The organism is Phenylobacterium sp., assembly GCF_041913825.1.
Lineage (GTDB): Bacteria > Pseudomonadota > Alphaproteobacteria > Caulobacterales > Caulobacteraceae > Phenylobacterium.
Genome location: NZ_JAYSEO010000033.1, coordinates 1 through 49,846 on the forward strand (window position 1 = coordinate 1; position 49,846 = coordinate 49,846).

Annotated in this window: 39 protein-coding genes; 18 read left to right on the top strand and 21 right to left on the bottom strand. The window is 69.4% G+C overall.

All coding sequences use genetic code 11. The features are described 5' to 3' along the window. Positions 1–79: 79 nt before the first annotated feature. From ACE3Q8_RS20800 to ACE3Q8_RS20820, 5 genes are all read right to left on the bottom strand, one after another. On the bottom strand, positions 80–805 hold the full coding sequence (locus ACE3Q8_RS20800; protein WP_374472504.1) for a class I SAM-dependent methyltransferase: 726 nt from the start codon (positions 803–805) through the stop codon (positions 80–82). A 17-nt stretch (positions 806–822) separates the two neighbouring features. Further along, entirely contained in the window at positions 823–1,698 is an 876-nt protein-coding gene (locus ACE3Q8_RS20805) for a hypothetical protein (protein WP_374472505.1), read from the bottom strand. After that, complete coding sequence (locus ACE3Q8_RS20810) at positions 1,698–2,474, bottom strand: class I SAM-dependent methyltransferase (RefSeq protein WP_374472507.1); 777 nt, start codon at positions 2,472–2,474, stop codon at positions 1,698–1,700. The genes ACE3Q8_RS20805 and ACE3Q8_RS20810 overlap by 1 nt, the downstream gene beginning before the upstream one ends. Positions 2,475–2,514: 40 nt before the next feature. Continuing rightward, positions 2,515–4,590, bottom strand: a complete 2,076-nt coding sequence (locus ACE3Q8_RS20815; RefSeq protein WP_374472509.1) for an N-acetylglucosamine transferase — start codon at positions 4,588–4,590, stop codon at positions 2,515–2,517. 191 nt (positions 4,591–4,781) lie between these two features. Further along, entirely contained in the window at positions 4,782–13,736 is an 8,955-nt protein-coding gene (locus ACE3Q8_RS20820; protein ID WP_374472511.1) for a beta strand repeat-containing protein, read from the bottom strand. 544 nt (positions 13,737–14,280) lie between these two features. Between ACE3Q8_RS20820 and ACE3Q8_RS20825 the strand changes: the two genes are divergently transcribed. From ACE3Q8_RS20825 to ACE3Q8_RS20880, 12 genes are all read left to right on the top strand, one after another. After that, a complete protein-coding gene (locus ACE3Q8_RS20825; RefSeq protein ID WP_374472513.1) occupies positions 14,281–14,703 on the top strand; it encodes a TadE/TadG family type IV pilus assembly protein in 423 nt (140 codons plus the stop codon). Next, a complete protein-coding gene (locus tag ACE3Q8_RS20830) occupies positions 14,700–15,110 on the top strand; it encodes a TadE/TadG family type IV pilus assembly protein (protein WP_374472515.1) in 411 nt (136 codons plus the stop codon). The genes ACE3Q8_RS20825 and ACE3Q8_RS20830 overlap by 4 nt, the downstream gene beginning before the upstream one ends. Further along, positions 15,107–16,423, top strand: coding sequence for a pilus assembly protein TadG-related protein (locus ACE3Q8_RS20835; protein ID WP_374472517.1), 1,317 nt, complete (start codon positions 15,107–15,109; stop codon positions 16,421–16,423). Before ACE3Q8_RS20830 ends, ACE3Q8_RS20835 begins: the two co-directional genes overlap by 4 nt. A 265-nt stretch (positions 16,424–16,688) precedes the next feature. After that, on the top strand, positions 16,689–16,880 hold the full coding sequence (locus ACE3Q8_RS20840) for a Flp family type IVb pilin (protein WP_374472519.1): 192 nt from the start codon (positions 16,689–16,691) through the stop codon (positions 16,878–16,880). A gap of 34 nt (positions 16,881–16,914) precedes the next feature. Beyond that, positions 16,915–17,406, top strand: a complete 492-nt coding sequence (locus ACE3Q8_RS20845; protein WP_374472521.1) for a prepilin peptidase — start codon at positions 16,915–16,917, stop codon at positions 17,404–17,406. A gap of 6 nt (positions 17,407–17,412) precedes the next feature. Next, the gene (cpaB, locus tag ACE3Q8_RS20850) at positions 17,413–18,291 is read left to right on the top strand and encodes a Flp pilus assembly protein CpaB (RefSeq protein WP_374472523.1); all 879 of its coding nucleotides are present in this window, start codon (positions 17,413–17,415) and stop codon (positions 18,289–18,291) included. Continuing rightward, entirely contained in the window at positions 18,288–19,628 is a 1,341-nt protein-coding gene (locus ACE3Q8_RS20855; RefSeq protein WP_374472525.1) for a type II and III secretion system protein family protein, read from the top strand. Before cpaB ends, ACE3Q8_RS20855 begins: the two co-directional genes overlap by 4 nt. A 1-nt stretch (position 19,629) precedes the next feature. After that, entirely contained in the window at positions 19,630–19,983 is a 354-nt protein-coding gene (locus tag ACE3Q8_RS20860; RefSeq protein ID WP_374472527.1) for a CpaD family pilus assembly lipoprotein, read from the top strand. Positions 19,984–19,989: 6 nt separating this feature from the next. Next, positions 19,990–21,210 carry a CpaE family protein gene (locus tag ACE3Q8_RS20865; RefSeq protein WP_374472529.1) on the top strand — a complete coding sequence of 407 codons (1,221 nt, stop codon included), beginning with the start codon at positions 19,990–19,992 and terminating at the stop codon, positions 21,208–21,210. 1 nt (position 21,211) lies between these two features. Then, complete coding sequence (locus tag ACE3Q8_RS20870; RefSeq protein ID WP_374472531.1) at positions 21,212–22,654, top strand: CpaF family protein; 1,443 nt, start codon at positions 21,212–21,214, stop codon at positions 22,652–22,654. Then, positions 22,651–23,607 (top strand): type II secretion system F family protein, encoded by a 957-nt coding sequence (locus tag ACE3Q8_RS20875; protein WP_374472533.1) that lies wholly within the window; start codon positions 22,651–22,653, stop codon positions 23,605–23,607. The genes ACE3Q8_RS20870 and ACE3Q8_RS20875 overlap by 4 nt, the downstream gene beginning before the upstream one ends. Next, entirely contained in the window at positions 23,604–24,569 is a 966-nt protein-coding gene (locus tag ACE3Q8_RS20880; protein ID WP_374472535.1) for a type II secretion system F family protein, read from the top strand. The genes ACE3Q8_RS20875 and ACE3Q8_RS20880 overlap by 4 nt, the downstream gene beginning before the upstream one ends. A gap of 77 nt (positions 24,570–24,646) precedes the next feature. Here ACE3Q8_RS20880 and ACE3Q8_RS20885 read toward each other — a convergent pair whose 3' ends face one another. From ACE3Q8_RS20885 to ACE3Q8_RS20895, 3 genes are all read right to left on the bottom strand, one after another. Next, the gene (locus ACE3Q8_RS20885; RefSeq protein WP_374472537.1) at positions 24,647–24,907 is read right to left on the bottom strand and encodes an SWIB/MDM2 domain-containing protein; all 261 of its coding nucleotides are present in this window, start codon (positions 24,905–24,907) and stop codon (positions 24,647–24,649) included. A 132-nt stretch (positions 24,908–25,039) separates the two neighbouring features. Next, positions 25,040–25,510 carry a hypothetical protein gene (locus tag ACE3Q8_RS20890; protein WP_374472539.1) on the bottom strand — a complete coding sequence of 157 codons (471 nt, stop codon included), beginning with the start codon at positions 25,508–25,510 and terminating at the stop codon, positions 25,040–25,042. A gap of 97 nt (positions 25,511–25,607) precedes the next feature. Further along, entirely contained in the window at positions 25,608–25,853 is a 246-nt protein-coding gene (locus ACE3Q8_RS20895) for a DUF6356 family protein (protein WP_374472540.1), read from the bottom strand. Between the two features lie 125 nt (positions 25,854–25,978). Between ACE3Q8_RS20895 and ACE3Q8_RS20900 the strand changes: the two genes are divergently transcribed. Next, positions 25,979–27,613, top strand: coding sequence for an AMP-binding protein (locus tag ACE3Q8_RS20900; RefSeq protein ID WP_374472542.1), 1,635 nt, complete (start codon positions 25,979–25,981; stop codon positions 27,611–27,613). On the opposite strand, the gene ACE3Q8_RS20905 is transcribed toward ACE3Q8_RS20900, so the two are convergent. The 5 genes from ACE3Q8_RS20905 to galE all read right to left on the bottom strand — a co-directional run bounded on the left by ACE3Q8_RS20905 (position 27,610) and on the right by galE (position 33,307). Then, a complete protein-coding gene (locus ACE3Q8_RS20905; RefSeq protein ID WP_374472543.1) occupies positions 27,610–28,929 on the bottom strand; it encodes a M20/M25/M40 family metallo-hydrolase in 1,320 nt (439 codons plus the stop codon). The genes ACE3Q8_RS20900 and ACE3Q8_RS20905 overlap by 4 nt on opposite strands. Positions 28,930–28,949: 20 nt before the next feature. Further along, complete coding sequence (locus tag ACE3Q8_RS20910; RefSeq protein WP_374472544.1) at positions 28,950–29,339, bottom strand: helix-turn-helix domain-containing protein; 390 nt, start codon at positions 29,337–29,339, stop codon at positions 28,950–28,952. Between the two features lie 23 nt (positions 29,340–29,362). Further along, positions 29,363–29,551: a hypothetical protein gene (locus ACE3Q8_RS20915; RefSeq protein WP_374472546.1), complete on the bottom strand. Its 189-nt coding sequence runs from the start codon at positions 29,549–29,551 to the stop codon at positions 29,363–29,365. A gap of 113 nt (positions 29,552–29,664) precedes the next feature. Then, positions 29,665–31,959, bottom strand: coding sequence for a UDP-galactopyranose mutase (gene glf / locus ACE3Q8_RS20920; RefSeq protein ID WP_374472548.1), 2,295 nt, complete (start codon positions 31,957–31,959; stop codon positions 29,665–29,667). A gap of 286 nt (positions 31,960–32,245) precedes the next feature. Further along, positions 32,246–33,307, bottom strand: coding sequence for a UDP-glucose 4-epimerase GalE (galE, locus tag ACE3Q8_RS20925; protein WP_374472550.1), 1,062 nt, complete (start codon positions 33,305–33,307; stop codon positions 32,246–32,248). A gap of 106 nt (positions 33,308–33,413) precedes the next feature. Between galE and ACE3Q8_RS20930 the strand changes: the two genes are divergently transcribed. Next, on the top strand, positions 33,414–35,678 hold the full coding sequence (locus ACE3Q8_RS20930) for a family 1 glycosylhydrolase (protein WP_374472551.1): 2,265 nt from the start codon (positions 33,414–33,416) through the stop codon (positions 35,676–35,678). Positions 35,679–35,718: 40 nt separating this feature from the next. Here ACE3Q8_RS20930 and ACE3Q8_RS20935 read toward each other — a convergent pair whose 3' ends face one another. From ACE3Q8_RS20935 to ACE3Q8_RS20960, 6 genes are read right to left on the bottom strand one after another with little or no spacing between them, the layout of a single operon-like run. After that, positions 35,719–35,937: a hypothetical protein gene (locus ACE3Q8_RS20935; protein ID WP_374472553.1), complete on the bottom strand. Its 219-nt coding sequence runs from the start codon at positions 35,935–35,937 to the stop codon at positions 35,719–35,721. 47 nt (positions 35,938–35,984) lie between these two features. Further along, entirely contained in the window at positions 35,985–36,608 is a 624-nt protein-coding gene (locus tag ACE3Q8_RS20940; protein WP_374472554.1) for a 2-dehydro-3-deoxy-6-phosphogalactonate aldolase, read from the bottom strand. Further along, the gene (locus ACE3Q8_RS20945; RefSeq protein WP_374472556.1) at positions 36,605–37,522 is read right to left on the bottom strand and encodes a 2-dehydro-3-deoxygalactonokinase; all 918 of its coding nucleotides are present in this window, start codon (positions 37,520–37,522) and stop codon (positions 36,605–36,607) included. The genes ACE3Q8_RS20940 and ACE3Q8_RS20945 overlap by 4 nt, the downstream gene beginning before the upstream one ends. Then, entirely contained in the window at positions 37,522–38,274 is a 753-nt protein-coding gene (locus ACE3Q8_RS20950) for an SDR family NAD(P)-dependent oxidoreductase (protein WP_374472558.1), read from the bottom strand. The genes ACE3Q8_RS20945 and ACE3Q8_RS20950 overlap by 1 nt, the downstream gene beginning before the upstream one ends. Further along, positions 38,274–39,998 (bottom strand): IlvD/Edd family dehydratase, encoded by a 1,725-nt coding sequence (locus ACE3Q8_RS20955; protein WP_374472559.1) that lies wholly within the window; start codon positions 39,996–39,998, stop codon positions 38,274–38,276. Before ACE3Q8_RS20955 ends, ACE3Q8_RS20950 begins: the two co-directional genes overlap by 1 nt. Positions 39,999–40,058: 60 nt before the next feature. Next, positions 40,059–40,907: an SMP-30/gluconolactonase/LRE family protein gene (locus ACE3Q8_RS20960; protein ID WP_374472573.1), complete on the bottom strand. Its 849-nt coding sequence runs from the start codon at positions 40,905–40,907 to the stop codon at positions 40,059–40,061. Positions 40,908–41,068: 161 nt separating this feature from the next. Here ACE3Q8_RS20960 and ACE3Q8_RS20965 point away from each other — a divergent pair, with 161 nt between their 5' ends. The 4 genes from ACE3Q8_RS20965 (at position 41,069) to ACE3Q8_RS20980 (ending at position 44,119) form a co-directional block, all read left to right on the top strand. Beyond that, positions 41,069–41,308 carry a hypothetical protein gene (locus ACE3Q8_RS20965; RefSeq protein ID WP_374472561.1) on the top strand — a complete coding sequence of 80 codons (240 nt, stop codon included), beginning with the start codon at positions 41,069–41,071 and terminating at the stop codon, positions 41,306–41,308. Between the two features lie 129 nt (positions 41,309–41,437). Next, entirely contained in the window at positions 41,438–42,730 is a 1,293-nt protein-coding gene (locus tag ACE3Q8_RS20970) for a family 1 glycosylhydrolase (protein ID WP_374472563.1), read from the top strand. Between the two features lie 3 nt (positions 42,731–42,733). Further along, entirely contained in the window at positions 42,734–43,810 is a 1,077-nt protein-coding gene (locus ACE3Q8_RS20975) for an aldose 1-epimerase (RefSeq protein WP_374472565.1), read from the top strand. 39 nt (positions 43,811–43,849) lie between these two features. After that, the gene (locus tag ACE3Q8_RS20980) at positions 43,850–44,119 is read left to right on the top strand and encodes a hypothetical protein (RefSeq protein ID WP_374472567.1); all 270 of its coding nucleotides are present in this window, start codon (positions 43,850–43,852) and stop codon (positions 44,117–44,119) included. Between the two features lie 2 nt (positions 44,120–44,121). On the opposite strand, the gene ACE3Q8_RS20985 is transcribed toward ACE3Q8_RS20980, so the two are convergent. Together ACE3Q8_RS20985 and ACE3Q8_RS20990 are read right to left on the bottom strand one after the other, a co-directional pair. After that, positions 44,122–46,194 carry a response regulator gene (locus tag ACE3Q8_RS20985; protein ID WP_374472569.1) on the bottom strand — a complete coding sequence of 691 codons (2,073 nt, stop codon included), beginning with the start codon at positions 46,192–46,194 and terminating at the stop codon, positions 44,122–44,124. Position 46,195: 1 nt separating this feature from the next. Then, a partial coding sequence (locus ACE3Q8_RS20990; protein ID WP_374472571.1) for a response regulator occupies positions 46,196–49,846 on the bottom strand: 3,651 nt, incomplete at its 5' end.

Sequence of the window (49,846 nt, forward strand, 5' to 3'; positions counted from 1 at the left end):
ACAGGTGCGAGCCGATGAAGCCGGCGCCGCCGGTGACCAGGATACGCTTCATGGCCTCGATGTTCCCCAGGGCCGGCCCTTAGGCCCGGCCCGTCGCCCCGTTCTTCCGCAGCACGGCGATATAGTAGCCGTTGTGCCAGTCGCTCTCCCGCCCGGTCACCGACGGCGTCGTGTCGTCCTCGGTGGTGCGGACCTCGATCTGGGTGAGCACCTCGAGGCCGAGGTCACGCACCGCGTCCAGGGTGCCCGCCCGCACGGCGGGCCAGTTCCAGTCGTCGCAGATGAACACAAACTCGTCGGTGAGCGCGTCCCAGGCGTAGGTCAGGGCGTCGTACTGGTCCTGGTACTCGTGCGGCCCGTCGAACAGGTAGACGTTGAACTTGCCCAGCGTCTTGTAGTCGACCTTGCGGAAGTCCTCGAAGAGCACGCTGGTGCGAGTCTGGACCGAGCAGCAGTTGGCCAGGTGGGCGAAGAAGTGGTTCACCGGGCCGCCGAACAGCGACCAGTTGTCGATCGCCGTGGCCTTCAGCGTGTTGCCGAAGATCGCCGAACAGAAGGTCGAGCCCGCCCAGGAGCCGATCTCCAGGTAGCGGGGGTTGCTGACGTTGGCGATGACGTTGTTCAGGAAGTAGCGGAACTTTCGGCCCGACATCCCCTGGATCTCGAGGACGAAGTCCGAGAGCTTGCCCTTCTCCTGCCGCGCGTCCTCGAAGGCGGCCTTGACGGCCTCGCTCAGGGACAGCACCGGGGTGACGGAGATGGCGGGCTCGCTGAAGGCGATCACCTCGGCCGTGGCGTTCTTCATGGGGGCGTCCCTTCAGATCAGGCGGCGGCGGCCGGCGTGAACGCCTGGCCGGATTGTGCTGTGAGGCCAGCCATGTAGCGGAGCAGGTTCATGCTGCCTGCGAAGTGCAGGAAGTAGCACTTGCCCAGCTCCTTGCGCATGTGGCCGACGATGTCGGCGAGCTCCTGCGGACCGGCGGCGGTGGTGGTGTGCGGGAAGTGCAGCGTCAGGATCTCCTGGACGATCCAGTTGAACCGCGCCGAGAGGCGGTGAATCAGGCCGCGGCGCCACAGCTCGTGCGAGAGGTGCGGCTGCTCGTAGAGCCGGCTCTTGCCTTCCATGGCGTAGGTGTCGAGGAAGACCTGGTTGTGGAGCCTAGGCGTCAGCACCATGACGCCCGTGTTGAGCATCGGCACGCCCTCTCCGGTGATCCCGTCCTCGGCCAGGCGGTTGGCCTCGTGGATCTGCCAGGCGCGGCCGGCGGCCTGGGGATCGACCGCCATGCCGTAGAGCCGCTCGAAGTAGATGTGCTTGTCGGCCTCGCTCATCTGGTCGCCCGAGACGCAGACGCCCACCAGCCCAGGGTCGGGGCAGCTCAGGGTGATGTCCGGCGCGGTCGGCGAGATGACGATGTCCGCGTCCACCCAGACGATTCGGTCGTAGAGGCTCGACCAGGGCTGGTCGAGGATCAGCAGTTTCTGCCAGGCCGGCGAGCGGGCCTGCCCACGCTCGGACGTGTCCAGGGCGCCGGTGATGACCACCAGGTCGAAGCCGTGGCGGTCGCAATAGGCCTGCCAGTTCGGAAGCGACATGGTCTGCCAGATGGCCTGGTACTCGTCGCCGATGACGACGGAGACGATCGCCTTGCGGTGGCCTGGCTTGAAGGTGACGCCCGGGCCCTGCACCACGAACATCAGGCGGCGCCCCGCAGGCTCGCCAGCGCGTCGCCGAAGCTGTCCTTGACCATGGTCTGACGCACCAGGTCGCGGTAGGCGGCGAGCAGTTGGGTGTTGTCCGAGAAGCAGTCCAGATAGGCCAGCATCTCATCGGGGACCTGGTTGAACAGCACCGCCATGCCGGACGGCGTGCGCGTCAGCAGCCGGGCCTGGAGGCCCGACACGGCCTGGTTCTGCTTCAGGCCCTCGGTCATCTTCCAGTTCACCACGTCGTGGAACAGGTAGACGCAGTCGTCGCCAGCCACTTCCCGGGCGCCGAGGAAGTCGGTGACGATCGCCTCGTTGGTATGCACCGCGTCGATCAGGACGAAGTCCACCGTGCCGTCCAGGTGCTCCGCGCAGGCCGGCTTGATCGCCTGGGGCGAAAGGCCGGCGACAGCGGCGATCTTCAGCTTGTGGTCGGCGGCCAGCTTGTTGGTCAGCTCGATGCCGGGCTCGTAAGGGTCGATGGCGACGATCTTCGCCTTCGGGAAGGTGAGCGCCAGCGCCACCGTGCTCCAGCCGTGAGCGTTGCCGATCACGAGGATGTTCTTCGGCTTCAGGTAGTCGCGGAGGTGCTCGAGGAACATGATCTCGAACAGCGACAGCCCCGCGCAGCCGACGATGCCGTTCCCGTCGAAGAAGCGGGTGAACGGCGCGTCCATCCAGTCGAACATGTGCTGGGTGGAGTGGCCGGTCAGCGGCTTCAGGCCCGCCGAATTATAGATCTCGTGGAGCTTCGGCAGGATCGTCATCGGCGGGCTTTCGACGGAGGGCTGGTCGTTGGGTTGAGGTTCAGGCGACGACGCGCTTGGGCCTGGCGCGCGCCGGCGGCGCGGCCTGGCCGTCGGCGGAGGCCGCGCGGTCTTCGGTCCACAGGAGGTTGTCGGCGGGGATCGGCCGTCGAAGGTGCGCCTTCGCCAGGCGCTCCAGGTAGAAGCCGTGGTAGTCCGGCACGGCCTGCATCTCGAGCGCCTCGTGGTCGAGGCCGGAGCCGATGTCGAGATAGGGCTTCAGGCCCGACAGGTCCGGCCGCGGCAGGCGTCCGGCCAGGTAGTCGGCGCACATGCCCTCGTAGAGGTCTTCCAGGCGGCTTGTGAGCGTGTCCATGTCGAACAGGTCGCAGGTGTCGCGGTTCGCCTCCAGCCGGACGCGGAGGGCGGCGAGCTGCGCCGGGTCGTTCGCCAGCTCGATCGCCCGCTCGACGTACTCGTCATGGGTGGCGCAGATCAGCTCCGGCAAGCCGGCGGCGCGCACAAGGCTGCCGCAGACGCGGGAGGCGAAGCCCCGGCCCGGCGTCGTCAGCACCGGCACGCCCATCCACAGCGCGTCGGACGCGGTGGTGTGCGCGCCGTAGGGCGCGGTGTCGAGGAACAGGTCGGCCAGGGGGTAGCGCGCCAGGTGCTGGTGATTGTGCATCTTCGGCGCGAAGACCAGCCGCGAGGCCGCCACCCCGTTCGCCTCGGCGAAGTCGCGCAGCCGCTGCTGGGTGGCCGGGATGGACTCCAGGAGCCACAGCACGCTGTTGGGCACACGCTTCAGGATCTCCATCCAGCGCTGGACGGTGAAGCGGGTGAACTTCTGCACGCCGTTGAAACAGCAGAACACGAAGGCGTCGTCCGGCAGTCCCGCCTCGGCCCGCGTCGGGCGCCGCTCGTCCACCTTCCGCTTGCGATCGTTGGGCTGATAGCAGGGCAGCCGCAGGACCTTTTCCGAGTAGTACATCTCGGAGTCCGGGGGGACGATGAAGTCGTCGGCGATGACGTACTGGTGGTACGGCGAGCCCATCGTGCCCGGGAAGCCCAGCCAGTTGACGATGATCGGCGCCGGGCGGCGGGCGAACAGCGCGCTGCGGGCGTCCCGGGTGTGGCCGTTCACGTCCACCAGGATGTCGACGCCGTCGGCGGCGATCCGCGCGGCGGCCTGGTCGTCGGTCATCTGGCGGATGTCGACGAAGTGCTCGATGGCGCCCTTGATCCGCTCGTGCAGCGCACCGAACGGCGGAATCCCGCAGTAGTAGGCGAAGACCTCGACCTTCGAACGGTCGTGCAGCTCGAAGAGCTCGGCCATCAGGTAGCCGATGGCGTGATCGCGCAGGTCGGACGAGACATAGCCCACCCGCAGGCGTCGGTCGGAAATGTCGAGGGGAGCGTCGCGGCGGTCGTTGGGGTTCTCGTCCGGCTCCGGCACCGCCGCCTCCACGAACCGGGCGGCGTTGGCCAGGTGGAACAGGGGGTCGTCGGTGTAGCAGCTCATGGACAACGGGTTGATGTTGCCCATCAGCGTCTTGCGAGTGACGTTCTCCCACGGCTGGATCACCGGCCACTCGAGCTGCCCGAGCCGCAGGGCGAAGAACTGCTCAATGACGTCACGCTGCTCGGGATTGATCTCGAGCGCGGTGCGGAGCGCCGCCTCGGCGAGGTCCGGTCGCTGGGTGTCGGAGCTCAGCCGGCCGATCTGCTTTAGGGCGGTGATCACGAAGCCGACGTTCTTGCCGGTGATCGCGCCGGGACGCTGCACCAAGGTGCGCCAGACCTCGATCCCCTGCTCCGGCTGGCCGCCGCGCTCCAGCACGCCGCCCAGATTGATGTAGGCCGGGGCGAAGTCGGGCGCGATGGCGATCGCGGTCTGCAGCGACTGGGCCGCGCCCGCCAGGTCGCCGGCGTCGCTCTGCAGGACCGCGCAGTTAAAATGCGCCACCTGGATCTGCGGGTGCTCGGGATTGAACTTCGCCCAGACCTGGTAGAGCTGCTGGGCCTCCGCCGACTGGCCGGCCATGGACAGCCTGGACGCCGCGTCGATCACCTCGCCGATGCCCAAGGCGCCGGTGGTGATCTTCTGCATGGCGGCGAGGAACGCGTTCTCGGACATCGAGCTCTCGGCATCTGCCTGCGCGCCCGCCCCGACGGGGGCCGGTCCGCGCGACGATTCGGACTAGGAAATCATCGCACGCCGTTCGGTCCGGACAATCGGCGCGAGGCCTCTGGAGGCCGGTCGCGCCATCACGCCGCACCCCAGCCGGAGGCCCTCCCCCGCCGAAGCGGGAGAAGGCCTCCGCTGGATCACGTGACCTGCAGGTAGGCGTCCACCTGGCCTTGGTCGACGTCCGTGCCGCCGACCTTGTCGAAGCTCTGCACCTGGGCCTCCGTGAAGGCGCTGGCCTGGGTGAAGGTCAGGTTCAGGATGCTGGTCGAGCTCAGGTGGTCGATCTGCGTGACCGTCAGGGCCGCCACCTGCTGGGTGGTGAGCGCGCCGATCTGCGTCGCCGTCAGGGCTTCGATGACCGAGGTGGTCAGGGCGGCGACCTGCTGGGTGGTGAGCGCGGCGACCTGGGTGGTCGTCAGCTCTTCCCAGTCCGAGACCGCGAGGCTGCCCACCTGGGTGGTGGTCAGGCCCTTGATCTGGGTCGAAGTCAGCGCCTGCACCTGGGTGGTGTTCAGGCTGGCGAAGTTGGTCGAGCCCAGGCCGCCCAGTTGCGTGGCCGTGAGGGCCTGCAGTTGGGTCGTCGTGAGGTCGCCCACGTCCTCCGTCGTCAGGTTGGCCAGTTGGGTGCTGGTCAGCGCCTTGATCTGGGTGGTGGTGAGCGCCTGCGCCTGGGTGGTGGTCAGGGCCGACAGGTTCGTCGAGCCGAGGCCGGCCACCTGGGTCGCTGTCAGGGCCGCGACCTGGGTCGACGTGAACTCCGCCACGTCGTCGGTGCTGATCCCGGCCATCTGCGTCGCCGTCAGGCCCTTGAGCTGAGTGGCGTCGAGGGCCTGCACCTCGGTCGTCGTCAAGGACGAGAGGTTGGTCGTCGACAGCGCGCCCAGTTGGGTCGAATTCAGCCCGCTCACCTGCGTCGAGGTAAACTTGTCGAAGTCGGCCGCGTCGAGGGTGCGGAGCTGCGTGGCCGTCAGGCCGCGCATCTGGGTCGAGTTGAGCGAGCCGAGCTGGTCGGTGTCGAAGGCCGACAGCGTGGTGGTGCTCAGGGCCCCGAGCTGAGTGGAGGTCAGCCCCTGCAGTTGGGTGCTGCTGAGCTCGGCCAGGTTGGTCGAGGACACCTGCAGGATCTGCGCGGCGGAGAGCGCCCCGATCTGCGTCGAGGTGAGCTCGGCCATGTCGTCCGTGCTCAGGCCCTGGAGCTGGGTGTTGCTCAGGCCCTTCACCTGGGTGGTGGTGAGCGCGCCCATCTGGGTCGAGTTCAGCGCCGACAGGTTAGCCGCGCCGAGCGCCGCCACCTGAGCGGAGGAGAGCGAAGCGATCTGGGTCGACGTGAAGTCGGCCATGTCCTCGGTCGCCATCGCCGACAGTTGCGACGTGGTCAGGCCCTTCACCTGCGTCTCGGTCAGGGATTGCACTTGGGTCGAGGTGAGCGCGGTGAAGTTGGTCGAACCCATCCCAGCCAGTTGGGTCGCCGAGAGCGCCTGGAGCTGGGTGGTCGTCAGGTCGGCCACGTCTTCCGTGGTCATCCCCGCCAGTTGGGCGTTCGTCAGTCCCTTCATCTGGGTCGTCGTGAGCGCCTGGGCCTGGGTGGTGTTCAGGGCCGACAGGTTGGTGGCGCCCATGCCCGCCACCTGGGTGGCAGTCAGGGAGGCGATCTGGGTCGAGGTGAACTCGCCCACGTCGTCCGTGGCGATGCCCGCGAGCTGGGTGCCGGTGAGGCCCTTCAGTTGCGTGCTGGTGAGGGTCTGGGCCTCGGTCGTGGTCAGCGACGAGAGGTTCGTCGTCGACAGCGCGCCGAGCTGGGTCGAGTTCAGGCCCGTGACCTGGGTCGAGGTGAGCTTGTCGAACTCGGCCGCGTCGAGACCGCGGAGCTGGGTCGCCGTCAGGCCGGCCACCTGGGTCGTGTTCAGCGAGCCGAGCTGGTCGGTGTCGAACGCCGCGAGCGCGGTGGTCGTGAGACCGCCGATCTGGCTCGACGTCAGCCCCTGCATCTGGGTGGTGCTGAGCTCCGACAGGTTGGTGGTGGTGATCGCCAGCAGTTGGGCGGCGGTGAGGGCGCCGAGCTGCGTGGAGGTGATCTCCGCCATGTCATCGGTCGTCAGCCCCTCCAGTTGGGCGGTGGTCAGCGCCTTGAACTGGGTGGTGGTCAACGCGCCCATCTGGGTGCTGTCGAGCGCCGACAGATTGGTCGCCCCCATGCCGCCGACCTGGGTGGCGGTCAGCGCCTGCACCTGGGTGGAGGTGAAGTCCGCCATGTCGTCGGTGGCGAGGCCGGAGAGCTGGGCGGTCGAGAGGCCCTTGAGCTGCGTGTCGGTCAGGGACCGGACCTGGGTGGAGCTAAGGGCCGCGAAGTTGGTCGAGCCCATCCCCGCCAGTTGGGTCGCCGAGAGCGCCTGGAGCTGGGTGGTCGTCAGGTCGGCCACGTCTTCCGTGGTCATCCCAGCCAGCTGGGCGGTGGTCAGGCCCTTGATCTGAGTGGTCGTCAGCGCCTGGGCCTGGGTCGTGTTCAGGGCGGACAGGTTCGTCGCGCCCATCCCGGCCACCTGGGTGGCGGTCAGCGAGGCCACCTGCGTCGACGTGAACTCGGCCACGTCGTCGGTGCTGATGCCGGCCAGTTGCGAGGCCGTCAGGCCCTTGAGCTGGGTGCTGGTCAGCGTCTGCGCTTCCGTGGTGGTCAGCGACGAGAGGTTCGTCGTCGACAGCGCGCCGAGCTGGGTCGAGTTCAGCGCGGTCACCTGGGTGGAGGTGAGCTTGTCGAACTCGGCCGGGTCGAGGCCACGGAGCTGGGTCGCCGTCAGGCCGGCCACCTGGGTCGTGTTCAGCGAACCGAGCTGGTCGGTGTCGAAGGCGGCGAGCGCCGTGGTGGTCAGCGCGCCGACCTGCGTGGACGTCAGGCCCTGCAGTTGCGTCGTGCTCAGCTCGGCCAGGTTGGTGGACGAGATCTGCAGGATCTGGGCGGCGCTCAGCGCCCCGAGCTGGGTCGAGGTCAGCTCGGCCATGTCGTCAGTGCTGAGACCCTGGAGCTGGGTGTTGGTCAGCCCCTTCACCTGGTCCGTCGTCAGGCTGCCCATCTGGGTGGTGTCGAGCGCCGACAGGTTCGCCGCGCCAAGGGCCGCCACCTGCGTGGCGGACATCGCCTGGACCTGGGTCGAGGTGAAGTCGGCCATGTCCTCCGTGGCCATGCCGGAAAGCTGGGCGGTGGACAGACCCTTGATCTGGGTCGTCGTCAGGGACTGGACCTGGGTCGAGGTCAGGGCCGTGAAGTTGGTCGAGCCCATGCCCGCGAGCTGGGTCGCCGAGAGCGCCTGGAGCTGGGTGGTCGTCAGGTCGGCCACGTCTTCCGTGGTCATCCCAGCCAGCTGGGCGGTGGTCAGGCCCTTGATCTGGGTTGTCGTCAGCGCCTGGGCCTGGGTGGTGTTCAGGGCCGACAGGTTGGTGGCGCCCATACCCGCCACCTGCGTGGCGCTCAGCGAGGCCACCTGGGTGGAGGTCAGTTCGGCGATGTCGTCCGTCGTCACGCCCGCGAGCTGAGTGCCGGTGAGGCCCTTCAGTTGCGTGCTGGTCAGCGTCTGGGCCTCGGTGGTGGTCAGCGACGACAGGTTGGTCGTCGACAGCGCCCCGAGCTGGGTCGAGCTCAGGCCGGTCACCTGGGTGGAGGTGAGCTTGTCGAAGTCGGCGGCGTCGAGCGTGCGGAGCTGCGTCGCGGTCAGGCCGGCCACCTGGGTCGTGTTCAGCGAGCCGAGCTGGTCGGTGTCGAGCGCCGACAGCGTCGTCGTGGTCAGCGAGCCGACCTGCGTCGAGGTCAGCCCCTGGAGCTGGGTCGTGGTGAGCTCGGCCAGGTTGGTCGAGCTGATCTTCTGCAGTTGGGCGGGCGTCAGCGCGCCGATCTGCGTGGAGGTCAGCTCGGCCATGTCGTCGGTCGTGAGACCTTCGAGCTGCGCCGTGGTCAGGCCCTTCACCTGGGTGGTGGTGAGCGCGCCCATCTGGGTGGAGTTCAGAGCCGAGAGGTTCGTCGCCCCCATGCCGCCGATCTGGGTCGCGGTCAGCGCCTGGATCTGGGTGGAGGTGAAGTCCGCCATGTCCTCGGTGGCCATGCCGGCGAGCTCGGCGGTGGAGAGGCCCTTGATTTGGGTCGTGGTCAGCGACTGGACCTGGGTCGAGGTCAGGGCGCTGAAGTTGGTGGAGCCCATGCCCGCCAGTTGGGTGGCGGAGAGCGCCTGGAGCTGGGTGGTCGTCAGGTCGCCGACGTCTTCCGTCGTCATCCCGGCGAGCTGGGTGTTGGTCAGCGCCTTCACCTGGGTGGTGGTCAGCGCCTGGGCCTGAGTGGTGTTCAGGGCGGACAGGTTGGTCGAGCCCATGCCCGCCACCTGGGTCGCGCTCAGCGAGGCCACCTGGGTGGAGGTCAGCTCGCCCACGTCATCGGTGCTGATGCCGGCAAGCTGGGTGCCGGTCAGGCCCTTGAGCTGGGTGCTGGTCAGCGTCTGGGCCTCGGTGGTGGTCAGCGACGACAGGTTCGTCGTCGAGAGCGCCCCGAGCTGGGTCGAGTTCAGCGCCGTCACCTGGGTCGAGGTGAGCTTGTCGAAGTCCGCCGAGTCGATCGTGCGGAGCTGGGTCGCCGTGAAGCCGGCCACCTGGGTCGTGTTCAGCGAGCCGAGCTGGTCGGTGTCGAGCGCCGACAGCGTCGTCGTGGTCAGCGAGCCGACCTGCGTCGAGGTCAGCCCCTGGAGCTGGGTCGTGGTGAGCTCGGCCAGGTTGGTCGAGCTGATCTTCTGCAGTTGGGCGGGCGTCAGCGCGCCGATCTGCGTGGAGGTCAGCTCGGCCATGTCGTCGGTCGTGAGACCTTCGAGCTGGGCCGTCGTGATGCCCTTCACCTGGGTGGTGGTCAGAGCGCCCATCTGCGTCGAGTTGAGCGCGGACAGGTTGGTGGCCCCCATGCCGCCGATCTGGGTCGCCGAGAGCGCCTGGATCTGCGTCGAGGTGAAGTCCGCCATGTCCTCGGTGGCCATGCCGGCAAGCTGGGCGGTGGACAGGCCCTTGATCTGGGTCGTGGTCAGCGCCTGGACCTGGGTCGAGGTCAGGGCGCTGAAGTTGGTGGAGCCCATGCCCGCGAGCTGCGTCGCCGAGAGCGCCTGGAGCTGGGTCGTCGTCAGGTCGCCGACGTCTTCCGTCGTCATCCCGGCGAGCTGAGTGTTGGTCAGCGCCTTCACCTGCGTCGAAGTCAGCGCCTGGGCCTGGGTGGTGTTGAGCGCCGACAGGTTGGTCGCGCCCATGCCGGCCACTTGGGTGGCCGTCAGCGAGCCGATCTGGGTCGAGGTGAACTCGCCCACGTCATCGGTGCTGATCCCGGCGAGCTGGGTGCCGGTCAGGCCCTTCAGTTGGGTGGCGTCGAGCGCCTGCGCCTCGGTGGTCGTCAGGGACGACAGGTTGGTCGTGGACAGCGCGCCGAGCTGGGTCGACGTCAGCGACGTCACCTGGGTGGAGGTAAACTTGTCGAAGTCCGCCGCGTCCAGAGTCCGGAGCTGGGTCGCGGTCAGGCCGCGGAGCTGGGTGGTGTTCAGCGAGCCGAGTTGGTCGGTGTCGAGCGCCGACAGCGTCGTGGTCGTCAGCGAGCCCACCTGAGTGGACGTCAGGCCCTGGAGCTGGGTCGTCGTGAGTTCGCCGAGGTTGGTGGAGGAGACCTTCTGCAGTTGGGCCGGCGTCAGCGCGCCGATCTGCGTGGAGGTCAGCTCGGCCATGTCGTCGGTCGTGAGACCTTCGAGCTGCGCCGTGGTCAGGCCCTTCACCTGGGTGGTGGTCAGCGCGCCCATCTGGGTCGAGTTGAGCGCCGTAAGATTGGTCGCCCCCAGCCCGCCGACCTGGGTGGCGGTCAGCGCCTGGACCTGGGTCGAGGTGAAGTCCGCCATGTCCTCGGTGGCCATGCCGGAGAGCTGCGCGGTCGACAGGCCCTTGATCTGGGTCGTCGTCAGCGCCTGCACCTGGGTCGAGCTCAGGGCCGCGAAGTTCGTCGAGCCCATGCCCGCCAGTTGGGTGCCGGACAGCGCCTGGAGCTGGGTGGTGGTCAGGTCGGCGATGTCGTCGGTGCTCATCCCCGCGAGCTGCTGGGTGGTGAGCGCCTTCATCTGGGTGGTGGTCAGCGCCTGGGCCTGGGTGGTGTTCAGGGCCGACAGGTTCGTGGAGCCCATGCCGGCGACCTGGGTGGCGCTCAGCGAGGCGATCTGGGTCGAGGTGAACTCGCCCACGTCGTCGGTGCTGATGCCGGCCATCTGGGTGGCCGTCAGGCCCTTGAGCTGGGTCGCGTCGAGCGCCTGCGCCTCGGTGGTGGTCAGCGACGACAGGTTAGTCGTCGACAGGGCGCCGAGCTGGGTCGCGCTGAACGCGGTCACCTGGGTGGAGGTGAACTTGTCGAACTCCGCCGCGTCCAGGCCGCGGAGCTGGCTGGTCGTCAGGCCCTTGAGCTGGGTGGTGGTGAGCGCGCCGATCTTGTCGGTGTCGAGCGCCGAAAGCGTCGTCGTGGTCAGGGCGCCGATCTGCGTCGAGGTGAGGCCCTGAAGCTGGGTCGAGGTCAGCTCGGCGATGTTCTCCGAGGCGATCTTCTGCAGTTGGACGGTGCTGAGCGCGCCGAGCTGGGTCGAGGTCAGCTCGCTCATGTCGGCGGTGGCCAGGCCCTGGAGCTGGGTGGTGGTCAGCCCCTTGATCTGGGTGGTCGTCAGCGCGCCCATCTGGGTCGTGTCGAGGGCGGAGAGGTTGCTAGCCCCGAGGCCGGCGACCTGCGCGGCGCTCAGCGCCTGGATCTGGGTCGAGGTGAAGTCCGCCATGTCCTCGGTGGCCATGCCGGCGAGTTGGGCGGTGGACAGCCCCTTGATCTGGGTCGTCGTCAGCGCTTGGACCTGGGTCGAGGTCAGCGCCGTGAAGTTGGTGGATCCCATGCCGGCCAGTTGCGTGGCCGACAGCGCCTGAAGCTGGGTCGTGGTCAGGTCCGCCACGTCGTCCGTGCTCATCCCGGCGAGCTGCTGGGTGGTGAGCGACTTCATCTGGGTCGAGGTGATCGCCTGGGCCTGGGTGGTGTCCAGGGCGGCGAAGTTGGTCGAGCCCATGCCGGCGAGCTGGGTGCCCGTCAGCGAGGCGATCTGGGTCGAGGTGAACTCGGCGATGTCGTCGGTGGTCAGGCCGACGAGCTGGGTCCCGGTCAGCCCCTTGAGCTGGGTGGCGTCGAGCGCCTGGACCTGCGTCGTGTCCATCGACGACAGGTTCGTCGTCGACAGCGCGCCCACCTGGGTCGAGGTGAGCGTGGAGAGCTGCGTCGAGGTCAGCTTGGCGAAGTTGGCGGCATCGAGGTTGCGGATCTGCGACGCCGTCAGCCCGCGGATCTGGGTGCTGTTCAGCGAGCCGAGCTGATCGCTGTCGAGGCTGGACAGCGCCGTCGTCGTCAGGGCGCCGATCTGGGTGGTGGTCAGGCCCTGGAGCTGGGTGGTGGTGAGTTCGGCCAGGTTGGTGGTGGTCACCGCCCCGAGCTGAGCGGCCGTCAGGGCGCCGAGCTGGGTCGAAGTGAGCTCGACCACGTCGTCCGTGCTCATGCCCTGGAGCTGGGCGAGCGTCAGCCCCTTCACCTGGGTCGTGGTCAGCGCCTGCACCTGGGTGGAGTCCAGGGCGGAGAAGTTCGTCGCCCCCATGCCGGCGAGCTGGGTCGCCGTCAGCGCCGAGATCTGGGTGGAGGTGAACTCCGCCATGTCGTCGGTCGTCAGGCCCGACAGTTGGGCGGTCGTCAGACCCTTCACCTGGGTGGTGGTGAGCGACTGCACCTGCGTCGTAGTCAGGGCGCCAAGATTCGTGGCGCCGAGCGCGGCCACCTGGGTGGCGGACAGGGCCTGGAGCTGGGTCGTCGTCAGCTCGGCCACGTCATCGGTGGTCAGGCTCGAGAGCTGGCTGCTGGTCAGGCCCTTCACCTGGGTGGTGGTCAGCGCCTGCATCTGCGTCGTGTCCAGCGCCGAGAAGGCGGTGGTGGTCAGCGCGCCGAGCTGGGTGGCCGTCAGCGACGAGATCTGCGTCGACGTGAACTCCGCCACGTCAGAGTCGCTCAACGAGCGCATCTGGGTGGAGGTCAGCGCCTTCACTTGGGTGGTGTCGAGCGCCTGGATCTGGGTGGTGTCGAGCGCGCCGACGCTCGAAGTGGTCAGGGCCGCCAGTTGCGTCGAGGCGAGGCCGCGAAGCTGGGTGGTGGTGAACTCCGCCATGTCGGCGGCCGCGAGGCCCGAGAGCTGGCTGGTCGTCAGGCCCTTGAGCTGCGTCGTGGTGAGCTGCTGGAAGGTGGCCGTGTCGAGCGAGTTCAGATTGGTGGTGCTGAGCGCGCCGAGCTGGGTGGCGTTGAAGCCCGCCACCTGGGTGGAGGACAGCTCGGCGAAGTCGTCCGAGGACAGGCCCCGGATCTGCGTGGCCGTCAGGCCGCTGAGCTGGGTGGAGGTCAGCTCCTGCATCTGCGCCGTGTCGAGCGCCGACAGGTTGGTCGCGGTGACCGAGGCGAGCTGGGTCGAGGTGAGGCCGCCGAGCTGGGTGGTGGTCAGCGACGAGAACTGGGTCGAGTCGAAGGTGCGGATCTGCGAGGTGGTCAGGGAGCCGAGCTGGGTCGAGGTGAACTCGCCCATGTCGGCCGCGGTCAGGCCGCGGATCTGGGTGTTGGTGAGCGCCTTGACCTGCGTGGAGGTCAGCCCCTGGATCTGGGTGGAATCCAGCGCCGCCAGGCTGGTGGAGGAGAGCGCCGCGAGCTGCGTCGACTTCAGCGCCGTCAGCCGGGTGGTGTCGAAGTTGGTGACCTGGGTGGTGGTCAGCGCCCCCATCTGGATCGAGTTGAACATCCCGAGCTGAGTGGTGTCGAACACCACCGCGTTCTGGAAGTACGGGATCTGGTTGGCCGTGAGCCCCTTCACCGAGTTCGCGGTGATCGCATTGACCTGGGTGCTGCTCAGCGCCGAGATCCCGGTGGTGCTCAGCGCCCCGACCTGAGCCGACGAGAGCTGGCTCATGTCGGTGGTCGACAGGTTCTGGATTGTCGTGACCGACAGCGCCGCGATCTGCTGCGTCGAGAGGCTGGAGATACCCATTAGTCCACCTTGTCGAGTGTAGGCGCCGGGATTGGTCGGTCAGCTAAGAAAAAAGAAGAACACAAACTCGCACTGGTGCTTTTCGCACCCGCTACGCAGATCAGGAGTCCCTTACCATCTCGTTACACTGAGTCGTTCCGCCTGCGCCGTTGCACGCCAGGCTGAGGCCGAAGGACGCAGCACCGCCTCATTTTTCCTGCGAGGACTTGCGCAGACTGTGGCAGGTTGCCGCACCGTCTAGATTTCGCCTCAATTGAGCTCCGACGGCCGCCGCCTTGCGGCGAGACGCCAAGGCCAAGCTCAAAGCCGAGCGGTTGCAATGTATTGGGCCGATACGGCGCAGCTTCTGGTCCGTGGTCGGAGGAAGCTTCGCCTATCTGCGGGGATTCCCGTTCTGCGGGATGGATTTACTGCTGCGACATCTTGCAGGGGCGAGCGCGCAGGCCACGCCCGGTAGTTGTCCAATGCACGCCACGCGCGTGTCGGACCTGCCGGAAGCCCGGTCCGGTTGCTCACCCCACGGATCGTCTTGACCCGACTTCGGATGCCTTTCGCCCGATTCGCACAGGACCGCCGCGGCGCCGCCGCGGTGGAGATGGCCCTGCTCGCGCCGATTCTCCTGCTGATCCTGGGCGGGCTCTTCGACACCTCGCGGCTGGTCTTCCAGACCATGCAGGTGAACGCCACGGCCCAGGCGGGCGTGGACTTCGCGCTCAACCACCCGTGGGACGCGGCCGCTGTGCGGGCCGCCGCAGAGAGCGCGACCGACCTGCCGGAGACGGTGGCCCTCCCGGAGCGACGCATCCGCTGCGTGGCCGGCGGCAAGATCGTGGACTGCGCCGATCCCGCCGGCGGCGCTCCCTACGTCACCGTGACCGCCACCCTGCCCTTCGTCCCGATCACCCCTGGCGCCGGACTGGCCATGCCTGAAGCGCTGACGGCGACCGCCACGGCGAGGACGCCATGACGCTGGCCCGCAGGGTCGCGGCCTGCACCCGCGGCGGCACGGCGGTGGAGTTCGCACTCATCCTGCCGCTCCTTCTCCTCTTCCTGCTGGGCGCGATGGAGTACGCGCGCCTGGCCTGGGTGCAGTCCACTCTCACGTATGCGGTCCAGGACGCCTCGCGCTGCAGCGCCGTGCGGCCCGACGTCTGCGGCGACGCCGCCAAGATCACCGCCTACGTGCAGGCGAGGACCGGCCTGCTGCTGCCGGCCCCGGGCGAGCCGACGCTGCCGATCGCCGTCACCGTCGTCGCCGACCCGACCTGCGGCGCCCGCATCACGGCCGAGGCCTCGCCGCAGTGGATCCTCTGGCCGATCTTCGGCGCCCGGCGGACCATCACGGCCGCCGCCTGCCGGAGCCGCGTCGCATGAGCCGCACATCGCTCGGCCTAATCGCAGACGACCGCACCGGGGCGACCGCGGTGGTCACCGGCCTGCTGATGGTGGTGGGCCTGGGGTTCGTCGGCCTGGGCGTAGATGTGGGCGCAGCCTACGCCGCGCAGCGCCGGGCCCAGGCGGCCGCGGACTCCGCGGCCTACACGGCCGCCGTGGCGCTCTGGAAGGGCGCCGGCGCCGCCGCCACCGAGGACCAGGGCAAGGCCGTGGTCGCGGGCTACGGGCTCGAGGGCGGCGGGATCTCCACCACGGTGACCCTGCTTCCGCAGTACGCCGCGCCGGGCGGCCAGCCCGCGGCAGGCGCAGTGGAGGTGGTCGTCACTCGGCCGTTCCAGCGGTTCTTCTCGCAGTTGATCACCAGGGACGCCTACGTCATCGAGGCGCGCGCCGTGGCCGCCCAGGGCGCAGCGGGCGACGGCTGCGTGCTGTCGCTGAACCCCACCGCCCTGCAGGCCATCTGGCTGAACGGCGCCTTCGACCTCACCCTCGACGGCTGCTCGATGCACGGCAATTCGAACCACGCCTGGGCGCTGCTGGCCAACGGCGCGAGCACGGTGCGGGCCAAGAGCATCGAGGTGGTCGGCGGCGCCACCCTGAACGGCGGCGCAGTGCTCCAGCCGTCGGCCACCACAGGCGTCAGGGCCGTCGCGGACCCATACGCCGATCTCAAGATCCCGCCCTACAGCGGCTGCAACGAGACCACCGCCAAGGTGGTCGAGGCGCGCGCATCCACCGACCCGCCGCAGCGGCTCGGCACGGCCGGAGGAACCCACGTCTTCTGCAGGGGTCTGACGATCAACGGCCCTGCCCGCGGCAGCGGCAAGAAGACGGGCGTTGTCTTCGAACCCGGGCTCTATGTGGTGAAGGGGGGCGATCTCGTCATCAACGGTGACACCACCGTGGTGGGCGAAGGCGTAACCTTCGTGCTGACCAGCGACGGGACGGCGGCACCGGCGAAGGTGAAGATCAACGGCGGGTCGAACGTGACTCTCTCGGCGCCGGTGGACGGCGCGAAGGCGGGGCTGCCCGGCGTGCTGTTCTTCCAGGACCGCAAGACCGGGGCGTTCGACAACGAGATCAACGGTGGCGCGAACAGCAGCTTCACCGGCGCCCTCTACTTCCCCAAGCAGACTCTTAACTTCAACGGCAACGGGATGACCGCCGGCGGCGGCTGCACCCAGCTCATCGCCGACAAGCTGAAGTTCAGCGGCTCCGGCAAGCTCGCGCTCAACTGCGCCGGCAAAGGCACGCGTGGCTTTGGCGGCGCCAGCGTGAAGCTCATGGAATAGTCACGCTAGAGCCAAGCTTCACCTTAGACCATTTGGCCCGTTTTGGGCCAAAACGTGGCGGAGCGAAGTTGACTTCCATGCGGCATGTCGCTCCGGACCGCTCGTTACTAGTCCTCGCCTTCTCTATGTACCCTGGGTGGTCCGAAATGTCGCAGACCACAACCATTGCGATTGGTTAACACCATCTGTATTCCAGTTCGGGTCGGAGGGGCGGCCTCGAACACTTGCCCCACAATCCCGATGCACATCAGCAAGGGGCATTCCAATGACCAAGATCCTCAAGAAGCTCGCCAGCGACCGCAGCGGCGCCACCGCCATCGAGTACGGCCTGATCGCCGGCTTCATCGCGCTCGCGATGGTTGCGGCCCTGCCGAACATTCAAACCGGCGTGAAGGAAAAGTTCGACGGCGTCGCCAAGGGCCTCGGCCACGAAGTGGCTCAGGAGAAGGCGGACTAACGCCTCAGCCTCTCGCGCTTCAGGCGTGACGCCCGTGCAGCAGATCCTCCTGGCCGGCGGCCTCGCCGCCGCCATGGCAGGGCTGATGTGGGCCGGCGTCAGCGACTTGCGGCGCTACCGGATCCCGAACCGCGCATGCGGGCTCGTGGCGGGGAGCTACCTCCTCGCCGCGGCCGGCCTGCCCCTCGGGACCTGGCTGGCCGGCGCCGCCGCCGGCTTCGCCCTCCTCCTCGTCGGCGTGGCCCTGTTCTCGCGGGGCTGGGTCGGCGGAGGCGACGTGAAGCTGGCGGCCGCCGCCGCCCTCTGGGCCGGACCGGGGTTGCTCTCGAACTTCGCCGTCGTGACCGCCGTCAGCGGCGCAGCGCTGGCGGCGGTCCTGCTGAGCCCCGCCCGGCGCTTCTTTCCCCGGCCGCCCGAGCCGGTCGCACAGGATTTCCGCCAGCCCATGCCCTTCGGGGTCCCGCTGGCGCTCGGCGGCGCATGCGTCTGCGTCGTCCGATTAGCACCTCTCCTGCAGGGAGCCTGAGTTCAGTTGCTTACCGCCCGCCGCCTGAAGGTTCTCAGCCTCGCGCTGCTGATGTCGGGGGGCACCGTCGTCCTCACCCAGCAGTGGCTGCAGGGCGCGGTGCGCCAGGCCGCAGCCGACGCCCGCGCCGAGGCGACGCCGGCGGCGCCCGCCGCCGGAGCCCGCGTGCTCGTGGCCGCCACCGCCCTGCCGGCCGGGACCCTGCTGAAGCCGGAGCAGGTCCGCTGGCAGGACTGGCCCGCCGATGCCTCGACGGCTGGCTACCTGACCCAGGCCAACGCCACGCCCGAGCAGCTCGCGGGCGCCGTCGTCCGCACCAGCCTGGACGCCGGCGAGCCTCTGACCGCGACCCGCGTGGCCAAGCCGGGCGACCGTAGCTTCATGGCGGCGGTCCTGCGCCCCGGCTACCGCGCCGTCACCGTGAACGTGACCACCAGCGCCGCCGTCGCCGGCTTTGTCCAGCCCGGCGACCACGTGGACCTGATCCTCAGCCGCAGCCTGGGCGACGGCCAGCCTTTCGTGAGCGAGACCGTGCTCACCGACGTCCGCGTTCTGGCCACCGACCAGCGGTTGGCCAAGGGCGAGGAGGTCGTGGTTCCCCAGACCGCCACCCTCGAAGTCACGCCCAAGAACGCCGAGGTGGTGGCGGTGGTCAGCGAGCTGGGCAAGCTCAGCCTCAGCCTGCGCAGCCTGGGAGATGGCGTGGCCACGGCCGAGCCGCGGGTGGTCACCCGCACCTCCGACCGCGAGGCCACCCAGAGCGCCGCGCGTCCGGCCGCCGCCCCCGTGGCGCCGTCGCGGCCAGCGCCGGCCCCGCGGCCGCCCGCCCCCACTGTCCAGGTCTTCCGCGGCAGCCAGTCCACGACCGTCGGAGCCGGCCAATGAAATCGCGCGCGCTCGCTGCGGCGTTCGCCGCCGCCGCCCTGCTTGCTCCCGCGACGCAAGCCCGTGCGGCCGCCGAGGTCGTGGCCGGCCAGGAGACCCAGCTCGCGCTCGAGGTCGGCAAGGGTCGACTGATGCGGCTCACCCGGCCCGCGGCCACCGTCTTCATCGCCGATCCCAAGATCGCCGACGTGCAAGTGAAGTCGCCGACCCTGGTCTACGTGATCGGCAAGGCGCCCGGCGCCACCAGCTTCTTCGCCCTCGACGCCAAGGAAGAGAGCATCGCCAACCTGGCGATCTCCGTCGGCTACGACCACGCCCGGCTGCAGCAGATGCTGCGCCAGCAGGTCCCGGGCGCCGAGGTGCAAGTGGCCGCCGCCAACGGCGCCCTGATCCTGACCGGCAAGGTGGCCTCGGCCGCCGAGGGCGACGACGTGCTGCGTATCGCCAGCCTGTTCGTGCAAGCCGACGAGAAGGCGGGCGCCAGCCCGATTATCAACCGGCTGACCGTCGAGGCGCCGAACCAGATCAACCTGCGGGTCCGGGTGGCCGAGGTGTCGCGCGATGCGACCCGCCAGCTCGGCTTCAACTGGGAGACCGCCGTCCAGGTCGGCGAAGGCGGCGTGCTGGGCTTCGCCACGGGGACGGACTTCTTCCCGGAGCCGGGGGTCATCAATCGCCCGCCCAATGGCGTCGGCGCGATCGCCGGCGGCTTGTTCGATCCGGACAGTGGCCTGAACCTGAATGTCCTGATCGAAGCCCTCGAACAGAAGAACCAGCTCACGGTCCTCGCCGAGCCGAACCTAACCGCCGTGTCGGGCGAGCCGGCGAGCTTCCTGGCCGGCGGCGAATTCCCGATCCCGGTCTCCCAGGGCCCGGACCAGATCACCGTCAGCTACAAACAGTTCGGCATCAGCCTCAACTTCGTGGCGACGATCCTGGACGGCGGCCGGATCAGCCTGAATGTTCGACCCGAGGTCAGCCAGCTCTCGCAGGCCGGCGCCGTCACGGTCGAGGGGCTCACCGTCCCGGCGCTCACCACCCGACGCGCCGAGACCACAGTCGAGCTCGGCAGCGGCCAGAGCTTCGCCATCGCCGGCCTGATCCAGAACCAGATGTCGAAGGAAGTGCGCCAGTTGCCCGGCTTCGGCGACATCCCGGTCCTGGGCGAGCTGTTCAGGTCCAAGCGCTTCCAGCGCAACGAGTCCGAGCTGGTGATCATCGTCACGCCCTACCTCGTGAAACCCGTGAGCCAGCGGCTCGCCGCCCCGACCGATCCGCCGCGGCCGAAGGCCGCTGCGGCGGCGGCGGCTGAACCGCCGGCCAGGAAGGAGGGCTGAGATGCGCCTCGCGATCATCCTGCCTCTGCTCGCCCTATCGGCCTGCGCCGCCCCGAGGGCCGCGACCCCGGCCGCGGCGCTATCGCCCCCTGCGCCGGCCTGCGCGGATCCGCTCGACGTGGAGGACTACCAGGCCACGCCGGGGTTCGGCTGCGCCACCCTGGCCAACCTGCAGGCCATGATCGCAGACCCGCGCGACCTGGTGACCGGCGCCGAGCCGGGGCCGCCGCGCGGCGACGCCGCGATGGCCGCCGCTGGCCGCCATCGCGCCGGCGAAACCAAGGCTCTGCCCGCCACCCAGACCACGGGCGGTTCGGCCGGCGGCGCGGCCTCCGGCGGCGCAGCCCAGGAGTAGATCGCCATGGCCCTACCGCTCCTCGCCGGCGCGCCCGACACCGCGCCCACCTTCCTCGCCACCGTGGTTGACGACGTCACCCGTGAAGCCGTCCGCCAGGCCGCCGCCCAGTTCGGCTGGCCGGCCTCGCGTGTCCGGGAAGGCGGCGCGGCCGCCGCCCGCGAGCTGCTACGCGATGCGCCCGCCCCCGCCGTGCTGCTGGTGGACGCCAGCGATGCGGACGACGTGCTCACCGCCATGGACGCCCTCGCCGAGGTGTGCGAGCCGCACACCCGGGTGATCGCGCTCGGCCAGGCCAACGACATCGGCCTCTACCGCGCGCTCATGCGGATGGGGGTCAGCGACTATCTTGTGAAGCCTGTGGCGACCGAGACGCTCGCCGAGGCTATCGCCCGCGCCCGCCGCACGGAGGCGCCGGAGCCTGCGCCGGCGCGTCCGACCCGCGTCATGGCCCTGGTGGGCGCGCGCGGCGGCGTCGGTGCGACGAGCCTGGCAGTCTCCGCCGCCTGGGCGCTGGCCGGCGAGCACCAGCAGAAGACCGTGCTGCTCGACCTCGACCTGCAGTTCGGCGCCGCGGCCCTCAGCCTCGACCTGGAGACCGGTCGCGGGCTGCGCGAGATCCTCAGCAACCCCGACCGGATCGACAGCCTGCTGATCGGCTCGGCCATGGTGCAGCATGGCGAACGGCTGCGCGTGCTCGGCGCCGAGGAGCCGCTGGACGAGGAGGTCACGCTCGCCTCCGCCGGGCTCCAGGCGCTGCTCGGCGGTTTGGCTGACGACTGCGACGCGGTGGTGGTGGACCTGCCCCGGCGGACCGATGCTGTCTCCCGGGATCTTTTGGCGCGCGCCGAGACCGTGGGCGTGGTCACCGACCTCAGCCTGGCCGGCATGCGCGACGCCCAGCGGCTGCTCGCCCTCCTGAAGGGGCTGAGGCCGGAGGGACGCATCCTGCTCATCGCCAACCGCGTCGGCGGCACGTCCGGCGAGGTGCCGCAGGCCGAGTTCGAGCGCGGCGTCGGCGCAAAGCTCGACCTCGTCGTTCCCCATGACGGCAAGATGGCCGAGGCCGCCGCCCAGGAGGCCAAGCCCCTGCTGGCCGCGGCCCGAGGCGGCCCGGCCGAGACGGCGCTGCGCAAGCTGCCGGCCCTGCTGGCCGGCGTGGCGCCGGTGGACGCCGCACCCGAAGGAGGCGCGGCTTCGTGGATGAAGCGGCTGCTGGGGCGCTAGCATGTTCGGCAGGCGTGGACTGGGCGGCTCTGGCGACGAAGCGCGGCGGAAAGAGGCGCTGCAGCGTGGCGTGGCCGGGATAGAACTCCCTCCGGCTCAGGCATCAGCTCCGCCGGCGGCCAATGACGCCGGTCCCACGGCCGGCGCGCTGGCGCCCGCCGCCGCGCCGGCGCGGCCCGCCCGCTCGAGCAAGATCCAGGAGGCAGCCGCGCTCGCTCATGCGCGCGTCCTGGAGCGTATCGATAGCGAGGTGGCGAGCCGGCTGGACCGCGCCCAGCTCGCCGCCGAACTCACCGGCCCGGTGCAGGAGATCCTCGCGGAGCTGAAGGTCCAGTTGAACCAGCGCGAGCAGCGTGAGCTGGTGGACCTGCTGCTGGACGACATGCTGGGCCTAGGCCCGCTGGAGCCTCTGCTGGCCGACGACAGCATCACCGACATCATGGTCAATGGCCCGAAGCAGATCTTCGTCGAGCAGCGGGGCAAGCTGGTGCTCACCGAGGCCGCGTTCCGCGACGACGCCCACGTCATGTCGGTGGCCGGCCGCATCGTCAGCCAGGTCGGCCGGCGGATCGACGAATCCACCCCGCTGGTCGACGCCCGACTGACGGACGGCAGCCGGGTGAACATCATCATCCCGCCGCTAGCGCTGGACGGGGCGTCCATCTCGATCCGGAAGTTCTCCAAACGGGGCATCGACCTCGACCGCATGGCCCGGCAGGGCAACGTCTCGCCCGAAATGGCGACCGTACTGAAGATCGCCGCCCGCTCGCGCCTGAACGTGCTGATCTCGGGCGGCACCGGCTCGGGCAAGACCACCCTGCTCAACGCCATGAGCCAGATGATCGCCGCTGACGAGCGGGTGGTGACCATCGAGGACGCCGCGGAACTCCAGCTCCAGCAGCCGCATGTGGTCCGCCTCGAGACCCGGCCCGCCAACCTCGAGGGCAAGGGCGAGATCACCATGCGCGACCTGGTGAAGAACGCCCTGCGGATGCGGCCCGACCGCATCATCCTGGGCGAGATCCGCGGCGCCGAGGCCATGGACATGCTGCAGGCCATGAACACCGGCCACGACGGCTCCCTGGGGACCCTCCACGCCAACCGTCCGCGCGAGGCGCTGACACGCCTTGAGAACATGGTGGCCATGTCGGGCGTGAACCTGCCGTCCAAGGCGGTGCGCACCCAGATCGCCGCGGCGGTGCAGATGATCGTGCAGATCAGCCGCATGCGCGACGGCGTGCGCCGGATCACCTCCATCACCGAAGTGGTGGGCATGGAGGGGGACGTGATCACCACCCAGGAGCTGTTCGCCTACCGCTTCGAAGGCGAGGCGGCGGACGGGCGGCTGAAGGGCCGGTTCGAGTCCTCCGGCCTGCGCCCGGCGTTCACCACCCGCGCCGAGTACTACGGGCTCGACCGCATGCTGCTCGAGGCGGTCGGGTGAGCCTGCCGCCGCTCCTCCTCCTTCTGATGCTGGGCGCTGCGGCCGCGGTCGCCTGGGCGCTGGCGGACGTCTCGCCCGGCGCTCGTCGGCTGGTGAAGCGGGCGCGCAAGCTGCGCGGCGTCGACGGCGCCCAGGGGCAGGTCGAGCGCGCCCTGCGCGCCACCTCGAAGGGCCCGTTCGACGCCGTCCTGCAGCGGATCCTGCCGAAGCCGGCGGTGCTGCGCACCCGGCTGGAAGGCACCGGCCTTTCCCTGACCTTCACGCACTATGGCCTCGCCTGCCTGGCGGTGATGGTCGTGGCGACGACCGCCGCCCTCCTGCTGCGCGTCCCGCCGCCGCTCGCTCTGCTGGAGGGCCTGGCGAGCGGACTCTGGCTGCCGCACGTGGGCGTCGGCCTGCTCATCGGCCGCCAGCGCAACCGCTTCTACAAGCACTTCCCGGAGGCCGTGGCGCTGATCGTGCGTGGCCTGCGGGCCGGCTTGCCGGTGACCGAGACCCTGGGCGTGATCGGACGCGAGATCGCCGATCCTGTGGGCGAGGAGTTCCGCCGGATCGCCGACCAGGTTCGGTTCGGCGCGCCGCTGGACGAGGCGCTCTGGCAGACCGCCCGCCGGATCGGCCTGCCCGAGTTCAACTTCCTGGTGATCACGCTCTCGGTCCAGCGGGAGACCGGCGGCAACCTCGCCGAGACGCTGGAGAACCTCGAGCAGATCCTGCGACGGCGCCAGCAGATGCGCCTGAAGATCAAGGCCATGGCTTCGGAGGCGACCGCGAGCGCCCTGATCATCGGGGCCCTGCCGTTCGTCATGGCCGCGCTGATGTACACCGTGAACCCCGCCTACATCCGCCTGCTGGTTACCGACGAACTCGGCCGGCTCATGGCTGCGGCGGGACTGGCCAGCCTCACCGTAGGGGCGCTGGTGATGCGCAAGATGGTGCGGTTCGAGATATGAAGGCCGCCGAGCTGATGCCGTTCGACGCGCCGTCGGGCGCCGTGGTGGCGCTGATCGTCGGGCTGGCGAACTTCCTCACTATCCTGACGGTGCTCAGAGCGCTCGCCCCGCGCGACCTGATGGCCGCCCGCGCCCGCAGCCACGCCAAGCGCCGCCGCGAACTGCGCGCCGCCCGCCTCGCGCCCCGGCGCGCGCCGCGGGAACGCACCATCGTCGCGGCCCGCAACCTGATCGGGCGGCTGAAGCTCGATCGCGGCGAGGAGGCCCGCAAGGCGGGCGACCTGCTCGCCCAGGCCGGCTGGCGTTCGCCCGACGCCACGGCGATCTTCCTGACCCTGCGGCTCGCCTGTCCGCTGGTGGTTGGCCTGCTGGCCTACGCCTTCGCGCCCGCCTTCGTGCAGGAGCTGTCCGGACGGCTCCGGCTGGTCATCGGCGGCGGCGGCATGCTCGCCGGCGCCTACCTGCCGACGCTGCTGCTCCGGAACGCCATCACGCGCCGCCAGCAGAAGATCCAGAAGGCGCTGCCCGACGCCCTCGATCTTTTCGTGATCTGCGCCGAGGCGGGCCTCAGTCTCGACGCCGCCGTCACCCGGGTCGGCCGTGAGATGGGCCAGGGCGCCGACGAACTGGCCGACGAGCTCGGGCTGACCGCGATCGAGCTCGGCTTCCTGCCCAACCGGCGCGACGCCCTGCAGAACCTGACCCGGCGCGCGCCCATGCCCGCCATCCGGGCGCTGGTGAACACGCTCACGCAGACGGAGAAGTATGGCACCCCGCTGGCGCAGGCGCTGCGCACGCTGGCCGCAGAGTTCCGCGATGCGCGCCTGATGAAGGCCGAGGAGAAGGCCGCGCGCCTTCCGGCGACCCTCACGGTGCCGATGATCACCTTCATCCTTCCGCCGCTGTTCGTGGTGCTGGTCGGACCGGCCGTCGTCCAGGCGCTGCACGCGCTCGCCAAGTAGCGACCAAAGAAAAAGCCCCGCGGCGTCAGCCGCGGGGCTCTCGAGCGGTGGCGGGCTCGGCCCGCCGCCGGCGCGTCCTACTTCAGGTGCTGCGCCAGGTGCTTGTTCATCTCGAACATGGAGACCTTGTCCTTGCCGCCGAAGACCGGCTTCAGCTTGGCGTCGGCGACGATCTCGCGCTTGTTCTGCGGGTTCTGCAGGTTGTTCTTCTTGATGTAGTCCCAGATCTTGGAGACCACTTCACCCCGGGAAAGCTGCCCGGAACCGACCACGGCGGCCAGTTCGGAAGAGGGCGTAAGCGGCTTTTGCAGGGCGTTGGTTTTCTTGGTTTCGGCCATTGGGCTCCCCCAGCTAGGTATTCAGGCGCCGCCCCGACGTCTTCTCGAGGGCTGAGTCGCTTGAGCTATCCTAGGGGCGCATCGTTCGGCGCGCCACTCCTAGAGCGCGCCAGAGCGTCGCGCCCCCTCTTTCTAGCGAAGATCCGACTGAGACGCCCGGTAGGCGTCGCGTTCCATGGGCTCACGGGCTTCCGGCGAACGGGTGGTGCGGTCCTCGCCGCCCTGACGCTCGATGGTGTCGTAGAGCGCGTGGGTGGCCGCCTCGGTCACCGGGTCCAGGCGCTTGTCCCGGCTGGCGTAGCGGTAGGCGCCATAGGCCAGGGCGCCGCCCAGGATGATCAGTCCACCGATGAAGTTGATGGTCATCCAGCCGATGCCGCCCACGTCGGCCTCGCCCGCGTCGAGCCCGTCGGCCGCGGGATGCCCCAGCGAGCTCAGGATTCCGAAGGCGGTGGTCAGGGCGAAGCCCCAGAAGATCGCCGCGGCCGCCCAGGCCAGCCAGACGAAGATGGTCGCGCCGACGTCGCGGGTGCGATGCGCGCCGGCGTCGCTGCGCTCGGCGGAGTAGGTGTCGGTTCGGTCGCTGTAAGGCAGCGTAGCCATGATCGCGCCTCCAAGGTTGGCGTCGCCGCGGGTGCGGCGTCGCAGCAGCAACCCCTGCGCGCGGCCCAGGTTCCCGGAACGCAGCTCGGCGGCGGCGCTAGACGCCGAGGCCGCCCGTGACCTCGCCGTTCCACGCCCAGGGCGCCCGCCGACGGCTGAGCCGCTCGTGCAGACTGCGCACCCGCCGGCTCGCATAGTCCTCAAAGAGCCAGGGGGCGCAGGCGTGCACCAGGCACGCCAGACCGGCGGTGACCAGCTCCACGCCGAGCCCGCCGGCGGCGCGGGCATGCTCGAGGTAGGTCTCCCCCACGGCGTGGGGGTGGCGGGTGAAGTGGTCCAGCATCGGTCCTCCTCGAGGGTGGCCGGGCCATGTCTCCACGGATTCGCCCGGCGCGCCACCGCGGTTGACTTGCCGTGGCGGCACGCGCCCAACTTTCGTGCAACGACAAGCACATGGGAGGATGGCTGGTGACCGCGTGGACCTTCGCCGACGTCTGGGAAGCCATCGCCGCGGCTCAGCCGGGCCGCCCCGCCCAGATCCAGGGCGGACGCAGCCTCACCTGGGCGGAGTTCGACGCGCGCGCCGACGCGCTGGCCGCGGACCTGCTGGCGGCGGGACTCGGGCAGCAGGCCAAGGTCGCCGCCTACCTCTACAACGGGCCCGAGTACCTCGAGACCTACTTCGCCGCCTTCAAGGCGGGCCTCGCCCCGGTGAACACCAACTACCGCTACGGACCCGAGGAGCTGGTCTACCTCTTCGACAACGCCGACGCCGAGGCGGTCGTGTTCCACGCCGGTTTCGCCGAGACGGTGGCGGCGATCCGGCCGCGGCTGCCGAAGGTGAAGCGCTGGATCGCGGTTTCCGAGCCGGGCCATCCCGCGCCCGGGTGGTCGGCCGACTACGAAGCGGTGGTGGCGACGCCGACCGCCGTGCGGCCCACGAAGGCGCCCTGGGGGCGCTCGCCCGACGACCTGCTGCTGCTCTACACCGGCGGCACCACCGGCATGCCCAAGGGCGTCATGTGGCGCCAGGACGACCTGTTCAACGTCATCGGGGCCGGCGGCAACGCGGCGCTCGGCGTGCCGCCGGCCGCCTCCATCGAGGATCTCGTCGCGCGCATCGGGGAGCCGGAGCACCTGCGCCCGATCAGCCTTGTGGCCTGCCCGCTGATGCACGGCACCGGACAGTTCTCGTCCTTCATCTGCCTGAACCAGGGCGGGACGGTCGCCACCCTTCCCTCGCGCAAGTTCGACGCCGTCGAGCTCTGGAACGAGGCGGAGCGGCTGGGCGCCACCGCAATCGTCCTGGTGGGGCTCGCCTTCTCCACGCCGATGCTCGAGGCGTTGGAGGAGAACCCCGGCCGATGGGACCTGTCGTCCGTCCGCAGCATGAGCTCGTCCGGTTCGATGTGGAGCCAGGAGAACAAGCGCGGCCTGCTGCGGCACTGCGCCAATGCGGTGATCTACGACAGCCTGGGCTCCTCGGAAGCCGTGGGTCTCGGAGCCTCGGCCTCCGCGCCGGGCGCCGAGATGCAGACGGCCGCCTTCATGCTGGGCCCGAACTGCGCCGTCTTCACCGACGACGGCCGCCGTGTGGAGCCTGGCTCGGGCGAGCGCGGCATGGTGGCGGTCAGCGGCTTCCTGCCGGTCGGCTACTACAAGGACCCGGAGAAGTCGGCGAAGACCTTCCGGTTGATCGACGGCCAGCGCTGGAGCGTCCCCGGCGACTGGGCGGAGGTGAACGCCGACGGCTCGCTGAAGCTGCTGGGCCGCGGCTCGGTCTGCATCAACACCGGCGGCGAGAAGGTCTTCCCTGAGGAGGTCGAGGAGGCGCTGAAGACCCACCCCGGGGTGCGCGACGCGGTGGTCGTGGGCGTTCCCGATCCGCGGTTCGGCGAGCGGATCTGCGCGGTGGTGGAGCCCGAGGGCGCGGCAGCGCCGTCCCTCCCCGAGCTCTCGTCGCACGTCCATGGGCAGCTCGCCGGCTACAAGGCGCCGCGCGAGCTCGTGTTGGTGGAGACCATCGGCCGGGCTCCCAACGGCAAGGTGGACTACAAGGCGGTCAAGGATCGGGCGCTGAAGGCGCTGGGCCGGCCGGGCTAGCGCTTGCCGCGCGGCTCCCGGGTCAGGCGGCTCATCAACAGGGCGGCGCGCTGCGCTTGGCGGTCGAGACTGCGGAGATCGGCCGTCTCGCCCGGGGCGTGGGCGCCCTCCCCGGCCATGCCCAGGCCCACCAGCCCATCGATGAAGGACACGAAGGCGATGTCGCCGGCGCCCCGGCGGGCAGGATCGCCCTGCGACATCTCCGGCAGCCCGAGCGTGGCGTTCACCTCGTTCAGCTTGCGCAGCAGGGCCTTGTTGCCCGCGGTGGGCGCCATCGGCGGATAGCCGGTGTCGGCGAACTCGATGGTGGCCTGGGCTTGCGGCAGGGAGCGGGCGACGATCGCCTGCATCTTCGCCCGGACCCGCGCCTCCTGTTCGTTCGACAGCGTGCGGATGTCACCCAGCGCCACGGCTTCCGCCGAGATGATGTTGGTCTTGCCGACCGCCGAGACGCCAGTCTCACCGGCGTTCGCCGCGGCTTTGGCTCCGCCGGCGATCATGCCGACATTGAAGGTCAGGTTCGGCTCCGGCAGCTCGCGCCGGAAGGCCTCGATGATCCGGGCGAGCTCATAGTTGGCGCCGCAGCCCATGCCCTCGGTGCAGACGCCGGAGGAGTGGCCGGACTTCGCCTTCACCCGGATGGTCCATGAGTTCGACGAGCGTCGGGCGATGGAGCCGATGTCCCTGTCCCCCTCGACGGACAGGCCCTCGAAGTCGAGCGCCACGTCGCTGCTCCGGCCGGCCGCGATCAGGTCCCGGCGGGCGATGGCGATGGGACTGCCCGGCTTCTCCTCGTCGCCGGTGAGCACCACGGTGATGTCGGCGTCCTTCAGAGTCCCCGCCGCCTGCATGGCGCGCAGCGCCGAGACGATGATCACCAGACCGCCCTTCATGTCGCCGACGCCGGGCCCTTCGACAGTGTCGGCGCGCCGGGTCCAGCCCTGGAACGGGCTATCCGGCTCGAACACGGTGTCCAGGTGGCCGATCAGCAGCATGCGCTTGCCGCGGCCGTTCCCCTTGTGAGTGGCCACGATGTGCCCGGACCGGCCGGTTTCCGCCATCGGGATCCAGCGGACCTGGAAACCCAGCGGCTCGAGTTCGGCGCGCATCATGCCGCCCACCGCCTCGACGCCCTTGAGGTTCATCGATCCGGAGTTCACCCGCACGAGCTTTTCGAGCAGCTCGACGTTCCGCCCGTGCTCCGCCTTCACGGTGGCGATCATCCGCGCCTCGGCCGCGGTGGGCGGCGCGGCCACCGCCGGCGCAGCCGCCAGCAGCCCCGCGGCCAGGACGAGGGCGCGAAGGGTCGAACGCATGGGACGCTCCTGGAGGGGGATCAGCCCGGCTGCTTCTCGCCGAGCGTGCGGACGAAGTCCACGAGGGCCGAGCGCGGCGGCCCCTTGGGAAGGTGCGAATAGGCCTTGAGGAGTTCGAGCGCGCCGGGCTCCGCCAGCAGGGCCGCCACCTCGTCGATGGCGCCGCTCGCCGGCCCGACCTCGCCGAACATCTCCGAAACCGGCGCGCCCAGCGTCTTGGCGATCCGCGACAGCATCGAGGCGCTGACCCGATTGGCGCCGCGCTCGTACTTCTGGATCTGCTGGAAGGTCACGCCGGCGGCTTCGGCCAGGGCCTGTTGCGACAGGCCGCGGACCTTGCGCAGCAGGCGGATGCGCGCGCCGACGGCGATGTCCACAGGATCGGCGAGCGCCTCGGATTTGCGGGCCATGGTGGGGTTGTCGTCCTCTTCGTCTAGTTCGGCGGCGCGCCGTCCGAGATCAGGTAACAGGCCTCGGCGATCGCCATGCCGACGGCGCGGCGCAGCGGGCCCACACCGGGTGCATCACGCTCGAGGGCGATCAGCTCCTCCTCGTAGGACGACAGCAGATCGACGAGATTCTGCGCGATCTCACGTGCGCGTTCCTTGTCGGTCCTCACCATCCTGGACTCACGCCCCTCACCATCTATGGCGGCGCTTAACACGGAACGGCCCCCGCCGCGAAGCGAGGGCCGCCTTCCAGTTGAAAATTAACTATCGCGGGAGTGGCGCCGCGTTAGTTTGCGGCGATCGCCCGGGCCGCGCTCTGCGCGGCGATGACCGTCCGGCCTTCCCGCTCGGCGATCCGGCGGAAGGTCGCCAGGGCCTGCCCCACCACCTGGTCCATGTTGTAGTAGCGGTAGGTGGCCAGGCGGCCGACGAAGTGTACGTTGGGGGTCTCGAGCGCCAGCGCCTCGTACTTCTTGTACAGGGCCGCATTTTCGGGCCGCGGCACCGGATAGTACGGGTCGCCGTCGGCCCGCGGGTACTCGTAGGTGATCGTCGTCTGCTTCGAGGACTGCCCCGTCAGGTGCTTGTACTCGCTGATCCGGGTGTAGGGCACGCCCTCCTCCGGGTAGTTGACGGTGCCCACCGGCTGGAACCACTCCTGATCCAGGGTCTTGTGCTCGAACGCCAGGCTCCGGTACGGCAGCTTGCCGTAGCGGTGGTCGAAGTACTCGTCGACCGGACCGGTGAAGATCAGGTGGTCGAACACCGCCTCTCCGCGAACGTCCTCGTAGTCGACGCCCAGTTCGATGGTGATCCCCTTCTGGTCCAGCATGTTCTCGAACATGCGGGTGTAGCCATCGAGCGGCATGTTCTGGAACTTGTCGGTAAAGTACCGGTCGTCGGTGTTGGTCCGGGTGGGCACCCGGGCGGTCACCGACTTGTCGAGCTCCGAGGGATCCATGCCCCACTGCTTGCGGGTGTAGCCGCGGAAGAAGGTCTCGTAGAGCTCACGACCCACGGCCGAGACCACCACGTCCTCCGACGTCTTGATCTTCTCCACCGGCTCGGCGCGGCTGGCGAGGAAGGCCGCGGCGTCATCGTCGGTCTGCAGGTTCAGCCCGTAGAGGGTGTTCAGCGTGGTCCGGTTGATCGGCACCGGCACCAGCAGGCCGCCTTTCACGGAGCCCAGCACGCGGTGCTCGTACGGCCGCCACCTGGTGAACTGGGACAGGTAGTTCGCCACATCGTCCGAGTTGGTGTGGAAGATGTGCGGGCCGTACCTGTGCATCAGCACGCCCGCCGCGTCCTTCTCGTCGTAGGCGTTGCCGCCGATGTGCGGCCGGCGGTCCACCAGCAGCACGCGCTTGCCGAGCTGGGTCGACAGGCGTTCGGCGAGCACCGATCCCGCGAAGCCCGCGCCGACGATCAGATAGTCGAAAGGCTTGCTGCGCGAGGCCGGGCGCACGGCCGGCGCGGCGACGCCCGCCTGGGCCAGCGCCTCGGCGGTCGCCTGCTGGCGCAGGCCGACGGCGCGGCCGATCTCGGCGTTCATCCGGGTGAACGTCTCGTCCCACGACAGAGCCGAGAGCATGGCGTCCACGGCCTTCAGCCAGTCGCCCTTGAGGCGCGACAGGGCCAGGGCCTGGTCGCAGGCGGCGATGAACTCCTCGGGCGTGGAGGCGACCTTCACCGCCTCCAGGTCGCCGTAGTGGCGGACCACGTCCACGATCGGGGTGGAGACCACTGGCCGGCCGCCCGCCAGGTATTCCGGCGTCTTGGTCGGCGAGATGAAGCGGGTGGACTCGTTGATGGCGAAGGGCATCAGCGCCACGTCCCACGAGCCCAGGTACTTCGGCAGGTCCTCGTAGCCCTTGCCGCCCAGGTAATGCAGGTTCGGCCGTTGCGGGAGGTCCGCCGGGTCGATCTTCACCACCGGTCCGACGATGCAGAGGCTCCACTCCGGCCGCGCGTCGGCCAGGGCGGCCAGGAGCTGCAGGTCCATCCGCTCGTCGACCACGCCGTAGAAGCCCAGCCGCGGCCAGGGGATGCCGGCCATGTCCGCCGGCTCCTCGCGCAGGGTGCGGGCCTTGGCGAAGTGCGCCCGGTCGACGCTCGACGGGAAGGGATGGATATTGGGATGGCGGTCGCGCTTGGCTTCCCAAAGCGAGTAGCCGCCGGTGAACACCACGTCGGCCAGCGTCATCAGCTCGCGCTCGAGGATGGTCAGCTCGGGCGGCGCGAACTTGAAGTTCGCCAGCTCGTCCATGCAGTCGTAGACGGTGCATACCGCATCCAGATGCCGCGAGAAGCTGAGCATCATCGGGGTATAGTACCAGCGGATCAGGTCGTTCTCGTTGCCGGCCAGGAAGGTGTCGAGCAGGCCCTTCAGCAGGGCGTCACGTTCCTCGGGCGAACCGCCGTCGGCGAGGACCGGGGTGACCACCAGGACACCGCTGTCGGGACATACGCGGCTGTCGAGGCGGGGCGCCTCCTCCGCCGGACCCGGGACCGGCTCTTCCCAGAAGACCACCTTCCGCCCTTGGGCGAAGCGGGTCATCAGGTGCTGAGGACGCTGGAACACGAAATCCCATCGAAGGTGGGAAAAACAGATCAGGGTCTGACGACCTCGGGAACGCGGCCCAAAAGACGGAGTTGACAATGGCGCAGCGCCTTCAGCGCTCGGGAACCACTGAGTGTTCAAGACCGCATTCCTTTTTGAAAATCGACACACGAAGCCCGCTGTAGTAACTCGCGGCAGCCATAAAGGTTCCCGTGCCTATGCAGACGGGAGCATCACTTCTTCAGTAATCAAAAGCTAAGCGCCACCATCGCTGAGTACACGCGATGGTGAATGTCGGTTGTCCGACTTAGGCGTGGGTCGTCTGGACGGTCCCGCAGCGGCCACCGCGCACGCCGGCGCCGTACTGAGGCGAGCGTTCCCACCGCAGGGCGTCCGAGACGATCTGGTCGAGCGACGAGCAGACCGGCCTCCAATTGAGCAGCGCGCCGGCGCGAGCCGGATCTGCCACCAGGCTCGGCGGATCGCCGGCCCGGCGTGCGCCGACGCTGTGCGGCACGGGCCGGCCGACGGCGCGGCCGACGGCCTCCACCACTTCGAGCACCGAGGCGCCGACGCCGGTGCCCACATTGACAGCCTCGTAGGCGCCGGGCGCGAGCTCGGCCTTCAGCGCCTCCACGTGGGCGGCCGCGAGATCGTTCACATGGATGTAGTCGCGCAGGCAGGTCCCATCCGGCGTGTCGAAGTCGCTGCCGAAGACGGTGAGGGGCTTCCCATCGCCGAGCGCCGCGGCGATGGCCAGCGGGATCAGGTGCGTCTCAGGCTCGTGCGCCTCGCCGATCAGACCGGAGGGATCGGCCCCCGCGGCGTTGAAGTAGCGGAGGGCGACCGCGGTCAGCCCATAGGCGCGGCACTGCGCCTCGATCATCCACTCGCAGGCGAGCTTGGTGTCGCCGTAGGGGCTCGCGGGAGCCTTCGGCGCCGCCTCGGGGATGGTTTCCAGCGCGGCGCGGCCGCCCTGGCCGTACACCGCCGCGGATGACGAGAAGACCAGGCGGTTCACGCCCTTCTCACGCATGGTCGACAGCAGGGTCACCGTGCCGCCGACGTTGTGCTCCCAGAAAAGGTCCGGCTTCACAACCGAGCGGCCCACCTCGATCAGGCCTGCGAAGTGGATCACCGCCTTGACGTTGTGGGCGTCGATGGCGTCGGCCAGCGCGCCCGCATCGCGGATGTCGCCGTGGACGAAGGGACCCCAACGGACCGCCTCCCGGAATCCCGAACTCAGGCTGTCGAAGACCACAGGCAGGAAACCCTGCTCATGCAAAGCCTTCGCGGTGTGTGCGCCGATGTAGCCGGCCCCGCCCGTCACGAGGACGGCGGGCTTCGATCCCCGATCCATGAAGGTCATAATCCTCCGCCTCCTGAACCGTTCCAAAGCTCAATTGCCACGTTCTGGAACGTTCTCCTGAAGCTGAGGCTTTAATCCTCGGGATGTGACGGGAAAGCCAGAGTGTATGCCTGAACTCGAGCTTTGGGGCGGTCACGAATGCACCGTGAACCGCGTCGGCGGGGCGTTCCACGACCAGACGGTCCGTTCGGGACACCACCACCGGATCGAAGACCTCGAGCGGTTCGCGGAGTTGGGGCTAAGCGCCCTCCGTTACCCGGTGCTCTGGGAGCGCGTGGCGCCCCGACGACCGGACGACCTCGACTGGAGCTGGACCGACGAGCGCCTGGCGCGCATCCGCGACCTCGGCATGCGGCCGATCGCCGGGCTCCTGCACCACGGCAGCGGCCCCCGCTACACCAGCCTCGTCGATCCGGGCTTCGCCGAAGCCTTCGCCGGCTACGCCCGCGCGGCCGCGGAGCGCTATCCCTGGGTCGCCGAATGGACGCCCGTCAACGAGCCGCTGACCACCGCCCGGTTCTCCGCCCTCTACGGCCACTGGTATCCGCACCTGGCCGACGAGCACATGTTCTGGGCCGCCCTGTTCAACCAGATCGACGCCACCCGCATGGCGATGCGCGAGATCCGGCGCGTCAATCCGCACGCCAAGCTGATCCAGACGGAGGACCTCGGCCGCACCTATTCCACGCGGGCGGTGAAGCACCAGGCCGACTACGACAACGCCCGCCGCTGGATGACCTGGGACCTGCTCAGCGGACTGGTCAAGCCGGACCACCTGCTGTGGCCACGCCTTGAATCGCTGGGCTTCGGCGACCGCCTGCGGGCCATCCTGGACGACCCATGCCCGCCCGACGTCCTTGGCGTGAACCACTACCTGACCTCGGACCGGTTCCTCGACCACCGCGTGGACGACTATCCGCCCGAGCGCCACGGCGGAAACCAGTTCATGGCCTACGCCGACGTGGAAGCGGTCCGCGTCGCCCTGCCCGCTCCGGCTGGTCTGGAGGGCGTCCTTGAGGAAGCCTGGAGCCGTTATCGCCGCCCGGTGGCCGTGACCGAGTCCCACAATGGTTGCACTCGCGAGGAGCAGGTGCGCTGGGTCCGCGAGGCGTGGGAGGTGGCGCACCGCCTGCGCGCCCGCGGCGCGGACGTCCGCGCCGTCACCGCCTGGGCCCTGCTCGGCACCTACGACTGGAACAGCCTGCTCACCCGCCACATCGGCCACTACGAGGTGGGCGCGTTCGACGTCCGCACCGGCGCGCCGCGCCCGACCGCCATCGCCGCCGAGCTGAAGCGACTGGGAACCGGCTCTGGCGAGATCCACCCCGCCACCCAGGGTCCCGGCTGGTGGCGACGCGACATCCGCATGGAGTTCCGCCCCGCCTTCCGCACTGTGGATTCGCCCGAGCCGCGGCCGGAGTGGCGCACGGGCCAGCCGCCGGCCCGTCCGCTGCTGATCGTCGGCGCCACGGGCACGCTCGGCAAGGCGCTCGCCCGGGCCTGCGAATGGCGCGGAATCGACTACCTGCTCACCTCGCGCGAGCAACTGTCGCTGGCCGACGAGGCCTCCATCGCCCGCGTGCTCGACGAAAGCGCGCCGTGGGGGGTGATCAACGCGGCCGGCTGGGTGCGTGTGGACGACGCGGAGGCCGAGGCCGCCGCCTGCATGGCCGCCAACGCGGACGGCGCGGTGCGCCTCGCCCGCCTCTGCCGCGACCGCAGCCTGCCGATGGTGGGCTATTCAAGCGACCTGGTGTTCGACGGCCGCACGGACCGTCCCTACGTGGAGAGCGACGCGCCCCGCCCGCTCAACGTCTACGGCCAGAGTAAGGCGCAGGCCGAGGCCGAGATCCTCGACCTCGGCGGCCAGCCGCTGATGATCCGAACGGCGGCGTTCTTCTCGCCCTTCGACGCCTTCAACTTCGCGTCCCACGTCCTGCGGACCGTTGGTTCGGGACGCGAGCTGACCGCCGCCGAGGACCTCGTGGTCTCCCCCACCTATGTGCCGGACCTGGTGGACGCGACATTGGACCTGCTGATCGACGGCGAGACCGGCATCCGGCACCTCGCCAACACTGGCGAGGTCTCCTGGGCGGAGTTCGCCCGCCGGATCGCCCGCGCGCTGGGTCTGGACGAGAGGCTGGTGCGGGGAGTGGCGTGCGCCACCTTCGGCTGGCCCGCGCCGCGACCGGCCTACGCGCCGCTCGGCACCGAGCACGCTCAGGTGATGCCCAGCCTGGAGAACGCCATCGCCCGGTACGCCGCGATCGTCACCGACGCCGAGTTCGTGGCCGAGGCCGAGGCGATCGCCGACGGCCGCCCGAACCTCTTCATGCGCAGCCCACGCGGGGAGCAGCAGGAAGAGGCCTAGGCGCGCTCCCTCCCCGCCCGGAGAGGGAGCCGGGGCCCCGTCAGCCGAGCGGCTTCTGGTAGGTAGGGCCCTCTTCGTCTTCCTCGACCTCGAACAGCTCCTCCTCGTGTTCGGAGAGGAGCTCGTCCAACGCGTCGATGACGGCGTCCAGTTGCTCGGGCGAAGCGGCGAACTCGTGCTTCTCGCCGGAGTCGTCCTCCAGGGTCAGGACGAAGTCCGTTTCGCGCACGTCGATGGAGAAGCGGCTGAGCTGTTTCATGGGGATCCCTCCGTTCGGGAGCTAAACCCCCGGCCCCCCTGGGTGGTTCAGCGGAGCTTGCCGACGGCTTCGACGACGCGAGCCGCCTTCTCGCGCGTCTCGGCGACGGTCTGCCCGGCGCGGTAGAGTTCGCCGCCCAGCCCGAAAGCCCGCGCCCCGGCCGCCCACCAGTCGGCCATGGAGTCGGGGCCCACCCCGCCCACCGCCCAAACCACGGCCTCCGGCGGCAGCACCGCCTTGATCTGCTTCACGTGCGCCGGGCCATAGGTGACCGCGGGGAACAGCTTCAGGTGCTTCGCGCCCGCTTCGATGGCCGCGAAGGCCTCGCTCGGCGTCGCGAACCCGGGCGCGGGATCCAGCCCGAGCTCCACGGCGCGGCGGATGACCGCCGGCTGGGTGTTCGGCGAGACGATGATCCGCCCGCCCGCGGCGGCCACGGCGTCCACGCGCTCGGCCGTCAGCACGGTGCCGGCGCCCACCGCCATTCGATCGCCGAACTCCGCCGCCAGCTTGCGGATGCTCTCGATCGGATCGGGGGAGTTCAGCGGCGTCTCGATCCCGAGCACGCCCGCCTCGAGCAGGGCGGCGGCGTGGTCCAGGACCTCGTCCGTCCGGATGCCGCGGACAATGGCGACCACCGGGCAATGCGCGAGCGCGTCGTCGAGGGTCATGAGGCCCCTCCCAGCTTGTAGAGCGCGAAGAGACCGGCCACGGCCGCCGCTTCGCCATCGAAGGTCTCGTGCGTCACCCCTCGCGCCGCGAGGGCGCGTTCATAGAGCTCGCAAAGGCGGGCGTCGCCGAGCAGCGTGACGCGGGCCTGCGGGGGCACGCCGAGCAGCCGGGGAACGGCCGCGACCTCGGCCCCGATCAGCAGGCCCGAGAGGTAGCTCGGCGTGCTCTCGGCGGACCGGCCGCCGCCGACCACCCGGGCGCGGGCGGTGAACAGGCGGGCCGCGAGCGCGTCGCCATCCCCCGCCGCCGCCAGCCCCTGGCCGAAGGCGTCCATGTCGTCGGCCGGCGCATCGCTCTTCAGCACGCTGTGCTTGCCGAGCACCGCAAACAGCTCGCCGGTCATGGCGGTCACGAAGCGGACGAGGCGGCCGTCCTCCACCAGCATCCACTTGGCGTGCGTGCCCGGATGGCAGACCACCTGCCGGCCGCGGCGGCGGTCGGGGTGCTGGGCCAGCCAGCCCATGAGCTGGGTCTCCTCGCCCCGCATGACGTCGGGGCTGCCGGCCAGGCCCTCACTGCGCATGCCCGGGACGATCCGCACCCAGCCGCCATGCGCCTCGACCGCCACGAGGCGGCGCGCGAGATCGTTCAGGCCGGCGGGACAATCCGCATAGGGGGCGACGGTCCAGCCGAGGTTGGAGCCCACCATGCCGCAGAGGATCGCCGGCAGCCCCTCGGCGCCGAATGCCGGACGAACCTCCGCCTCGAACCGCCGGGCGGCCTCACCTGGCGCAAGCCGCGAGACGCCGAGGTCGAACTCCCGGTGCTCGACGATCCTGCCCTCGGCATCGAGGGTCCAGGCCCGGAGGTTGGTGGTGCCCCAGTCGCAGGCGAGCAGCGCGGCTTCGGCCATCACAGCCTTCCCGCGTCCACGATCATGTTCTGGCCGGTCATCATCCGGCTGTCGTCGCTGGCCAGGAACAGGGCGGCCCGCGCGATGTCCTCGGGCATCAGCCGGTCCTTCAAGGCCACCTGCTTGGCCCAGTCCGCCTCGGCCTCCGGCGTCAGCCAGAGCTCGAGCTGGCGCTCGGTGATCACCCAGCCCGGCGAGAGCGCGTTCACCCGGATGCGGTCGGGGCCCCATTCGCGGGCGAGTCCCTTGGAGAGCGAGTTGATCGCCCCCTTGGCCGCCACATAGGTCGCCATGTCGGCGGGTCCCCAGATGGCGTTGATCGAGCTCACGTTGACGATGGAGCCGCCGCCGGCCGCCTTCATCATCGGGTAGACGGCGGTGGCGGCGACGAAAGCCGGGTCGAGGTTCACCGCGAGCCCGCGCCGCCAGGCCGCGATGTCGGTCTCCTCGGCCTTGTGTCGGGTGTCGTTGGCGACGTTGTTGATCAGCACGGTGACCGGCCCCAGCGCCGCCGCCGCATCGCGGATTGCGGCCTGCAGCGCCGGCACGTCGGTGACGTCGCACTGGCGGAACCAGGCGCCCTCGCCCAGCGCCGCGGCGAGATCGCGGCCCTCGCCCTCCTGCAGGTCCACGAAGGCGACTTTCGCGCCCTGTCCGTGGAACTGGCGCACGAACTCCGCGCCGATGCCCGAGGCGCCGCCGGTGACGAAGACAACCCGCCCCTGCAGGCTCGGATAGCTGGCGTAGGCCATCAATGGCTTTCCCGCGTCACTTCGCTGGACGACTTGCCCACCAGGAAGCTGAGGTCCGCGCCCTGGTCGGCCTGCATCACCGTGTCGATGTAGAGCTTGTACCAGCCGCGGGTGAACTGCGACGGCTTGCGTGCCTGCTCCCAGGCATGGCGGCGGCTGACCAGCTCCACCTCGCTGACCAGCAGGTTCAGCGTGCGGTTCGGCCCGTCGAACTCGATCTCGTCGCCGTTCTGCACCAGCGCCAGGGGGCCGCCGGCCTCGGCCTCCGGCGATACGTGCAGGATCACCGTGCCGTAGGCTGTGCCGCTCATCCGCGCGTCCGAGATGCGGACCATGTCGCGCACGCCCTTCTGGAGGAGCTTCGGCGGCAAGGCCATGTTGCCCACCTCCGGCATGCCCGGATAGCCTTTGGGCCCACAGCCCTTCAGCACCAGCACCGACGTCTCGTCGACCTCCAGGTCCGGGTCGTCGATGCGGGCGTGGTAGTCCTCTATATCCTCGAACACCACCGCCCGGCCGCGGTGCGTCAGCAGCGAGGGGGTGGCGGCGCTCGGCTTGATGATCGCCCCGTCGGGACAGAGGTTGCCGCGCAGCACCCACACGCCCGAGGACGGACCGACCGGCTGCTGCACCGTGCCGATCACGTCGCGGTTCCAGACCTCGGCGGCCTCGGCGATCTCGCCCTGGGTGTGGCCGGAGACGGTGATCGCCTCGCGGCGGAAGACGGAGCCCAGCTCCTTCATCACCGCCGGGCAGCCGCCAGCGTAGCAGAAGTCCTCCATCAGGTACTTGCCCGACGGCATCAGGTTGACCAGCAGCGGGCTTTCCCGGCCGATCCGGTCGAAGTCCTCCAGCGTCAGCTCCACGCCAACCCGGCCGGCCAGCGCCAGCAGATGCACCACCGCATTGGTCGAGCCGCCGATCGCGGCGTGCATCAGGATCGCGTTCTCGAAGGCCGCCCGCGTCAGGATCTGCGACATGCGCACGTCCTGCTTCACCAGCTCGACGATCCGGTTGCCGGTCAGGTGGGCCAGCGTCTTGCGCCTGGAGTCCACCCCCGGCAGGGCGGCGTTGTTGGGCAGGCTCATGCCCAGCGCCTCCACCAGGCTGGCCATGGTCGAGGCTGTGCCCATGGTGTTGCACACACCGTGGCTGCGGCTCATCGAGCTCTCGGCCGAGAGGAAGTCCTTCAGCGTCATCTCGCCGGCCCGCACCGCCTCCGAGAAGCGCCAGACGTCCGTGCCCGAGCCGATGTCCTTGCCGTGCCACTTGCCGTTCAGCATCGGCCCGGACGAGACCACCATCGCCGGCAGGTCCACGCTGGCCGCGCCCATGAGCTGGCCAGGCGTGGTCTTGTCGCAGCCGCCCAGCAGCACCACCCCATCGATCGGATTGGCCCGGATGCTCTCCTCCACCTCCATGGCCAGCAGGTTGCGGAACAGCATGGCCGTGGGCCGCATCTGCGTCTCCGGCAGGCTCATGGCCGGGAACTCGATGGGCACGCCGCCCGCCTCCCACACCCCACGCTTCACGTACTCGGCCAAGTCGCGCAGATGGAACTGGCAGGTGACCAGCTCCGACCAGGTGTTGCAGATGCCGATGATCGGCCGACCGTCGAAGACGTGGTCCGGCAGGCCCGTGCCCTTGATCCAGCTCCGGTGGATGAAGCCGTCACGGTCGAGCTTGCCGTAGCTCTTCTGGCTGCGCAGCGGTTTGTCGGCCATGCGCCTGACCCTCTTTTGCTCGGAGATGCGTCTCCTTAACCCCCGAGCGGGCGCGCCGGTTCAGCCCTGGAAGGCGGGAAGCGCCAGCCCCCTCACGCCCGGCTCGAAGGCGAACAGGCCGCCGGCCAGGGGCTGGCGTTCGCGGGCCTGCGGCGACAGCTCGTCCCAGGCGCTGGTGATGTAAAGCGTGGTCAGGTCCGGACCGCCGAAGGCGCAGCTCGTGGGCTGCTCCACCGGCACCTCGACGATGCGGTTGATACGGCCGAAGGGGTCGTAGCGGACGATCCGCCAGGCGCCCCACTGCGCGTTCCAGAGGTAGCCCTCCGCGTCGATGGCCGAGCCGTCGGGCGAGCCGGTCTCGCCTCGCGTGTGGGCGAACTCACGCACCTTGGAGAGGTCGCTGACCTGGTGGGTGAACAGGGTCTGCAGCTTGCTGTCGGCCATGTAGAGCAGCTTGCCGTCACCGCTGACCGAGATGGTGTTCGGGATGTGTATGCCGGTCAGCACCTTGACCGTCCGCATGTCCGGACCGGTGCGATAGACGGCGCCCGGGCGCTTCCCGCCGTCGTCGTCCATGGTGCTCCACCAGAACCGGCCCTGCGGGTCGATCTTGCCGTCGTTGGTGCGGAAGCCCTCGCCAAAGTCAAAAGGCTGGACGAGTTCCAGCGTCCCCTGCCCCGGATCGCAGAACGCCAGTCCCTTTTCGGTGGCCATGAGCAGCCCGCCGGAGGCCCTGGGGGCTGCGGCGCTCGCGCGCAGGGGGAGCTCGAATGTCCCACGCGCGTCGGTGGAAGGCTCGTACCAGCTCAACCTCCGGCCCTTGATGTCGAACCAGTACAGCCGCTGCTCAGCGGTCGCCCAAATCGGCCCTTCTCCAAGCTGATCAGAGGCTTGGACCACGCAACGCACCGACAACCGTCTCTCCTGTGCTCAGGCCGCCGCCGAATCGTGTGACAGTTCCGCGAACACTGTTGTCGCGCGGCTGCGACATCCTGACGTCGGCGTTTTGGTTCCGTTCAGAGTCTCGGGTCTACTATCTTAGTCGACAGAATCGGGAGGGGATCCCACAGATGTCGCTGTCCAGTTATTCCGACGTTTTTTCGATCAGCCACGAGCGCGAGTACGACGAAGAGATCGGCGTCGGCGACCTCGTCCGCACGGGTCCGAACCTGTTCCCGCACTTCGAGGTCATCGCCGTGCACGGCGACAAGGCCTGGGTCCGCAACGTCGTGAACGGCGCGGACCATCTCGCCCTGGTCTCCCGCTGCCGCAAGATCAACGGCCAGACCCTGGCCGAGGCCGCCGAGTAACCCATTCCATCCTCCCGCCGCTTCGCGCGGCGGGCGACACTTGAACCGAGCCTGCGCCCCGGAGTTTAACCGGCTTCGGGGCGCCGTGCATTTGCGCGGCTATTCGGAGGACGCGTCATCTCCGCCTTCATGTTCGCCACCGGGATCGAGAACAGCATCCCGAAGATCAAGAACGGCCGCGTGCGCGTGGACCAGATGGAGTCCTGCGGCCACTACCGCCACTGGCGGAAGGACTTCGAACTCGTGGAGGAGCTGGGCCTGCGCTACCTGCGCTACGGCCCGCCGCTGCACACCAGCCTGCTTGGCCCCGAGTGCTACGACTGGGAGTTCTCGGACGTCACCTTCGCCGAGCTGAAGCGCCGCAACATCGTTCCCATCGTCGACCTCTGCCACTTCGGCGTGCCCGACTGGATCGGCGACTTCCAGAACCCCGACTTCCCGGAGGTGTTCGCCCGCTACGCCGCGGCCTTCGCGCGGCGCTTCCCCTGGGTGCAGCTCTACACGCCGGTGAACGAGATGTTCATCTGCGCCCAGTTCTCCGGCAAGTACGGCTGGTGGAACGAGCAGGGCACGACGGACCGCACCTTCGTCACCGCGCTCAAGCACATCGTGAAGGCCAATGTCCGCGCGATGCAGGAGATCCTGAAGATCCGTCCCGACGCGATCTTCATCCAGAGCGAGTCCTCGGAGTACTTCCACGCCGAGAACCCCGCCGCCATCAAGCCGGCCGAGATCGAAAACTCCAAGCGCTTCCTGTCGCTGGACCTCAACTACGGCCACCGGGTCGACTCGGAAATGTACGAGTACCTGATGGACAACGGGATGACGCGGGAGGAATACCACTTCTTCCTCGGCAACGCGCTGCACCACCACTGTATCCTGGGCAACGACTACTACTGGACGAATGAGCACCGCGTGGCCGCCGACGGCACGCATCGCGCGTCCGGCGAGATCTTCGGCTACAGCGAGATCACCCGGCAGTACTACAACCGCTACCGCCTGCCGGTGATGCACACCGAGACCAACATCGTCGAAGGCCCGAACGGGGACGAGGCGGTGAACTGGCTTTGGAAGGAGTGGGCCAACGTGCTGCGCGTGCGCAACGACGGCGTGCCGACCGTGGGCTTCACCTGGTACTCGCTGACCGACCAGATGGACTGGGACACGGGCCTGCGCGAGGACAACGGCCGGGTGCACCCGGTGGGGCTCTACGATCTCAATCGCGAGATCCGACCGGTGGGCCGCTCCTACAAGCAGCTCATCGCCGACTGGGGCGAGGTGCTGCCCACCCAGAGCGTCTGTCTCTCCGTGCCCATCGTGCCGCCGGCCGAGTACGAGGAGCCCGCCGCACAGCGGCACCGGGCCGAGGCGCGGCACCTGCGGTCCGTCGAGCTCGCGGCCGGCGACAGTCGGCAGGCCTGACCCGTGGACGAGGCTCCGCAGATCGGCGGCGCCCCGGCCGTCCGCCTCCGCGCCCGCGATCTGCCCTTGGCGGGTCCCGCCTTCACCGAAGCCGTGGTGCTGCCGGGTCGCGGCATGATGCTGCTGCAGGCGCGCCTGCGCCTCCCGTCGGGCGAGATGACCGACGCGCTTCACGCGCCGCCGCTGGAGGAGGCCGCTCGCGAACTCTCCGGCGGGCCGGACGACTTCGCCGGCAACCGGGCCTTCGCCTTCGGTGGCGCCCTGCTGATCCCGTTCGCCAACCGGATCCGCGGCCGCGCCCTGCACGGGTCGCGGGAGATCGAGGCGATGGTTGACGGCCGTCGGGCCCGCCTGCCACGCAACTGGGGCGGCAAGGCGGAGGGCGCCGAGCAGTACGCCATGCACGGGCTGATCCTGGACGCCCACGTGCCGTTCGCGGCCGAGGCCGACCGCGTCCGCGGACGTTTTGCGGCCGGCGACTTCGGCGGCCGGTGGCCGGGCGCGGCCGACCTTGACTTCGAGTACCGGCTCGCGGGCGGCGCGTTGCTGCTGCGTGTCGAGGCCCGCAATGTGAGGCCGGAGCCGCTGCCCCTGGGCGTCGGCTGGCACCCCTACTTCCAACTCCCGAGCGGCGATCGCACTCAGGCCCGGCTGCGGCTGCCCGCCGCCGTGCGCACCGAGGTGAACGACTACGACGAGGTGCTGCCCACCGGGCGGCTCCTGCCGACCGCCGGCACGGCTTACGACTTCGGCGCGCGGGACGGGGCGGCGCTGGGCGACCTCTACCTCGACGACTGCTTCACAGGACTGCGCCGCGAGGCGGGCCAGGCTGTGGTCGAGGTGCTCGATCCGGCGGCGGGTGTCGGCCTCCGGATCAGCACGCCGACCCCCGAGGTGAAGGCCGTGCAGGTCTACGCCCCGCCTGAGAAGCCGTTCGTCGTGGTGGAGCCGCAGTTCAACCTGGCCGAGCCCTACGCCGACATCTGGCCGCCGGGCGCCGACACCGGCATGGCGCGCATCCCGCCTGGCGGCCGCCTCGCCTACGAAGTGCGCCTCGAGGCCTTTGCCTTAGGAACCTGAGTAACATCCATTGGTTACCCCGGGCCAGACGAGGGCGCCATGGACAGAGCGAGACGGCCGGCCGCCCCCCGAGGGACGGCGGAGATCATCGATTTCGACGCGGCGATGCTGGCGGCCTGCCCGCCTGAGTTGCGCGAGGACCTGCTGACGGAGGCGGCCATGCTGGCCGACGCCTGCCCCGCGGAGGACCGGCCGCGGCAACTGGAGGCGATCGCCCAGACCCTGTGCGAGGCCGAGCGGCAGGACCAGGCCGAGCGGGCGCGGGCCCGTCGGCTGGCGGCCGCGCTGCGTACGATCGCCCGGAGCTGAGCCTATTCGGCAGCGGCCACGCCGTCCGAAGCCCGCGCCTTCTTCCGACGGGCGGGCTTGTCCAGCAACTTGCGCAGCTTGGCCGCCAGCAGCGTCGTCTCGTACGGCTTGTCGAGCAGCGGGAACTCGGCGTTCTCGATCACCGCCCCCTCGCCCACGAAGCCGGATGTGAGAAGCACGCGCAGGTCCGGCCGGATCTCGCGCGCGGTCCGGGCGAGGCTCACCCCGCTGACGCCGCCGGGCATGACCACGTCGGTGAACAGGAGGTCGATCTCGGCCCCGGAATGGATCACCTCCAGCGCCTCCGCGGCGTTGGTGGCGGTGGTCACGTGGTAGCCGAGGCCCGTCAGCATATCGAGCGTCAGCGCCAGCACCGTGGAGTCGTCCTCGACCACCAGGATGCGTTCGTCGCCCCCCTCGATGGTCTTGGCCCGCTCCGACGGCTTCACCGCCTCGGCCGGGTTCGACGACGCCGGCAGTACGAGCCGGAAGCTGGTGCCGCGGCCCGGCGTGCTCTCGAGGCGGACCTCGCCCTCCGACTGCTGCACGAAGCCATAGACCTGGCTGAGACCCAGGCCCGAGCCCTTGCCCACTTCCTTGGTGGTGAAGAACGGTTCGAAGACCCGCTCGCGGATCTCCTGGGACATGCCCACCCCGGTGTCCGATACGTCGATGGCGATGCGGCCGTCGTCCCGCCGCGTGGCGATGGTGAGCACGCCGCCCTCCGGCATGGCGTCCCGCGCATTGACCGCCAGGTTGAGCAGCGCGGTCTCGAGTTGAGTGGGGTCCACGTGGGCGCACAGCGGCTCGTCGGCGAACGCGAGGTCCACCGTCACCGCCTCCCCGACCGCCTGCCGGATCAGCGGCGCGAAGTCGTGGATCAGCACGTTCACGTCAATGGTCACGGGCGTCAGATGCTGCCGGCGCGAGAAGGCCAGAAGCTGTCGGGTCAGGTCGCGGCCCCGCTCGGCCGCCTGGCGGATGGCGTCGATGCGGCGCATCCGGCGCGCTTCGTCCTCGGCCTTGCGGGCCATCATGTCGATGTTGCCCAGCACCACGGTCAGCAGGTTGTTGAAGTCGTGGGCGACGCCGCCGGTGAGCTGGCCCACCGCTTCCATCTTCCGGGCCTGGGCGAGCTGCTCCTCCAGGCTGTGGCGGTCGGTGGCGTCGAGGATGACGCCGAAGATCTCCCGCGGTCCGCCGTCGACGGCCGCGGCGATCACCCCCTGGTCGTGCAGGACCTTGTACTGGCCGTCGGCGCACAACCAGCGGAACTCGCAGGAGTAGCGACCCGTCTGGGCGGCCCGGCTGAAGGCCTCGACGACCCGGTCGAGATCGTCCGGGTGGATGCGGCTCGTGCCGAACTCCGGCTCGTCCGTGAACCGGCCGGCGGGGAAGCCGGTGATGTCCTTCACCGACTCCGAGACGAACTGCGGCGCGAACGGCGGTTCGATGCTGCGGGAGGTGAAGACGATCGGCAGCGACTGCAGGATCGCCTCCTGGCGGGCTTCGGTGCGGCGGAGCGCGCGCTCGGTGAGGTCCTTCTCGGCCTTCACGCGGGCGTGCTCGTCCAGCAGCCACTGCTGGTAGGCGGACTGTCGCTTGATCTCCTCGGTCTTCAGGTAAAGGTCCGTGAGGACCGTCACCTTGGACTTCAGGATGAACGGGTCCACGGGCTTGAAGACCACGTCCACCGCCCCGGCCGAATAGGCCTGGAAGACGTGCGCCTCGTCCCGGAAGATCGCCGTCAGGAACACGATCGGCGTGTCCCGCGTCCGCTTACGCGAGCGGATCAGCGCCGCCGTCTCGTAGCCGTCCATCCCCGGCATGTGCAGGTCGAGGAGGATGAGCGCGAACTCCTCCGTGAGGAGGCGCCGCAGCGCCTCCTCGCCGGAGCGGGCCACCACCAGCTCATGGCCCAGCTCCTCCAGCGCCTGGACCGCGGCGAAGGCGTTCCGCTCGTCGTCGTCGACGATGAGGATCCGGGCCCTGAGCGGCTGGTCCAGGTCGGGCGGGGCCTGAGGCTCCGCCCGCCAGGTCCGCGTCAGCGCGCTGGCGGGTGAAGGTCGCGTCACGTCAGCTCGCTTGCGGGATCAGGGAGACGACCGTGTCGCTGGCCAGCTTCATGGCGTCGGCGCGCTGGATCGAGACGCGCAGCACCGAGACCAGGTGGTCGATGTCCACCGGCTTGGAGACGTAGTCGGAGGCCCCGGCCTGGATGCACTTCTGACGGTCTCCCTTCATGGCCTTGGCGGTCACCGCGACGATCGGCAGGTCGGTGAGTCCGGGCCGCGAACGGATTTCGCGGATCGTCTCGTAGCCGTCCATGTCGGGCATCATGATGTCCACAAGAACCACGTCCACATCCGGCTTGGCGTCCAGCACCTCGAGCCCGGCGCGGCCGCTTTCGGCGTAGCTGAGCTCGATCCCATACTCCTCGAGGGCCGAGGCCAGCGAGAAGATGTTGCGGATGTCGTCATCGATGACAACGACCTTGCGGCCGGCCAGCACGGCGTCGTCATGCTTGCTCTGGCTGAGCTTGGCCTTGGCCGGCGCGGACAGGCGCTCCAGCGGCTCGTGCAGCAGCAGGCTCGCCTGGTCGACGAGTTGGTCCGGGGTGCGCGCCAGGCGGACGAGACCACCGACCACCGCCAGCCGCAGCCGCCGGTCGTCCTCAGCGTCCAGTTCGGCGGGGGCGTAGACCACCGCCGGCACCATCCGGCCGTCCGACTGCTTCAGTTGCTCGACGAGATCGTGGATCGGCAGCGCCGAAGCCTCGACCATCAACCCGTCCGGCCGGTCGGATTGCGGCCGCGCCAGCACCGCGGCGAGGTCCGGGACGACCTCCACCTGGGTGAAGCACTGGCGCAGCGTCTCGGCTGCGTCGCCATCGGAGCCGACCAGCACGATCCGGCGCTCCACCTTCTCGACGAAGCTCTTCACGCCCTGGAGGGTCGAGACGACCACCTCGCGCTCCACCGGCTTGTGGGTGAACCCGAAAGCGCCCATCGACAGGCCAAGGCCCTTCTGGTCGTCGGCCGAGATCACGTGCACCGGGATGTGCCGGGTCTCGGGCGTGCGCTTCAGGAGGTCGAGCAGCGCCAGGCCGTCCATGTCGGGGAGGCCGATGTCGAGCATGATCGCGTCAGGGCCGAAGCGCCGGGCCAGCGACGGCGCAGCCGCCCCCTCGCCCGTCACCACGCCCTTGAACCCGCTCTCGTGCACGAGGCTGAGCAGGATCGAGGCAAAGCGCGGATCGTCCTCGACGATCAGCACCACCGAGTCGCCGGACCGGATGCTGTCGCGGTCGTCGGCCACGGCCTCCACCGGCTCCTCCGAGAAGGAGGACGGCATCAGCATCGGGCGCGGCAGTTGCGGCATGGCGGCCGGACGGCTGGTGGACGGCGTCTGGGTAGCCGGGCTGAAGTTCAGCGGCAGGAAGAGGGTGAAGGTCGAGCCCTTGCCGGGGGTCGAGGCCACCTTCAGTTCGCCGCCCAGCAGGCGGGTGATCTCGCGGCTGATCGAGAGGCCCAGGCCCGTGCCGCCGTACTTGCGGCTGGTGGTGCCGTCGGCCTGCTGGAACGCCTCGAAGATGATCCGCTGCTTGTCCTCGGGGATACCGATGCCGGTGTCCTCCACCGAGAAGGCCAGCACCTGGCCCGCGGTGTTGAGGTGGTCGTTGGTGGTGTTCCAGCCGCCGTGGGCGCGGGCGACCTTCAGCTTCACATGCCCCTTCTCGGTGAACTTGAAGGCGTTCGAGAGCAGGTTCTTGATGATCTGCTGCAGGCGCTTGTCGTCGGTGTACATCGACCGCGGCAGCGCGCCGTCCAGCTCCACCTGGAAGTCCAGCTTCTTGTCCGCCGCGAGCTGCGAGAAGGTCCGGTCGACCTGGTCCCGGAGGCTGGCGAAGGACATCTCGCCGATGTCGAGCGTGACGGTGCCGGATTCGATCTTCGACAGGTCGAGGATGTCGTTGATCAATCCCAGCAGGTCGGTGCCCGCGTCGTGGATGTTGCGGGCGAACTCCACCTGCTTGTCGGTCAGGTTCCCCTGACCGTTGTCGGCCAGCAGCTTCGACAGGATCAGCAGCGAGTTCAGCGGCGTGCGCAGCTCGTGCGACATGTTGGCCAGGAACTCGGACTTGTACTTCGAAGTCAGCGCGAGCTGCTCAGCCTTCTCTTCGAGGGCCAGCTTCGCCTGTTCCACTTCCCGGTTCTTGGCTTCCACCTGCTGGTTCTGCACCGACAGCAGGTGCGCCTTCTCCTGCAGCTCGGCGTTGGTCTGCTGCAGCTCCTCCTGCTTGGCGCGGAGCAGTTCCTCCGACTGACGCAGCGACGCGGCCTGCTGTTCCAGGCGGTCGTTGGTCTTCTTCAGCTCTTCCTGCTGGGCCTGCAGTTCCGAGGTCAGGAGCTGCGACTGCTTCAGCAGGCCTTCGGTCCGCATGTTGGCGGCGATGGTGTTGAGCACGATGCCGATGGATTCCATCAGCTGGTCGAGGAACTGCTGCTGGGTCTCGTTGAACTCGCCGAAGGTGGCGAGCTCGATCACCGCCTTCACCTCGCCTTCGAAGAGGGCGGGCAGGACGATGATGTTGGCCGGGGGCGCTTCGCCGAGGCCAGACGAGATCTGCACATAGTCCTTCGGCACGTTGGTCAGCAGGATGCGCGACTTTTCGTATGCGCACTGGCCGATCAGGCCTTCCCGCAGCTTGAACTGGCTGGCCAGGTGCTTGCGGTTGTTGAAGGCGTAGGAGGCGGCGAGGTTGAGGACCATTTGGCCCTCGTCGTCACGGTCGCTGACGTAGAACACGGCGTGCTGGGCGTTGATCAGCGGCGCCAGTTCCGAGAGCACCAGGTTCGACACGGTCGACAGGTCGCGTTCGCCCTGCAGCATCCGGGTGAACCGGGCGAGGTTGGTCTTCAGCCAGTCCTGCTCGGTGTTCTTCAACGTCTGATCCTTCAGGTTCCGGATCATCTCGTTGATGTTGTTCTTCAGCTCTTCCACCTCGCCCGACGCCTCGACGGTGATCGACCGGGTCAGGTCGCCCTTCGTCACGGCGGTGGACACCTCGGCGATGGCGCGCACCTGGGTGGTCAGGTTGGCGGCCAGTTCGTTCACGTTGTCGGTCAGGTCGCGCCACAGGCCGGCGGCGCCGGGCACGCGGGCCTGGCCGCCGAGCTTGCCTTCCGAACCCACTTCGCGGGCCACGTTGGTCACCTGGTCGGCGAAGGTGGCCAGCGTCTCGATCATCCCGTTGATGGTGTCGGCGAGCGCGGCGATTTCGCCCTTGGCGTCCAGGGTCAGCTTCCGCTTCAGGTCGCCCATGGCCACCGCGGTCACGACGTCGGCGATGTTCCGCACCTGGCCGGTCAGGTTGGCGGCCATCATGTTCACGTTGTCCGTCAGGTCCTTCCAGGTGCCGGCCACGCCGGGCACCTGCGCCTGGCCGCCCAGCTTGCCTTCGGTGCCCACTTCACGCGCCACCCGGGTCACTTCCGACGCGAACGAGTTGAGCTGGTCCACCATGGTGTTGATGGTGTTCTTCAGCTCAAGGATCTCGCCCCGCACGTCCACGGTGATCTTCTTGGACAGGTCGCCCTTGGCCACCGCGGTCGTCACGTCGGCGATGTTACGGACCTGGCCGGTCAGGTTGGCGGCCATCAGGTTCACGTTGTCGGTCAGGTCCTTCCAGGTGCCGGCGACGCCCTTCACCTGCGCCTGACCGCC

What these genes read in the sequence shown, in the direction of transcription:
- ACE3Q8_RS20800 (WP_374472504.1), bottom strand. Translation starts at nt 805, where the DNA reads ATGAAGAACGCCACGGCCGAGGTGATCGCCTTCAGCGAGCCCGCCATC.
- ACE3Q8_RS20805 (WP_374472505.1), bottom strand. Translation starts at nt 1,698, where the DNA reads ATGTTCGTGGTGCAGGGCCCGGGCGTCACCTTCAAGCCAGGCCACCGC.
- ACE3Q8_RS20810 (WP_374472507.1), bottom strand. Translation starts at nt 2,474, where the DNA reads ATGACGATCCTGCCGAAGCTCCACGAGATCTATAATTCGGCGGGCCTG.
- ACE3Q8_RS20815 (WP_374472509.1), bottom strand. Translation starts at nt 4,590, where the DNA reads ATGTCCGAGAACGCGTTCCTCGCCGCCATGCAGAAGATCACCACCGGC.
- ACE3Q8_RS20820 (WP_374472511.1), bottom strand. Translation starts at nt 13,736, where the DNA reads ATGGGTATCTCCAGCCTCTCGACGCAGCAGATCGCGGCGCTGTCGGTC.
- ACE3Q8_RS20825 (WP_374472513.1), top strand. Translation starts at nt 14,281, where the DNA reads ATGCCTTTCGCCCGATTCGCACAGGACCGCCGCGGCGCCGCCGCGGTG.
- ACE3Q8_RS20830 (WP_374472515.1), top strand. Translation starts at nt 14,700, where the DNA reads ATGACGCTGGCCCGCAGGGTCGCGGCCTGCACCCGCGGCGGCACGGCG.
- ACE3Q8_RS20835 (WP_374472517.1), top strand. Translation starts at nt 15,107, where the DNA reads ATGAGCCGCACATCGCTCGGCCTAATCGCAGACGACCGCACCGGGGCG.
- ACE3Q8_RS20840 (WP_374472519.1), top strand. Translation starts at nt 16,689, where the DNA reads ATGACCAAGATCCTCAAGAAGCTCGCCAGCGACCGCAGCGGCGCCACC.
- ACE3Q8_RS20855 (WP_374472525.1), top strand. Translation starts at nt 18,288, where the DNA reads ATGAAATCGCGCGCGCTCGCTGCGGCGTTCGCCGCCGCCGCCCTGCTT.
- ACE3Q8_RS20860 (WP_374472527.1), top strand. Translation starts at nt 19,630, where the DNA reads ATGCGCCTCGCGATCATCCTGCCTCTGCTCGCCCTATCGGCCTGCGCC.
- ACE3Q8_RS20865 (WP_374472529.1), top strand. Translation starts at nt 19,990, where the DNA reads ATGGCCCTACCGCTCCTCGCCGGCGCGCCCGACACCGCGCCCACCTTC.
- ACE3Q8_RS20870 (WP_374472531.1), top strand. Translation starts at nt 21,212, where the DNA reads ATGTTCGGCAGGCGTGGACTGGGCGGCTCTGGCGACGAAGCGCGGCGG.
- ACE3Q8_RS20880 (WP_374472535.1), top strand. Translation starts at nt 23,604, where the DNA reads ATGAAGGCCGCCGAGCTGATGCCGTTCGACGCGCCGTCGGGCGCCGTG.
- ACE3Q8_RS20885 (WP_374472537.1), bottom strand. Translation starts at nt 24,907, where the DNA reads ATGGCCGAAACCAAGAAAACCAACGCCCTGCAAAAGCCGCTTACGCCC.
- ACE3Q8_RS20890 (WP_374472539.1), bottom strand. Translation starts at nt 25,510, where the DNA reads ATGGCTACGCTGCCTTACAGCGACCGAACCGACACCTACTCCGCCGAG.
- ACE3Q8_RS20895 (WP_374472540.1), bottom strand. Translation starts at nt 25,853, where the DNA reads ATGCTGGACCACTTCACCCGCCACCCCCACGCCGTGGGGGAGACCTAC.
- ACE3Q8_RS20905 (WP_374472543.1), bottom strand. Translation starts at nt 28,929, where the DNA reads ATGCGTTCGACCCTTCGCGCCCTCGTCCTGGCCGCGGGGCTGCTGGCG.
- ACE3Q8_RS20910 (WP_374472544.1), bottom strand. Translation starts at nt 29,339, where the DNA reads ATGGCCCGCAAATCCGAGGCGCTCGCCGATCCTGTGGACATCGCCGTC.
- ACE3Q8_RS20915 (WP_374472546.1), bottom strand. Translation starts at nt 29,551, where the DNA reads ATGGTGAGGACCGACAAGGAACGCGCACGTGAGATCGCGCAGAATCTC.
- galE (WP_374472550.1), bottom strand. Translation starts at nt 33,307, where the DNA reads ATGACCTTCATGGATCGGGGATCGAAGCCCGCCGTCCTCGTGACGGGC.
- ACE3Q8_RS20930 (WP_374472551.1), top strand. Translation starts at nt 33,414, where the DNA reads ATGCCTGAACTCGAGCTTTGGGGCGGTCACGAATGCACCGTGAACCGC.
- ACE3Q8_RS20935 (WP_374472553.1), bottom strand. Translation starts at nt 35,937, where the DNA reads ATGAAACAGCTCAGCCGCTTCTCCATCGACGTGCGCGAAACGGACTTC.
- ACE3Q8_RS20940 (WP_374472554.1), bottom strand. Translation starts at nt 36,608, where the DNA reads ATGACCCTCGACGACGCGCTCGCGCATTGCCCGGTGGTCGCCATTGTC.
- ACE3Q8_RS20945 (WP_374472556.1), bottom strand. Translation starts at nt 37,522, where the DNA reads ATGGCCGAAGCCGCGCTGCTCGCCTGCGACTGGGGCACCACCAACCTC.
- ACE3Q8_RS20950 (WP_374472558.1), bottom strand. Translation starts at nt 38,274, where the DNA reads ATGGCCTACGCCAGCTATCCGAGCCTGCAGGGGCGGGTTGTCTTCGTC.
- ACE3Q8_RS20955 (WP_374472559.1), bottom strand. Translation starts at nt 39,998, where the DNA reads ATGGCCGACAAACCGCTGCGCAGCCAGAAGAGCTACGGCAAGCTCGAC.
- ACE3Q8_RS20965 (WP_374472561.1), top strand. Translation starts at nt 41,069, where the DNA reads ATGTCGCTGTCCAGTTATTCCGACGTTTTTTCGATCAGCCACGAGCGC.
- ACE3Q8_RS20970 (WP_374472563.1), top strand. Translation starts at nt 41,438, where the DNA reads ATGTTCGCCACCGGGATCGAGAACAGCATCCCGAAGATCAAGAACGGC.
- ACE3Q8_RS20980 (WP_374472567.1), top strand. Translation starts at nt 43,850, where the DNA reads ATGGACAGAGCGAGACGGCCGGCCGCCCCCCGAGGGACGGCGGAGATC.